General features: G+C 67.0%; 59 protein-coding genes and 1 tRNA gene (2 of these 60 only partly in view). 24 read left to right on the top strand and 36 right to left on the bottom strand.

Annotated elements, in window-relative coordinates; translation table 11 throughout:
- The 5 genes in view from ACIQTU_RS13740 to hppD are tightly spaced (at most 28 nt apart) and all read right to left on the bottom strand, a layout consistent with a single transcriptional unit that may run on beyond the window.
- Nucleotides 1–166, bottom strand: partial view of a methyltransferase family protein gene (locus ACIQTU_RS13740; protein ID WP_400548161.1) — the 5' portion only. 320 nt of this gene lie to the left of the window's left edge; the window shows 166 of its 486 coding nt (coding positions 1–166); the start codon lies at nt 164–166; its stop codon lies off the left edge, out of view.
- A 10-nt stretch (nt 167–176) separates the two neighbouring features.
- Nucleotides 177–545 (bottom strand): cupin domain-containing protein, encoded by a 369-nt coding sequence (locus ACIQTU_RS13735; RefSeq protein ID WP_400548158.1) that lies wholly within the window; start codon nt 543–545, stop codon nt 177–179.
- Nucleotides 542–1624 carry an isoaspartyl peptidase/L-asparaginase family protein gene (locus ACIQTU_RS13730; protein ID WP_400548155.1) on the bottom strand — a complete coding sequence of 361 codons (1083 nt, stop codon included), beginning with the start codon at nt 1622–1624 and terminating at the stop codon, nt 542–544. Before ACIQTU_RS13730 ends, ACIQTU_RS13735 begins: the two co-directional genes overlap by 4 nt.
- 28 nt (nt 1625–1652) lie before the next feature.
- The gene (locus ACIQTU_RS13725) at nt 1653–1838 is read right to left on the bottom strand and encodes a hypothetical protein (protein WP_400548152.1); all 186 of its coding nucleotides are present in this window, start codon (nt 1836–1838) and stop codon (nt 1653–1655) included.
- On the bottom strand, nt 1839–2927 hold the full coding sequence (hppD, locus tag ACIQTU_RS13720) for a 4-hydroxyphenylpyruvate dioxygenase (protein WP_400548149.1): 1089 nt from the start codon (nt 2925–2927) through the stop codon (nt 1839–1841).
- A 191-nt stretch (nt 2928–3118) separates the two neighbouring features.
- Here hppD and ACIQTU_RS13715 point away from each other — a divergent pair, with 191 nt between their 5' ends.
- From ACIQTU_RS13715 to ACIQTU_RS13705, 3 genes are read left to right on the top strand one after another with little or no spacing between them, the layout of a single operon-like run.
- A complete protein-coding gene (locus ACIQTU_RS13715; RefSeq protein WP_400548146.1) occupies nt 3119–3700 on the top strand; it encodes a YqaA family protein in 582 nt (193 codons plus the stop codon).
- A 36-nt stretch (nt 3701–3736) separates the two neighbouring features.
- Nucleotides 3737–4276: a disulfide bond formation protein B gene (locus ACIQTU_RS13710; RefSeq protein ID WP_400548143.1), complete on the top strand. Its 540-nt coding sequence runs from the start codon at nt 3737–3739 to the stop codon at nt 4274–4276.
- 12 nt (nt 4277–4288) lie between these two features.
- Nucleotides 4289–4879: a demethoxyubiquinone hydroxylase family protein gene (locus tag ACIQTU_RS13705; protein WP_400548140.1), complete on the top strand. Its 591-nt coding sequence runs from the start codon at nt 4289–4291 to the stop codon at nt 4877–4879.
- Nucleotides 4880–4888: 9 nt separating this feature from the next.
- Here ACIQTU_RS13705 and ACIQTU_RS13700 read toward each other — a convergent pair whose 3' ends face one another.
- The 6 genes from ACIQTU_RS13700 to ACIQTU_RS13675 all read right to left on the bottom strand — a co-directional run bounded on the left by ACIQTU_RS13700 (nt 4889) and on the right by ACIQTU_RS13675 (nt 9728).
- Nucleotides 4889–5860 carry an esterase-like activity of phytase family protein gene (locus tag ACIQTU_RS13700; RefSeq protein WP_400548137.1) on the bottom strand — a complete coding sequence of 324 codons (972 nt, stop codon included), beginning with the start codon at nt 5858–5860 and terminating at the stop codon, nt 4889–4891.
- On the bottom strand, nt 5857–7728 hold the full coding sequence (gene cobT, locus ACIQTU_RS13695; RefSeq protein WP_400548134.1) for a cobaltochelatase subunit CobT: 1872 nt from the start codon (nt 7726–7728) through the stop codon (nt 5857–5859). The genes ACIQTU_RS13700 and cobT overlap by 4 nt, the downstream gene beginning before the upstream one ends.
- A 228-nt stretch (nt 7729–7956) precedes the next feature.
- Nucleotides 7957–8232: a hypothetical protein gene (locus ACIQTU_RS13690; protein ID WP_400548131.1), complete on the bottom strand. Its 276-nt coding sequence runs from the start codon at nt 8230–8232 to the stop codon at nt 7957–7959.
- 10 nt (nt 8233–8242) lie between these two features.
- Complete coding sequence (locus ACIQTU_RS13685) at nt 8243–8551, bottom strand: hypothetical protein (protein WP_400548128.1); 309 nt, start codon at nt 8549–8551, stop codon at nt 8243–8245.
- Nucleotides 8552–8555: 4 nt separating this feature from the next.
- A complete protein-coding gene (locus ACIQTU_RS13680; RefSeq protein WP_400548125.1) occupies nt 8556–8894 on the bottom strand; it encodes a hypothetical protein in 339 nt (112 codons plus the stop codon).
- Between the two features lie 87 nt (nt 8895–8981).
- Nucleotides 8982–9728, bottom strand: coding sequence for an NYN domain-containing protein (locus ACIQTU_RS13675; RefSeq protein ID WP_400548122.1), 747 nt, complete (start codon nt 9726–9728; stop codon nt 8982–8984).
- Nucleotides 9729–9813: 85 nt separating this feature from the next.
- On the opposite strand from ACIQTU_RS13675, the gene ACIQTU_RS13670 reads away from it, so the two are divergent.
- The gene (locus tag ACIQTU_RS13670) at nt 9814–10239 is read left to right on the top strand and encodes a hypothetical protein (protein ID WP_400548118.1); all 426 of its coding nucleotides are present in this window, start codon (nt 9814–9816) and stop codon (nt 10237–10239) included.
- Between the two features lie 64 nt (nt 10240–10303).
- On the opposite strand, the gene ACIQTU_RS13665 is transcribed toward ACIQTU_RS13670, so the two are convergent.
- From ACIQTU_RS13665 to ACIQTU_RS13650, 4 genes are all read right to left on the bottom strand, one after another.
- Complete coding sequence (locus ACIQTU_RS13665; protein WP_400548115.1) at nt 10304–13162, bottom strand: M16 family metallopeptidase; 2859 nt, start codon at nt 13160–13162, stop codon at nt 10304–10306.
- Nucleotides 13163–13270: 108 nt separating this feature from the next.
- A complete protein-coding gene (locus ACIQTU_RS13660) occupies nt 13271–14044 on the bottom strand; it encodes a hypothetical protein (protein WP_400548112.1) in 774 nt (257 codons plus the stop codon).
- Between the two features lie 66 nt (nt 14045–14110).
- Nucleotides 14111–14770, bottom strand: coding sequence for a type II restriction endonuclease (locus ACIQTU_RS13655; protein ID WP_400548109.1), 660 nt, complete (start codon nt 14768–14770; stop codon nt 14111–14113).
- Nucleotides 14668–15099, bottom strand: a complete 432-nt coding sequence (locus ACIQTU_RS13650; RefSeq protein WP_400548106.1) for an EcoRII N-terminal effector-binding domain-containing protein — start codon at nt 15097–15099, stop codon at nt 14668–14670. Before ACIQTU_RS13650 ends, ACIQTU_RS13655 begins: the two co-directional genes overlap by 103 nt.
- A 133-nt stretch (nt 15100–15232) precedes the next feature.
- Between ACIQTU_RS13650 and ACIQTU_RS13645 the strand changes: the two genes are divergently transcribed.
- Nucleotides 15233–16141 (top strand): HNH endonuclease, encoded by a 909-nt coding sequence (locus ACIQTU_RS13645; protein WP_400548103.1) that lies wholly within the window; start codon nt 15233–15235, stop codon nt 16139–16141.
- Here ACIQTU_RS13645 and ACIQTU_RS13640 read toward each other — a convergent pair.
- Both ACIQTU_RS13640 and lepA read right to left on the bottom strand, forming a co-directional pair.
- Entirely contained in the window at nt 16138–16359 is a 222-nt protein-coding gene (locus ACIQTU_RS13640; RefSeq protein ID WP_400548101.1) for a hypothetical protein, read from the bottom strand. The genes ACIQTU_RS13645 and ACIQTU_RS13640 overlap by 4 nt on opposite strands.
- 110 nt (nt 16360–16469) lie before the next feature.
- The gene (gene lepA, locus ACIQTU_RS13635; protein WP_400548099.1) at nt 16470–18278 is read right to left on the bottom strand and encodes a translation elongation factor 4; all 1809 of its coding nucleotides are present in this window, start codon (nt 18276–18278) and stop codon (nt 16470–16472) included.
- Between the two features lie 487 nt (nt 18279–18765).
- On the opposite strand from lepA, the gene ACIQTU_RS13630 reads away from it, so the two are divergent.
- Complete coding sequence (locus ACIQTU_RS13630; RefSeq protein WP_400548096.1) at nt 18766–19878, top strand: NAD-dependent epimerase/dehydratase family protein; 1113 nt, start codon at nt 18766–18768, stop codon at nt 19876–19878.
- Between the two features lie 17 nt (nt 19879–19895).
- A complete protein-coding gene (locus ACIQTU_RS13625; protein WP_400548994.1) occupies nt 19896–20957 on the top strand; it encodes a UDP-glucuronic acid decarboxylase family protein in 1062 nt (353 codons plus the stop codon).
- A 75-nt stretch (nt 20958–21032) separates the two neighbouring features.
- Here the strand turns inward: ACIQTU_RS13625 and bcsS are convergent, their stop codons facing one another.
- The gene (gene bcsS, locus ACIQTU_RS13620) at nt 21033–21743 is read right to left on the bottom strand and encodes a cellulose biosynthesis protein BcsS (protein ID WP_400548093.1); all 711 of its coding nucleotides are present in this window, start codon (nt 21741–21743) and stop codon (nt 21033–21035) included.
- A gap of 289 nt (nt 21744–22032) precedes the next feature.
- Between bcsS and ACIQTU_RS13615 the strand changes: the two genes are divergently transcribed.
- Nucleotides 22033–23064, top strand: a complete 1032-nt coding sequence (locus tag ACIQTU_RS13615) for an endo-1,4-beta-xylanase (protein ID WP_400548090.1) — start codon at nt 22033–22035, stop codon at nt 23062–23064.
- On the opposite strand, the gene ACIQTU_RS13610 is transcribed toward ACIQTU_RS13615, so the two are convergent.
- On the bottom strand, nt 23051–24481 hold the full coding sequence (locus tag ACIQTU_RS13610) for a glycosyltransferase family 2 protein (protein ID WP_400548087.1): 1431 nt from the start codon (nt 24479–24481) through the stop codon (nt 23051–23053). The two genes, ACIQTU_RS13615 and ACIQTU_RS13610, sit on opposite strands and share 14 nt — an antisense overlap.
- A 169-nt stretch (nt 24482–24650) precedes the next feature.
- Between ACIQTU_RS13610 and ACIQTU_RS13605 the strand changes: the two genes are divergently transcribed.
- The 6 genes from ACIQTU_RS13605 (at nt 24651) to ACIQTU_RS13580 (ending at nt 29839) form a co-directional block, all read left to right on the top strand.
- Nucleotides 24651–25634: a hypothetical protein gene (locus ACIQTU_RS13605; protein WP_400548084.1), complete on the top strand. Its 984-nt coding sequence runs from the start codon at nt 24651–24653 to the stop codon at nt 25632–25634.
- A gap of 73 nt (nt 25635–25707) precedes the next feature.
- The gene (locus ACIQTU_RS13600; protein WP_400548081.1) at nt 25708–26139 is read left to right on the top strand and encodes a hypothetical protein; all 432 of its coding nucleotides are present in this window, start codon (nt 25708–25710) and stop codon (nt 26137–26139) included.
- 2 nt (nt 26140–26141) lie between these two features.
- Entirely contained in the window at nt 26142–26855 is a 714-nt protein-coding gene (locus ACIQTU_RS13595) for a C39 family peptidase (protein ID WP_400548078.1), read from the top strand.
- Between the two features lie 125 nt (nt 26856–26980).
- Nucleotides 26981–27460, top strand: a complete 480-nt coding sequence (locus ACIQTU_RS13590; protein WP_400548075.1) for a hypothetical protein — start codon at nt 26981–26983, stop codon at nt 27458–27460.
- 133 nt (nt 27461–27593) lie between these two features.
- Nucleotides 27594–28418, top strand: a complete 825-nt coding sequence (locus ACIQTU_RS13585) for a Crp/Fnr family transcriptional regulator (RefSeq protein ID WP_400548072.1) — start codon at nt 27594–27596, stop codon at nt 28416–28418.
- A 230-nt stretch (nt 28419–28648) separates the two neighbouring features.
- A complete protein-coding gene (locus ACIQTU_RS13580) occupies nt 28649–29839 on the top strand; it encodes a transporter (RefSeq protein ID WP_400548069.1) in 1191 nt (396 codons plus the stop codon).
- 93 nt (nt 29840–29932) lie between these two features.
- Here the strand turns inward: ACIQTU_RS13580 and ACIQTU_RS13575 are convergent.
- Together ACIQTU_RS13575 and cpdR are read right to left on the bottom strand one after the other, a co-directional pair.
- A tRNA-Val gene (locus tag ACIQTU_RS13575) sits at nt 29933–30007 on the bottom strand.
- Between the two features lie 114 nt (nt 30008–30121).
- Nucleotides 30122–30478, bottom strand: a complete 357-nt coding sequence (gene cpdR / locus ACIQTU_RS13570) for a cell cycle two-component system response regulator CpdR (protein WP_105562479.1) — start codon at nt 30476–30478, stop codon at nt 30122–30124.
- Nucleotides 30479–30619: 141 nt separating this feature from the next.
- On the opposite strand from cpdR, the gene ACIQTU_RS13565 reads away from it, so the two are divergent.
- Nucleotides 30620–31447, top strand: coding sequence for an N-formylglutamate amidohydrolase (locus tag ACIQTU_RS13565; RefSeq protein ID WP_400548065.1), 828 nt, complete (start codon nt 30620–30622; stop codon nt 31445–31447).
- Between the two features lie 206 nt (nt 31448–31653).
- Here the strand turns inward: ACIQTU_RS13565 and ACIQTU_RS13560 are convergent, their stop codons facing one another.
- Nucleotides 31654–32340: a DUF599 domain-containing protein gene (locus ACIQTU_RS13560; protein WP_400548062.1), complete on the bottom strand. Its 687-nt coding sequence runs from the start codon at nt 32338–32340 to the stop codon at nt 31654–31656.
- Between the two features lie 140 nt (nt 32341–32480).
- Here ACIQTU_RS13560 and ppa point away from each other — a divergent pair, with 140 nt between their 5' ends.
- A complete protein-coding gene (gene ppa, locus ACIQTU_RS13555) occupies nt 32481–33038 on the top strand; it encodes an inorganic diphosphatase (protein WP_105562476.1) in 558 nt (185 codons plus the stop codon).
- Between the two features lie 116 nt (nt 33039–33154).
- Here ppa and ACIQTU_RS13550 read toward each other — a convergent pair whose 3' ends face one another.
- A complete protein-coding gene (locus ACIQTU_RS13550; protein WP_400548058.1) occupies nt 33155–33826 on the bottom strand; it encodes a bifunctional 4-hydroxy-2-oxoglutarate aldolase/2-dehydro-3-deoxy-phosphogluconate aldolase in 672 nt (223 codons plus the stop codon).
- An 89-nt stretch (nt 33827–33915) separates the two neighbouring features.
- Nucleotides 33916–34746: an alpha/beta hydrolase gene (locus ACIQTU_RS13545; protein WP_400548055.1), complete on the bottom strand. Its 831-nt coding sequence runs from the start codon at nt 34744–34746 to the stop codon at nt 33916–33918.
- A gap of 48 nt (nt 34747–34794) precedes the next feature.
- Here ACIQTU_RS13545 and ACIQTU_RS13540 point away from each other — a divergent pair, with 48 nt between their 5' ends.
- The 7 genes from ACIQTU_RS13540 to ACIQTU_RS13510 all read left to right on the top strand — a co-directional run bounded on the left by ACIQTU_RS13540 (nt 34795) and on the right by ACIQTU_RS13510 (nt 40604).
- Entirely contained in the window at nt 34795–35052 is a 258-nt protein-coding gene (locus ACIQTU_RS13540; RefSeq protein ID WP_040347054.1) for an Lrp/AsnC ligand binding domain-containing protein, read from the top strand.
- On the top strand, nt 35049–35978 hold the full coding sequence (locus ACIQTU_RS13535) for a 2-hydroxyacid dehydrogenase (RefSeq protein ID WP_400548050.1): 930 nt from the start codon (nt 35049–35051) through the stop codon (nt 35976–35978). The genes ACIQTU_RS13540 and ACIQTU_RS13535 overlap by 4 nt, the downstream gene beginning before the upstream one ends.
- Before the next feature lie 64 nt (nt 35979–36042).
- Nucleotides 36043–37227: an acyl-CoA dehydrogenase family protein gene (locus ACIQTU_RS13530; RefSeq protein ID WP_400548047.1), complete on the top strand. Its 1185-nt coding sequence runs from the start codon at nt 36043–36045 to the stop codon at nt 37225–37227.
- Nucleotides 37228–37231: 4 nt separating this feature from the next.
- A complete protein-coding gene (locus ACIQTU_RS13525) occupies nt 37232–38350 on the top strand; it encodes an acyl-CoA dehydrogenase family protein (RefSeq protein ID WP_400548044.1) in 1119 nt (372 codons plus the stop codon).
- 74 nt (nt 38351–38424) lie between these two features.
- Complete coding sequence (locus ACIQTU_RS13520; RefSeq protein ID WP_400548041.1) at nt 38425–38778, top strand: endonuclease domain-containing protein; 354 nt, start codon at nt 38425–38427, stop codon at nt 38776–38778.
- A 144-nt stretch (nt 38779–38922) separates the two neighbouring features.
- On the top strand, nt 38923–40218 hold the full coding sequence (gene hmgA / locus ACIQTU_RS13515; protein ID WP_400548039.1) for a homogentisate 1,2-dioxygenase: 1296 nt from the start codon (nt 38923–38925) through the stop codon (nt 40216–40218).
- Nucleotides 40215–40604 carry a hypothetical protein gene (locus ACIQTU_RS13510; protein WP_400548036.1) on the top strand — a complete coding sequence of 130 codons (390 nt, stop codon included), beginning with the start codon at nt 40215–40217 and terminating at the stop codon, nt 40602–40604. The genes hmgA and ACIQTU_RS13510 overlap by 4 nt, the downstream gene beginning before the upstream one ends.
- 20 nt (nt 40605–40624) lie before the next feature.
- On the opposite strand, the gene glk is transcribed toward ACIQTU_RS13510, so the two are convergent.
- The 12 genes from glk to ACIQTU_RS13450 are packed head-to-tail and all read right to left on the bottom strand — an operon-like array spanning nt 40625 to nt 52291.
- Nucleotides 40625–41593 carry a glucokinase gene (gene glk / locus ACIQTU_RS13505; RefSeq protein WP_400548033.1) on the bottom strand — a complete coding sequence of 323 codons (969 nt, stop codon included), beginning with the start codon at nt 41591–41593 and terminating at the stop codon, nt 40625–40627.
- Complete coding sequence (edd, locus tag ACIQTU_RS13500) at nt 41593–43422, bottom strand: phosphogluconate dehydratase (protein WP_400548030.1); 1830 nt, start codon at nt 43420–43422, stop codon at nt 41593–41595. The genes glk and edd overlap by 1 nt, the downstream gene beginning before the upstream one ends.
- Nucleotides 43422–44135 (bottom strand): 6-phosphogluconolactonase, encoded by a 714-nt coding sequence (gene pgl, locus ACIQTU_RS13495; RefSeq protein ID WP_400548027.1) that lies wholly within the window; start codon nt 44133–44135, stop codon nt 43422–43424. The genes edd and pgl overlap by 1 nt, the downstream gene beginning before the upstream one ends.
- Nucleotides 44128–45588 carry a glucose-6-phosphate dehydrogenase gene (gene zwf, locus ACIQTU_RS13490; protein ID WP_400548024.1) on the bottom strand — a complete coding sequence of 487 codons (1461 nt, stop codon included), beginning with the start codon at nt 45586–45588 and terminating at the stop codon, nt 44128–44130. The genes pgl and zwf overlap by 8 nt, the downstream gene beginning before the upstream one ends.
- A gap of 49 nt (nt 45589–45637) precedes the next feature.
- On the bottom strand, nt 45638–46264 hold the full coding sequence (gene hisIE, locus ACIQTU_RS13485) for a bifunctional phosphoribosyl-AMP cyclohydrolase/phosphoribosyl-ATP diphosphatase HisIE (protein ID WP_400548021.1): 627 nt from the start codon (nt 46262–46264) through the stop codon (nt 45638–45640).
- A complete protein-coding gene (gene hisF / locus ACIQTU_RS13480) occupies nt 46261–47028 on the bottom strand; it encodes an imidazole glycerol phosphate synthase subunit HisF (protein WP_400548018.1) in 768 nt (255 codons plus the stop codon). Before hisF ends, hisIE begins: the two co-directional genes overlap by 4 nt.
- Complete coding sequence (hisA, locus tag ACIQTU_RS13475) at nt 47025–47759, bottom strand: 1-(5-phosphoribosyl)-5-[(5-phosphoribosylamino)methylideneamino]imidazole-4-carboxamide isomerase (protein WP_400548015.1); 735 nt, start codon at nt 47757–47759, stop codon at nt 47025–47027. The genes hisF and hisA overlap by 4 nt, the downstream gene beginning before the upstream one ends.
- The gene (gene hisH / locus ACIQTU_RS13470) at nt 47756–48355 is read right to left on the bottom strand and encodes an imidazole glycerol phosphate synthase subunit HisH (RefSeq protein WP_400548012.1); all 600 of its coding nucleotides are present in this window, start codon (nt 48353–48355) and stop codon (nt 47756–47758) included. The genes hisA and hisH overlap by 4 nt, the downstream gene beginning before the upstream one ends.
- Complete coding sequence (gene hisB, locus ACIQTU_RS13465) at nt 48352–49785, bottom strand: imidazoleglycerol-phosphate dehydratase HisB (protein WP_400548009.1); 1434 nt, start codon at nt 49783–49785, stop codon at nt 48352–48354. The genes hisH and hisB overlap by 4 nt, the downstream gene beginning before the upstream one ends.
- The gene (gene hisD, locus ACIQTU_RS13460; RefSeq protein WP_400548006.1) at nt 49782–51089 is read right to left on the bottom strand and encodes a histidinol dehydrogenase; all 1308 of its coding nucleotides are present in this window, start codon (nt 51087–51089) and stop codon (nt 49782–49784) included. Before hisD ends, hisB begins: the two co-directional genes overlap by 4 nt.
- Entirely contained in the window at nt 51089–51970 is an 882-nt protein-coding gene (gene hisG, locus ACIQTU_RS13455; protein WP_400548003.1) for an ATP phosphoribosyltransferase, read from the bottom strand. The genes hisD and hisG overlap by 1 nt, the downstream gene beginning before the upstream one ends.
- A gap of 9 nt (nt 51971–51979) precedes the next feature.
- A complete protein-coding gene (locus tag ACIQTU_RS13450; RefSeq protein ID WP_400548000.1) occupies nt 51980–52291 on the bottom strand; it encodes a YerC/YecD family TrpR-related protein in 312 nt (103 codons plus the stop codon).
- Nucleotides 52292–52464: 173 nt separating this feature from the next.
- Here ACIQTU_RS13450 and ACIQTU_RS13445 point away from each other — a divergent pair, with 173 nt between their 5' ends.
- On the top strand, nt 52465–54156 hold the beginning of the coding sequence (locus ACIQTU_RS13445; protein WP_400547997.1) for an Ig-like domain-containing protein. The gene runs 2682 nt beyond the window's last position; the window shows 1692 of its 4374 coding nt (coding positions 1–1692); it begins with the start codon at nt 52465–52467; the stop codon falls past the right edge of the window.

The following is a 54156-nucleotide window of genomic DNA, read 5'->3' as shown; positions in this document are numbered from 1 at the left end:
CCAGCACAAAGGCCAGCCCGCGCCGCAGATCGACATCAAGGCTGAACCCCATGCCGAGCGAAACCATGTGGACGGTGAATTGCTCGAGGCCCCATCCGGCCAGCAGGAAGCCGAGATAGATCAGTGGCGGTGGAGCGATGACGCCGGGATGGTCTCGTGTGGTCATAGGGTCTGGATCAGATCGTCTGGCCCGAAGGCGCGGTGAAGTCAGAGATCGGAGCGTCGCCGGTGTTGATCACCTCCGAGGGCTCGAAGATCATCACCTGGGCCTCCTCGTCGGCGGCGGTGCGGTGTTCGACGCCGCGCGGCACGACGATGAACTGGCCGGGCCCCAGCGTCTCCACGCGGTCGCGGAACTCGACCCGGAAGCGGCCCTTCCAGACCAGGAACATCTCCTCGGCCTCGGGGTGGCTATGCCAGGGGAAGACCCCCTGGACCTTGACCAGCCGCACGTCCTGTCCGTTCAGTTGGGCGGCGACGCGCGGCCGCCAATGGTCGGAAAAGCCGCCGAACTTCTGCTCCAGATCGACGACCTTGCCGGTCATCGCGGGGAGTCTTCGTCGGCGTAGATGGCGACGCGCGAGGCGCGGCCCGAACCGGCCTCGCCGCGATACATGCCCGAGGTGTTCATCGAGAAGGCGACCGTGCCGTCCTTGCCCATGACGATGACGCCGCCGTCGCCGCCGATGGAGCCGACGTCGGCGATCTCGGCGTCAGCGGCGGCCTGAACCCCCATGCCCGTCGAGGTGCGCTGGCAGATGTCGCGGGCCACGGTGGCGCGGATGAAGTACTCGCCCGATCCGGTGGCCGAGACGGCGCAGCCGTCGGCGTTGGAGGCGTAGGTGCCCGCGCCGATCACCGGCACGTCGCCGACCCGGCCCCAGCGCTTGGCGGTCATGCCGCCGGTCGAGGTGCCGGCCGCCAGCCGCCCCTGGCTGTCCAGCGCCACGGCGCCGACCGTGCCGAACTTGCGCTCGTTCAGCGGCGCTTCGTTGAGCGAAGCCAGCGGGACCGGCTTGCCCAGGGTCGACGGCTCAGGCGGGGCGCCCGCCGGACGAGCGGGCAGGGGCTGGCCCGCCTCGCGCAGGGCGGTCAGCAGGGCCTGCCAGCGGCTCTCGGTGAAGAAGAAGCTCGGCTCGACCTGCTCCAGACCGACCGAGGCGGCGAAGCTGTCGGCGCCCTCGCCGATCAGCATGACGTGGGGCGAGCGCTCCATAACCGCCCGCGCTGCCGCGATGGGGTGACGGGTACGGGTCAGGCCGGCCACGGCCCCGGCGGTGCGGTCGACGCCGTTCATCACGGCGGAGTCCAGTTCGTTCTTGCCGGCGGCGGTGAAGACCGCCCCGCGCCCGGCGTTGAACAGGGGGTTGTCCTCCATCGACTGGACCGCCGCCTGAACCGCGTCCAGCGCCGAGCCGCCCTGGGCCAGAACCGCCGAGCCGGCGTCCAGCGCCGCCTGCAGGGCCGCGCGATAGGCGGCGTCGCGTTCCGGCGACAGCTCGGCGCGCTCGATCACGCCCGCCCCGCCGTGGATGGCCAGCGACCATTTCGGGGCGTCTTCGGCGTGGGCGGCCGTGGCCAGGAGGCTCAGGGCTGCGACGGCGCTCAGGATGGATGTCTTCATGCTCGGTTCCCCCGGTGGACGGCGCCCCTCAGCGCCGGTGATGCAGTCTCTTCCAGATGCGATAGCCCAGGATGGGGGCGAAACCGCAGACCAGCGCCGCCAGCAGCACCATCCAGAAGCCTCCCCCCAGCCAGTATTCTCCGGCCAGCGCCCCGGCCCCGGCCGCCAGAAGCGGGCCGAGCCAGGGCAGCCAGTGCGGCGGCCGCACCTTCATTCAGGCGTCGACCTTGATGACGCCGCGACGGATCTGGTCCAGCTCGATCGAGTCGAACAGGGCCTGGAAGTTGCCGTTGCCGAAGCCCTCGTTGCCCTTGCGCTGGATGATCTCGAAGAAGATCGGGCCGAAGGTGTCCTGGGTGAAGATCTGCAGCAGCAGGCCTTCCTCGTCCGAACCGTCGATCAGGATGCGGTTCTTGCGCATCCGCTCCACGTCTTCGCCATGGTTGGGCAGGCGCTTGTCGATCAGCTCGAAATAGGTCTCGATCGTGTCCTGGAAGGCCACGCCGCGAGCCTTCATAGCCTCGACCGTCTCGTAGATGTTCTCGGTCGTCAGGGCGATGTGCTGGATGCCCTCGCCGTTATAGCGACGCAGGAACTCCTCGATCTGCGAGTTGTCGTCCTGGCTCTCGTTCAGCGGAATGCGGATGGCGCGGTCGGGCGCGATCATGGCCTGCGAGAACAGGCCGGTCGCCTTGCCCTTGATGTCGAAATACTTCTGCTCTTCGAAGTTGAACACCGAACCATAGAAGCCCGACCAGGTGCGCATCTCGCCGCGACGCACGTTGTGGGTCAGGTGGTCCAGGATCTCGAGGCCCATCGAGTTCTTGCGCTCGGCCTCTTCCCAGCCCTCGATCTCGTCCCAGGCGTCATAGAGCGAGCCGTGCTCGCCATACTGGTCGATGACGTAGAGCAGGCTGCCGCCGATACCCTGCAGGATATAGGGATAGTCGTTCCCGAGAGCCCCGCCATGGACGCCCTCGGCGGCACGGGCGCCGCGTTCCAGCGCGCCCTCATAGGCGGCCTTGGCGTCGGCGACGCGGAAGGCCATGCCGTTGGCCGAGGGGCCGTGGTCCCTGGCGAAGTCCGCTGCCTGGCCCTTGGGCGAGCGGTTGACCAGCATGGTGATGTCGCCCTGTTTCAGACGCACCGCGTCCGTGGTCGGGTTCACGTGGGTCCGGGTGAAGCCCATCAGCTCCAGACGGGCGATCATGGATTCCGGCTCGGGGCCGGTGAATTCAACGAATTCGAAACCGTCCACGCCCAGCGGGTTTTCCTGGTCGAGTTTGGCGGCGGCGTCCTGCATGACGCGTCTCCTCTCAATATTTTGGTGGCGGCTCCTGCCGCCGATTGGGGCGGAACCTAATGGGCGCCCCCCGTCGGGCGCAAGGCGGCGCTGATCCGAAACAGGACACGTTGCGGTGTCGCAGGCGATGATCGACGGGTGCGCGAGCCCGTCGGGCCTGCTAGAGCCGCAGGCTCAATCGGGACGCCTGTATGCTTCGCAAGCTCTATGACTGGGTCTTTTCTCTGGCCCGCCACCGTCACGCGACCCGGTCCCTGGCCGTGGTCTCCTTCGCGGAAAGCTCCTTCTTCCCCATTCCGCCGGACGTCATGCTGGCGCCCATGGTGCTGGCCAAGCCCGAGCGCGCCTACTTCTACGCTATGGTCTGCACGGTGGCCTCGGTGCTGGGCGCCCTGCTGGGCTACGCCATCGGCTACTTCCTCGAGCCGGTCGGCCTGTGGATGCTGGCCGTCCTGGGCAAGGCCGATGCGTTCGAGGCCTCCAAGGCCCTGTTCCAGCAGCACGGCGCCTGGGTCATCCTGATCAAGGGGCTGACGCCGATCCCGTTCAAGCTCATCACCATCGCCTCGGGCATCTTCCAGTTCAACCTGGCCCTGTTCGTCGCCCTGTGCGTCGTCACGCGCGGCGCCCGCTTCTTCCTGGTGGCCTTCGTGCTCAAGCGCTGGGGCGAGCCCATGTTGGCGATCATCGAGAAAAGGCTGGCCCTGTTCACCGTGCTTTTCCTCGTCCTGCTGGTCGGCGCCTTCTTTGCGGTCAAGCTGATCGGTCACTGATCGACGTGGGCTTCGGCTGCGTCTAAGAAAGGCGCCATGACGCGCCTGTATCAACGACTGACACGCTGGTGGACCGCCTTTGCGCTGGCGGCCTCTCTGGCCATGCTGGGCGCGGCCCATGCCTTCGAGCGGTTCGCGGGCCTGCCGCCGTGCAACCTCTGCCTCAAGCAGCGCGAGGTCTATTGGGCCGCCGTGGCCATCGCCGGAGCCGCCACCTTCTGGGCCGTGTTCAGTCGCGCCAGCCGCGGCACGCCGCGCATCGCCTCCTTCCTGCTGGCCGCCGTCTTCTTCACCGGGGCGATCACGGCGGGCTTCCACGCGGGCGGCGAGCTGCACTGGTGGGCCCTGCCGGCCACCTGTTCGGCCGCGCCCTCGACCACCATCGACCTCAGCGCTCTCAGCGCCCTGGCCGACGGCACCGCCGAGATGAAGCCCATCGTCGGTTGCGGCGACGTGGCCTGGAGCATGCTCGGCATCTCGATGGCCGGCTGGAACTTCCTCATCTCGCTGGCGCTGGCGATCTTCAGCCTGCTGGCGGCGAAACGTCCCAAGGACGCGCGCGCCCCGAAGGTCTAGGAAGAGGCGATCATGACCGACGCATCCGACACCGTCGCCGCCGCCCGCCGCATCCCCCTGCCGCGCCCCGGCGTGGGCCAGACCCGCGCTCGCATGGCAGAGATGCTGCGCGTCGACCACGCGGGCGAGTTCGCCGCCGTCCATATCTACCGCGCCCAGCGCGCCGTGCTGGAGGGCCGCAAGGGCAAGGGCGCCATCGCCGCCGACCTGACCGAGATGGAGGGGCACGAGGCCGTCCACCTGGCCCGGTTCGAGGCCCTGCTGACCGAAAACCGCGTCCGTCCCACGGCCATGATCCCGCTGTGGAAGCTGGCCGCCACGGCGCTGGGCGCCGGCACCGCCCTGATCTCGGAGAAGGCCGCCCACGCCTGTACCGAGGCGGTCGAGAGCGTCATCGAGAAACACTACGCCGACCAGATCGAGGAGGTCCGTGAACGCGACCCCGAACTGGCCGCCGAGCTGACGAAGTTCCGCGAAGAGGAACTGGCTCACCACGATCACGCCATCGAGCACGGCAGCCGTGAAGCCCCCGCCTATCGCCTGCTCAGCAGCGTCATCAAGGCTGGCTGCAAGGCCGCCATCAAGATCAGCGAACGGATCTGACGCGCGGATCTAACGGACGTCGAAGGCCAGCATCATTGTCCGCTGCACGGCGTTGAAGTTGTCGTCGGACAGGATGTAGAGCCGCGTCCGGTCGCCGCGCCGCTCGGCCGCGATCCCCTCGAAATTATCCGTCGTGCCGGGCAGCTTCAGCTCAACCAGCACCGGCCCCAGGGTCCCGTCCTTCGCCATACGCCGCACCCGCGCCCGCACATCGACCGGGGCGCGATAGGACCGCTGCACCACGAACCAGCCGCCCGCCGGATCGCGGTCCATGCCGGTGATGCGATAGTCGGCGTCGGTCAGCGGCGTTGCGGGTGGCGCGGCTGCGACGGCGCAGCGCGCGGCCGAACAGTCCCAGACCCCGCCGGATTCGCCCGCCACGCGCCAGCCGTCGCCGGACGCCGCCAGCCCCTCCATCCCGTCGTTCTCGGCGAAGGGGAAGTCGGGCCGTCGCACAGCTTCGGGCGATCGCAGCGCCGTCAGCGGGCCGTAGTTCCAGATGCGGTGGTCGCGTTCGAAACTGACCAGCAGGTCGCCGCCGCTGGTGATCGCCAACCCCTCGGCGTCGCCCTCGGCCTTCTGGCTGATCGGCGTGCCGTCGGTCAGGCTCAGGCGGCGCACGCGTAAGGCCTCCAGCCCGATCAGCCGCCCGCGCCGGTCCAGCGCCAGCGTGCCGCGCGCCAGATCGCCCACGTCGGACACGGCGATGAAGCCGCTGTCGCCGGTCAATTTCAGGTCCGACAGGCTGTGCAGGGGAGAGCCGGGATCGGCCTGCAGGGTCACGCCCCCGGCGTAGCGCACGTCCCTGGCCAGCACGGCGCCGCCCGGCCAGCCCAGACTGACGGCTCGGCTCGACGCCTCGGCCAGGGTCCAGCCGTCGATCTCGATCGGCGGCGTCCACGGCCGCGAGGTCACGACCGCGCTGGCGCAGGCCGCCAGAGTCAGCGCCGCCAGCGCCGCGACATAGATCCGCCGGTTCACGCCGCGCGTTTCCTCGCAGACCGCGCCACCGTCTTCGGCTTGGCCTCGAACAGCTCGGCCAGCTTCTCGGTCATGACGCCGGCCAACTGCTCGACGTCGACGATGGTGACGGCGCGGCGATACCAGCGGGTCACGTCGTGGCCGATGCCGATGGCGATCAGCTCGACCGGCGACTTCGTCTCGATCTGCTCGATCACCTGCCGCAGGTGCTTGTCCAGATAGAGGGCGGCGTTGGCCGATTGGGTCGAGTCGTCCACCGGCGAGCCGTCCGAGATGACCATCAGGATCTGGCGCGACTCGGTGCGTCCCAGCAGCCGCTCGTGCGCCCAGGTCAGGGCCTCGCCGTCGATGTTTTCCTTCAGTAGGCCCTCGCGCATCATCAGGCCCAGGTTCTTCTTGGCCCGGCGCCAGGGCGCGTCGGCGGACTTGTAGATGATGTGACGCAGGTCGTTCAGGCGGCCCGGATTGGCGGGCTTGCCGGCGCTGATCCAGGCCTCGCGCGACTGGCCGCCCTTCCAGGCGCGGGTGGTGAAGCCCAGGATCTCGACCTTGACCCCGCACCGCTCCAGCGTCCGCGCCAGGATGTCGGCGCAGACCGCCGCCACCATGATCGGCCGCCCGCGCATCGAGCCGGAGTTGTCGATCAGCAGGGTCACGACCGTGTCCCGGAACGGGCTCTCGCTCTCCATCTTGAACGACAGGGGGCTGGTCGGATCGGTGATGACGCGGGTCAGGCGGGCCGTGTCCAGCACGCCTTCTTCCAGATCAAAGGCCCAACTGCGGTTCTGCTGCGCCATCAGCCGGCGCTGCAGCTTGTTGGCCAGGCGCGAGACCACGCTGGACAGGGTCGCCAGCTGCGCGTCCAGCAGGGACCGCAGCCGGTCCAGCTCCATCGGGTCGCACAGCTCTTCGGCGCCGATGGTCTCGTCATAGGCGCTGGTGAAGACGCGATAGGCGTCCACGGCGCGCCCGTCGTCCACGCTGTCCTGACGATTGGGCAGGGCGCCCTCGTTCAGTTCGGGGCCGTCGTCGCTGGCCTCGCCGTCGGGATCGGCCGGGGCGCCGTCGGGGCGGGTCTGGCGCTCGTCCTCGGCGGACTGGTCGTCGGCCGTGCCTTCCAGCGACTGACCGCCTTCGCCGCCGTCCTCTTCCTCCTGTTCGTCCTCGTCGGGCTGATCCTGCTGCGACTGGTCAGGCTCGTCCTCGCCCTGTTCGTCGTTGGCGTCCTCGGCCTGGCCGTCGCCGGGGTCGAGGTCCAGGGCGCGCAGCACGTCCTTCAGCCGGGCCGCAAAGGCCGTCTGGTCGTCGGCCACGGCGGCCAGGGCGTCCAGTTCGGCCCCCGCTTTCAGCTCAAGATTGGACCGGACCAGATCCAGCATGGTCTTGGCCCCGTCCGGCGACGGCTCGCCCGTCAGCCGTTCGCGCACCAGAAGCGCCGCCGCCTCGGCCACCGGCACCTGCTCGGCCTCGGCCCGCAGGGCGCCCGACTTCTCCAGCCGGGTCAGCAGCGCCGCGTTCATATTGTTGCGCACGCCCTTCAGTTCGCGCGCGCCGACTGCCTCGACCCGCGCCTGTTCCACGGCGTCGAAGACCTCGGCCGCTGTCTGGTCGACAGGCCGCAGCCGGGCGTTCAGCCCCTCGTCGTGATTGGCCAGCCGCAGGGCCAGCCGGTCCGCCTGGCCGCGCAGGGCGGCGCTCTCGGGCGCGCCCGGATCGCGCGGCGGATGGGGCAGGGTCAGGACGCCGTTCGACAGCCGCGGCCCGTCCGAGCCGAAGTGGACCTCCAGCTCGGCCTGCTCGGCCAGAGCGCGCGCGGCGTTCGCCAAAGCGCGTTTGAAGGTCTCGGCGGGGGTCTCTGCGGCGGCCATGGCCCACACATAGACCACCGCGCGCGCGGGGAAAGGGGGCGGAGCGGTTCAGGCGGCGAATCCGTCGCCTGAAACCTCTAGGGCGGGTCGATCACCCGACTCGCTCCATCGACGCCGAACGGCATGACGGACGCCGCTAGGCGAGCAGCGGGGTGGTGACGGGACCAGACTGGGTCAGAGCGAGCACGATGGTCGCAGCAAGGGCGTTCTCCTCGCTAGCTGTCGGAATCAGTCGCCTTCGATGCGTCCCAGCCGCTGCATGTCTTTCATCATGTCGCTGGCCATGCGTTCGCGTTCGCTGCTGTTCACCGGCACGCGACGACAGACACGTCGCTGGATGTTGGTGTCCATCGCGCGCTCGCGCGAACAGACGACTCGGGTCGGACCGTCGGGCAGGGATGGAGCGCGAGCCGAAACGACCATGCCGGGCGCCCGGCGCGGCGGAGGCTCCACGGCTTCAGGCGACTGCAACGCGGCCAACATTATCCAGGCGGAAGCGAGCATGATGCCGATCCTAGTTTACGGCACGGCCACCGGGCTGCCGGGGGACGGGGATGCCGAAGTTCACGCGTTGCATGTCCTTTACCATGTCGCTGGCCATGCGTTCGCGTTCGCTGCTGTTCACCGGCACACGCCGACAGACACTTCGCTGGATGTTGCTGTCCATCGCACGCTCGCGCGAACAGACGACGCGGGTGGGGCCGTCGGGCAGGGTCGGGGTCCTGGCCGAGATGATCATGCCGGGGGCGCGGCTCGGCCGCGGTGTCTCTAGAGCCTCGGGCGACTGGGACAGGACGATGGCGGCGAAAAAGGTGACGAGCATGGCATCAATTCACCGGGCGCCCGCCGGGTTGGCGCACGTTGGGGCCGTTCTCGGCGTTCAGGCCGATGCTCTGCAACTGGCGCACATAGTCCCCACCCATGCGTTCACGGCCTGAGGTGTTGATCGCCACTTCACGGCAGACGCGACGCTGGATGTTGCTGTCCATCGATCGCTCGCGTGAACAGACGACGCGAGTGGGGCCGTCGGGCACGCTCGGCGACCGGGCCGAAATCACGCGTGACGGAGTGCTGGAGACCATACGCGGTCGTGCAGTGGCCTCCTCGTCGGCTTGAGGGGCGGGGGCGCCCAGCAGGGCGAGGGCGGCGAAGGCGGTCAACAGCATGGCGAAGCTCCCATAGCGACGACTGAACCGTCATCCTGACCTACGTCAACCCTTCTGGCAACGTCGTTATCCGAAAGGCTCCGCTTGTCAGCGCGATCTGACCCGCACCCGCATGGCGCCGCCGGCCCCGGCCTCCACGTCGAAACGGCCCGTGGCGCGGATCAGGTCCGACAGTTTGGCGTGGCCGTAGGTGCGCTGGTCGAAGTCCGGGTAGGCGTTCCTCAGTCGGTTGCCGATGCCGCCGATGTTGACCCAGCCGTCGCCGTCCTCGTCCATGTCGGCGATGGCGGCGGCGATCAGGCGCACGGCGTCTGCGGGCTTCTTCTCCGCGACAGGGGCGGGCGAAGCTTCGTCGTTGTCCGCTCCGGCGCCCGCCCGTCCGGTCAGGTTCTCGGTGTAGATGAAGCGGGTGCAGGCCTGGCGGAAGCTCTCGGGCGTCTTGCGCTCGCCAAAGCCGTAGACAGGCACGCCCTGTTCGCGGATGCGCGCCGCCAGCCGGGTGAAGTCGCTGTCCGACGACACCAGGCAGAAACCGTCGAAACGCCCGGAGTGCAGCAGGTCCATGGCGTCGATCACCAGGGCGATGTCGCCCGAGTTCTTGCCCTTGGTGTTCTGGAAGTTCTGCTGCCACTGGATGGCCCAGCGGGGCAGGACGTCGATCCAGCTTTTCAGCGAGGGGCTGGCCGCGTCGCCGTAGATGCGTCGGGCCGAGGCCTCGCCCAGGGTGGCGATCTCGGTGAACAGGGCTTCCGCAATCCGGGCCGAGGCGTTCTCGCCGTCGATCAGAACGGCCAGGCGCGGCGCGCGGGCGGCGGTGGGCAGGTCGGTCGGCATGGGCAGGGCCTTGTGTTGACGCGCCGCCAGCCTCGGCCCGCACGCGGGCGCGGTCAACCGCCGACGGGCGTGCTACAGGGCAGTCATGACCAACGCACTCCGCCGCCTGATCGACCTGCCCGGCGTCGATGATCTGGAACTGAAGGCGCTGATGAAGCCGCGCTACGCCGATCCCGACGCCCGTGACGAATTCCCCGAGATCGACGCCCTGACCAGCGCCCTGTTCGGTTTGACCGGCGACGAAGCCGAGGCCGTCGAACGCCCGGCTGACTGGGACGACATCCACCGCCTGTCTGGCGCTGATCTGGCTGAAGCTTTTGAAGTTCTGGGTTGGGACGTGACCGACAAGCGCCGCAAGCCTCTGCGGCTGCTGCCCCACTACGCCCTGCCCCTGGCCCTCGCCGTTCGCGGCGTCGCCGGCGATCTGCCCTTTGTGCCCGAGCCGGATCATCCGGCGACCGACTGGGGTTCCAGCCTGGCCGCCGACGCCGCCCGTTTCAGAAAGCGCTAGAGACGAACGAAAAAGGCCGGCGGGTCGCCCCGCCGGCCTTTCCGTTGGTATCGGCTGCCTGGCCCTACTGGGCCGTCGTCGGAGCCGCCGCCGTGCGCACCTCGACCGGCAGGCCGAGGGCGTCCAGCTGCGGCTTGACCACCGAGGCGTCGCCGACCACCACCCAGACGAAGGTGTCGGGCTTGATGGCGGCGCGAGCGGCGGCGTCCATCTGTTCCGCCGTCAGGGCGTTGATGCGGCCCGCCAGTGCTTCCTGATAGCCGTCGGGGCGGCCGTAGAGGGCGTTGGAGCGCATCGCGCCCAACACCTGGGCCGAGGTTTCGTAACTGCCCGACAGGCCGCGCGTGTCGCCCAGGACCGTGCGGTCGCGTTCGGCCTGGGTCACGCCGTCGGCGCCCAGGAAGCGCTCGTATTGGCCGATCAGGGCGGCGATCGACTCGCCCGTGCGGTTGGCCTGAACGGGTGCGTTGACGATATAGGGTGAGCGGTTCTGCAGCGTGTTGACGCTGCCGCGCACGCCATAGGACCAGCCCTTGGTCTCACGCAGGTCGGCGTTGATCCGCGACAGGAAGTCGGCGCCCAGCACCGTGTTGGCCGTGGTCAGGGTCAGGATGTCGTCGCCGCCCGACACCGGCAGGACCTGACCGCCGTAGATCAGCGACTGCGGCGACTGGGGCCGATCGATCAGGACGATGCGGGCCGAGGTCTGGGGCAGGGCGGTGGTGAAGGCCTTGGTTCCCTTGGCCGTCGTCGGCGCGCGCCAGTCGCCGAAAGCGGCTTCCAGTTGCGGCTTCAGTTCGGCCAGGGGCAGGTCCGAGACCACGAACAGCTTGGCGTTGTCCGGCCGGATCCAGGCGGCGTGGTCGGCGACCAGATCGGCGCGCGTCAGGCTGCGGATGACCGCTTCGTCGCCGGTGCCGCTGAACGAACGGCCATAGGGATGGCTGTCGCCATAGATCAGCGGCGGCAGGGCGCGACCGGCGATCGCGGCCGGCTGGGTCTTCTCATTGGCCAGACCGGCCAGACGCTGGGCGCGCAGGCGCTCGACCTCGGCCGGGGCGAAGGCGGGGTTGCGCACCACGTCCGACAGCAGGGTCAGTGACGGCTGCAGGTTAGTCGTCACCGTCGACAGGCTGGCCGTGGTGCGGTCCATCGACGAGCCGACCAGGACGCTGGCGCCCAGACGTTCCTGCGCCTCGGCCAGGGCCTTGGAGTCCCGCGTCGTCGTGCCTTCCTGCATGACGTTCAGCATCAGGGTGTGGGCGCCCAGACGGTCGGCGCGGTCGGCGGCGACGCCTGCGTCGAACTCCAGGGCCACGCGGGTCACCGGCACGGTGGTCGAGCGGGCGTAGACCACCTCGATCCCGTTCGACAGGGCGGCGCGCTCGACGGCCGGGAAGTCGACGTTGGACACCTCGCCGATGGCCGGGGTCGCCTCGCGAGCCACGCGCTGGATCGGCGCGGCCGGGGTCGGGGTCGCGCCGGACGGGGCGGCGGCGGCATCGACATAGGCTTCACGTTCGCCGGGCATGACGATCTGGCTGTAGACGGGGCGGCTCAGCCACTTCTTCATTGCGGCCTGCACCTGGGCGGGGGTCACCGCCGCATAGGCCGCCAGCTCCTTCTTGTAGAAGTCGGGATCGCCTGCATAGAGCTGGCCCTCGGCCAGGACCGAAGCCTTGCCGTTGGCCATTTCCAGGCCCTGGATGCGGCGCGAGGCGAACTGGGTCACCACCCGGTCGATCTCGTCCTGGGTCGGGCCGTTGGCGATCAGGTCAGCCAGGACCTCGTCCATGCGCCTGGCCACGGCGTCGGCGTCGGCGCCCGGCTTCACCATGGCCGAGTAGCTGAACATGCTGACGCGCTGGAACACCTGGTTGCCGGCCGAGACGCCGGAGGCGATCTGCTCGTCGCGCACCAGGACGTTGTCCAGACGTGAGCTGGCCAGGCCGCCCAGCACCGAGGCGCCGACGCTCAGCGGCACCGAGTCCGGGTCGGTCATGCCCGGCGTCGTCCACGTGCGGCTGATGCGGGTCTGGGCCACGCGGTCGTGCAGCACCTGCTCGACGGGGGCCGCCAGGGTCGGGATCGGGGCCGCCGCGGGGGTGTTGACCGGGCCGCGGGCGATGGCGCCGAAGTAGCGCTGGCTCAATTCGCGGGCCTTGGCCTCGTCGATGTCGCCCGACAGCACGAGGATGGCGTTGTTCGGACCATAGTTCTCACGGAACCAGTCGCGCACCGTCTCCATGCTGGCGGCGTCCAGGTCGGCCATCGAGCCGATGGTCGAGTGGCGATAGGGGTGACCCTCGGGGAAGAGGGCTTCCAGCGTGGCGTAGTAGGTCAGGCCGTAGGGCTGGTTGTCGCCCTGGCGCTTCTCGTTCTGGACGACGCCGCGCTGCAGATCCAGCACCTCCTGGCTGACCTGGCCCAGCAGATAGCCCATGCGGTCGGATTCCAGATACAGGGTGTAGTCCAGCGCAGGGGTCGGCACCGTCTGGAAGTAGTTGGTGCGGTCGAACCAGGTCGTGCCGTTCAGGCCCGTGGCGCCCGCCGCGTTCATCGTCTGGATGTGGCTGGACGGCGAGTTTTCCGACCCGCCGAACATCAGGTGCTCGAACAGGTGGGCAAAGCCGGTCGAACCCTTGGGCTCGTCCTTGGAGCCGACATTGTACCAGACCGACACCGCCACCACCGGCGCCTTGCGGTCCTCGTGGACCAGGACGGTCAGGCCGTTGTCCAGCTGGAAGCGCTTCCACGGAATGTCGACGCGGGCGACCAGCTCCGACACCGGGGCTGCGCGCAGCGGCGTGGCCGAGGGCGCGGCTGCGGCGGGCGCGGCGACGGGCGCCGAGGTATGGGCCAGAACGGGCGAAGCGACGGCCACAAGGGCGGCCAGCGCAACGGAAGAGGCGGCAAGGCGCATGGATTTCAGTCCCCAACAATGATGCTGGGCCGAACCTTAGCCGCGCATCACCGAACGGCAACGCGACACATTGCTATGTGAACGATTGTTCATGTTCAGACCTTGCCGTCAGGTTGCGACCGCGGCCTTCAGCGCCTCCAGCGCTTCCTTCGCCTCGCGCATCTCCCGCCTGGCCTGGGCGGCCTCGCGCCGGGCGTCCATCACCTCGCTCCGATAGGCGTCGGGCGCCGCCTTGAGCTGATCCCAGTAGAGCGACTTCAGCTCATACTCGGGGTCGTCGTATTTCGACTCCGGCGTCAGGGCGAAGCGCGCGCTCATCATCTCGCCGTTGAAGCGCGCCGCCAGCAGCACCTCCAGCGGCGTGTTCTCGAAGCTGTGGGCCTTCTCCTGCCGATCCATCAGTCGCACATAGACCTCGGCGAGCCGCGCCAGCCCCTGGGCCTCGGGCAGCCGCCGCATCAGCAGGGCCCGGCCCGAGGCGATCATCGCCGTCGAGGCCAGCACCACCGCCTTGCCCTCATGGGCGTCCTCGGCCGTCAGCGGCGCGAACAGGGCATGGGCCATCGCCGCCTGCGCCGCTGCTTCTTCCTCCGCCTTCACCGCCCTGGCCTCTTCCTGCGCCGCCTCGCGCGCCTTGGCCGTCTCGATGGCGATCTGATCGCCCCAGTCGCGCTTGGTCGCGCCGTGCACGGTGATCCGCTTGCGCAGCGCATGGCCCGACACCCGCCACCGCTCGCTCAGCTCCGGCACGGTCGCCCCGTTGCGATACTCGTCGAGAATGATCTCCCACGTCGCCCTCGACAGCCGATAATGGGCTGGCCCACCCTTCAGGTTCCCGCTCATCCGCCCAGCATGGGCGCCGTCGGCGGCTACGGCGGGCAAATCGTCCCGATCCGCCCTTAAGCCGCTGAAAACCCAGGCAGGGAAGTGCGAGGTAGCTGGTGTATTCTAGGCGATCAGGCGGACGTCGCAGATGAAGCGTTCCAGGGTCATCAGATGCGGGCGGATGGCTTTCGGATAGGCGTCGACCAGCTCAGTCGGGACCACCAGTTGCAATTGCGCCGCCTGCATCTCGGCGAACTGGTTCTCCGATACGCCCTCCTGAAGCGTCAGCAGGTGTTTGGCCGGAATGCGATCCGCCTCGTTCAGCACTTGCCGCCAGCGGTCGCGCGCTGTGGTCTTGGCCGCCAGCATGCGCAGGCGTTCGGCGGGGAAGGCGCTGTCAGCATAGGCCGCAGCGGACGGGAACAGGAAGTCCGGCTTCTTATCGCCCTCGGACCTTGCGCCGTGGCTGAAGTGCCGGCCCTCGACCAGTCCTTCCTCAAGAAAGATCTCGCGTGCATGCAACTCCAGCGAGCGGCCCGAGCGTGACTTGCGCCTTTGCAGGATGGTCTGGGCCAGCGACAGGAAGAACGACAGCGAAGCGAATCCGTCCCTTACCTTCGGTCCTTCCAGCGCCTCCTCCACCGACTGGAAGATCTCGAACTCGCATTGGCGCCGCCGGATCAGGCGGTCATCCGGCGTCTGGCTTTGCAGGGGGCCAAGCGCGACGGTCCTGTGCACGATCTCCGCCGCCGTCGGAAAGCGCACCAGCCAGTCGGCCGGCATGTCGGACGGCCGCAACATGCATGAGGAGGCGGGCAGGCGTGGCGGGAACAGGTCGGCTTCGCCCGGCCGCCATATGACAGACCGCTTCGGCTCAACCGGTCCGACCAGATCCTCGATGACCTCGTCCTGATAACCCTCGCAGACCCAGAGGCGGCGGTCCTGTCGAAGACAAAGACGGCGAGGGCCCCGGTGCTGTCGGGGTCCAGCAGGGCGGAGGCCGCGCCGCCCCAGCCCGTTATTCGGGTCTCGTCGCGGGTGCCGTCCGGGCCCGTATGTTTGTTATTGTACCAGGTCGCTGTGACCTGACGCACTACCGGGTGCGAGTCCACAAAGGCGTTGGATTTCGTGCATCCGGATTTGGGAGGTCAGGCACGACCTCAAAGAGAAGGTCCTTGGGGATGTAGGGGCCGGCCTGTGCCGGTATCAGCTTGAGCTAATGCTCAGCTTGCGCCAACATTTGGCATGGCCAAGGGCGTGTTCACTACCAAGCTAAGTCCGGGTTACGACGATCTACCCGAGGAGCGATACCATTTCCCCCGCACCTATCTGCGGCAGGTCGAGCAAACGATTGGTGACACCATCGTCTATTATGAGCCGCGACGCGGCTCAGTAGAGCTGAGCAGCCGAGGTGGACGTCAAGCTTACTTTGCCGTAGCGCGGCCCTATGCGATCTCGGATGATCCCAAAAGCTCCGATCACTTTTACTGTCACGTTGCCGATTATCTAGATTTCGAGCGGGTAGTACCGTTCCGCAATGGCGAGAGTTATCTGGAAAGCATGCTTCAGCGCGAAGACGGCGGGACGAACAAGGGGGCGTTTGGCCGTTCCGTTCGCATAGTGCCGGAAGACGAGTTTGAGGATATTCTCGCGGCTGGATTCAGCAAATCGCCTATCGACTTCGCGGTCCAAAATGATTCGCCCATTGTCCCGCTCCCGGGATTTGATGAACCTCCCGCTCCCTTTGAACGTCCAATGATCGAACTCACGGTCATCAAGCCGTTCCGGGATGTTGCCTTCCGGCGATCAGTTCGCGCTGCATACGACAACCGTTGTGCTGTGACGGGTCTTCGCCTGATCAACGGCGGTGGTCGACCTGAGGTGCAAGCCGCTCATATTCAGGCGGTCGAGGATAAGGGGCCGGACTCTGTGCGGAATGGATTGGCCCTGTCTGGCACTATCCATTGGATGTTCGATCGGGGTTTGCTGTCAGTGGCCGACGATATGACCATCTTGAAGGCGAAGGGCCATCTGCCTGCCGAGGTGGAGCGTCTCATCAACGTGAGCGGGCGGCTGAATCTACCGAAAGACCCGGGGCAATGGCCTCACCCGGCCTATTTGACCTATCACCGCGAGCATCGATTCAAAGGCTAGGGCCGCTCTGACGGGGCGTAGGGCTCCGGCTCGAAGCGGATCAGATCATATTTTGCGGCAAACCACTCGACGAAGTCGATTGGTGAAAGCCCGTCGGTCCAATGGCGCTTCAGGTCTTCTCTGGAGAGACCGGCGTCAGCGGCGGTAATGCGCCACTCACGGCGAAACGTTCGATCAACTTCGGCGATCCAGCTGTGCTCGGACGCTGACTTTGTCACGCCTGTCTCCTCAGAGGGCTACGCCTGCAAACGTGCCCAGGGCGTAAATGAGGATCAAGCGGCAATCATAGAAGGTTGGAGCGCAGCATCGTTAGCTGCGCCCCGAGCCATCAATCCTCATCCATCTTCAGGGCCGCGATGAAGGCTTCCTGCGGGATCTCGACCTTGCCGAACTGGCGCATGCGCTTCTTGCCGGCCTTCTGCTTCTCCAGCAGCTTCTTCTTGCGGGTGGCGTCGCCGCCGTAGCACTTGCTCGTCACGTCCTTGCGCAGGGCGCGGACGGTTTCGCGGGCGATGATCTTGCCGCCGATAGCCGCCTGGATCGGGATGACGAACATGTGGGGCGGGATCAGCTCCTTCATCTTCTCGACCATGCCGCGGCCGCGGGTCTCGGCGCGGGCGCGGTGGACCAGCATCGACAGGGCGTCGACCGGCTCGGCGTTGACCAGGATGCTCATCTTCACCAGGTCGCCGACCTTGTAGTCGGTGATCTCGTAGTCGAAGCTGGCGTAGCCCTTCGAGATCGACTTCAGGCGGTCGTAGAAGTCGAACACCACCTCGTTCAGCGGCAACTCATAGACCACCAGGGCGCGGCTGCCGACGTAGGACAGTTCGACCTGGGTGCCGCGGCGATCCTGACACAGCTTGATGACGCCGCCCAGGTATTCGTCGGGGGTCAGGATGGTGGCCTTGATCCACGGCTCGCTGATGCTTTCGATCTGCATCACGTCGGGCAGGTCGGCCGGGTTGTGCAGATCGATCTCGCGCCCGTCGCGCAGGCCGATCTTGTAGACGACCGAGGGGGCCGTCGCGATCAGGTCCAGGTTGAACTCGCGGCTCAGGCGCTCCTGGATGATCTCCAGGTGCAGCAGGCCGAGGAAGCCGCAGCGGAAGCCGAAGCCCAGGGCGGCGCTGGATTCCATCTCGAAGGTGAAGCTGGCGTCGTTCAGGCGCAGCTTGCCGATGGCGGCGCGCAGGTCCTCGAAGTCGGCGGCGTCGACCGGGAAGAGGCCGCAGAAGACCACCGACTGGACTTCCTTGAAGCCCTTCAGCGGTTCGGCGGTCGGTTTCTTCTCGTCGGTGATGGTGTCGCCGACGGCGGCGTGGGCCACTTCCTTGATCTGGGCGGTGATGAAGCCGACCTCGCCCGGGCCAAGCTGCTCGACCGGGGTGTTCTTGGGTAGGAAGACGCCGACGCGGTCGACCAGGTGGGTCGAGCCGGACTGCATCATCTTGACCCGCATCCCGGCCTTCAGCACGCCGTCGAAGACGCGCACCAGCAGCACCACGCCGAGATAGGGGTCGTACCAGGCGTCGACCAGCATGGCCTTCAGCGGGGCGTCGATATCGCCCTTGGGCGCGGGCAGGCGCGCGACGATGGCCTCCAGCACGTCCTCGATGCCGATGCCCGACTTGGCCGAGCACATGACGGCGTCCGAGGCGTCGATGCCGATGACGTCCTCGATCTGGGCCCGCACCCGATCCGGCTCGGCGGCGGGCAGGTCGATCTTGTTCAGGACCGGCACGATCTCGTGGTTGTTGTCGATCGCCTGATAGACGTTGGCCAGGGTCTGGGCCTCGACGCCCTGCGAGGCGTCCACCACCAGGATCGAGCCTTCGCACGCGGCCAGGCTGCGCGACACTTCGTAGGCGAAGTCGACGTGCCCCGGCGTGTCCATCAGGTTCAGAACATACTCCAGCCCGTCCTGGGCCTTGTAGTTCAGGCGCACGGTCTGCGCCTTGATGGTGATGCCGCGCTCCTTCTCGATATCCATATTATCAAGGACCTGTTCCGACATTTCCCGCGCGGTCAGGCCGCCGGTGTGCTGGATCAGCCGGTCGGACAGCGTGGACTTGCCGTGGTCGATATGGGCGACCACCGAGAAATTACGGATGCGTTCGATAGGGGGCGTCGTCATGGTCTGGCGCGCTTAGCATCCGCCGGGCGGGAACGCTACGGAAACGGCGATCAGCGTGCGCGCCATGCGGGCGCGTTCGACGCAGGCGTGCCGCGTGGATCTGGGCAAACGGTCAAGCTGAACGCGGCGCATGCGGTTTCGAACTGCGATCCGGCAGCAGAGTCCCTGTAAACTTTTCTAAAATGAGATCAGAAATCGCCATTGTCTTATCTTTTGTTTTTTGCGTGATAAATTTCTTAACTTCCGATTAACTGTGCCGGAACTGTTCGTATCAAGACGACGTTGCCGACTTGGAGCTCGGGCTGTGCCTGGGATGGGAGTGGGCGATCATGATCGGTCAAGAGCAGGCGCCGAGGGATGTATTTCATCCTCGGAATTACACATCAGGATCTGATCGTTCAGGGGCTGCGCGCAATAGAATCGGCATGATGTCGCAGAACGGCGCCCCAACACCATCAGCCTTCATCTGAAGCAACGGGAGGTGGATATGGGAGGCACTGTCCTGATTACTGGTGGCGCCGGCTTCGTCGGGCGTCATGTGGCCAAGGCCTTGCTGGAGCGAGGCTACAGGGTGCGCGCGCTGGACGCCCTGATCGAACAGGTTCACCCGACCGGCGTCCGCCCCCCGGACCTCGACCCCGAGGTCGAACTGCTGGTCGGCGATATTCGCGACGAGGCCATGGTCCGTCGCGCAGTTGCGGGGGTCGACAAGGTCATTCACCTGGCCGCCGAAGTCGGCGTGGGCCAGAGCATGTATGCCGTGGATCGCTACACCTCGGTTAACGATTACGGCACCGCCGTCCTGTTCCAGCAACTGATCGACCAGCCGGTGCAAAGGGTGGTCGTGGCCTCGTCCATGAGCATCTACGGCGAAGGCCTCTACCGCACGGTCGACGGCGAGTTGATGCAGGATGTGGTGCGAGGGCGTCGCAACACTGACGGCTCATGGGATCCTCTGGATGCGCAGGGGCGCGCCATGATTCCCGCCCCGACGCCCGAAACCAAGACGCCGACGCTGAAGAGCGTCTATGCAATCAACAAGTACGTCCAGGAATTGCTGACCCTGACCTTGACGGCCCAGTACGGGATGGAAGGGGTGGCTCTGCGTCTGTGGAATATCTACGGGCCAGGCCAGGCGCTATCGAACCCCTATACGGGAGTCTTGGCGATCTTCGCCTCTCGCATCGCTAACGGCCATTCGCCGATGGTGTTCGAGGACGGGCGCCAGCGCCGCGACTTCGTCCACGTCTCGGATGTCGCCCGGGCCTTCATGCTGGCGCTGGAGGAACCGGCGGCGAACGGCTCGACCTTCAACATCGGCTCGGGCGAGGACCGCTCGGTCGAGGAGGTGGCGCGGCTTCAGGCGGCGTCGATGGGGCGGGCCGACCTGGAGCCCTTGATCACCCAGCAGGCCAGAGCCGGCGATATCCGGCACAACATCCCGGACCTGACCAAGGCGCGCACGGTGCTCGGCTACGCGCCGCGGCAGGACTTTTCAGGCGGCCTTGCCGAGCTAGCTGAATGGGTGGCGCGCCAGGAGGCTGAAGACCGCGTCGTCGAGGCGCGACAGGAACTCGAGATGCGGGGGCTGGTCCTGTGACCCCCGCCGTCGATGACATGATGGGCGGTCAGGCTGTCCATTTTTGCGGAGCGTATGAAGTGCCGATGACGTCGAGAATTCGCAATCAGCACGTCCTTGTCGCCGGCGGGGCGGGCTTCCTGGGATCTCATCTCTGCGACCGGCTTCTGGCTGAAGGTGCGCGGGTGGTCTGTCTCGACAACCTGTTGACGGGAAGTCTGGCCAATCTGGAGGGCGCGTTTTGCCATCCGCACTTCGAATTTGTCCAGGCGGATGTGGTCAGCTCCTTGCCAAGGACGCTGACGCGTCGTCGATTCGATCGAATCTATAATCTTGCGTGCGCGGCGTCGCCGCCCCTGTACCAAGCCAACCCCGAGCATACGCTGATGACCAGTGTGCTGGGCACCAAGCATCTGCTGGACCTGGCGCAGGAGAAGGGCGCGCGATTCCTGCTCAGTTCGACCAGCGAGATCTATGGCGATCCCCATGTCCACCCGCAGCCCGAATCCTATTGGGGCAACGTCAATTCGACGGGGCCGCGGGCCTGCTATGATGAAGGCAAGCGCTGCGCCGAGACCCTGAGTTTCGATTTCGACCGGGCGGGGCGCGGCGAGGTGCGGGTGGCGCGGATTTTCAACACCTATGGGCCCCGCTTGTCGGCCGCGGACGGCCGGGTGGTTTCGAACCTGGTCAGCCAGGCCCTGTCGCAGGCCGACATCACGGTCTTCGGCGACGGCAGTCAGACCCGTTCCTTCTGCTATGTCGATGATCTGGTCGGCGGGTTGATGGCGCTGATGGAGCACGACGGGCCTCAGCCGGGGCCGATCAATCTGGGCAACCCCACCGAGTTGACGGTGCGCGCCCTGGTCGATGTGGTTCTGGAACTGACCGGATCGTCGTCCGAGGTGATTTATCGTCCCTTGCCGACCGATGACCCCAAGCGGCGCCGACCGGATATTTCCAAGGCGGCGGCCGTGCTGGACTGGCGTCCGACAACCTCGCTGACGCAGGGGCTGAACGCCACGATTGACTGGTTCGACGCTCAGGCCCGTTCACGATCGGCCGAGGCGCCGGCGGAAGTCGTCGCCCTGTCCGCCTGATCGACCGGGCGTGACGCCCGCACGATCTCAGGTTGCTGCTCGCCTCTGGCTGGATCAGCCAGAGGCGAGTTTGTTTTAGAAGCTGCGGCTGAGGCCGATCGCCAGATAGGGCTCGGTGTCGCGATCGCCCATGCGAGCGCCTACGGACACGCGCGCCTCGGTCCCTGCCATGGGCTGGAAGGCCACCAGTGCGCCCAGGGATTGTCGATCATAACTGGGGTCGCCCTCGATGATCGTCTCCAGGCCGAGGCGAAGGCCATTGGGTCTGGTGGCGCGGGTGACCTCGCCGCGGATGTAATAGTCCTCGATGCTGAAGGCGTAGGAGGCGTAGCCGGACAGGCGCCAGGCGCCGGAGTATCGGGCGCCGTCGATCGAAACCATGCCGTCCCACTGGCTTCCCTCCCGGCGATTTTGCGGGTCGGGTTGCGACAGGTCGGTGTTCGAGAAGCGCGCGCCTGCGGCCAGGTTCAGATAGCCCCAGTCGCCGGAGCGGCGGTTTACAAGCGACAGCTCGAGATTGACGTAGTCCGCCTCGATGTCGGTCGCGTTGCGTCGGTAGTCATAGGCGCCGGCCGAGGCGACGGGGCGGACGGCCCAGCCCTGGTCGGGCCGCGCGCCGGGCAGGGGGATCAGGGCGCCCGCATAGGCGAAATGGTCATCGGCGATGAAGCCGCCGCCAAAAATCACAGGCTCGTCCTGGGCCAGGGCCGGCTCCGCCAGGCAGGCGCCGAGCATGGTCGCTGCAAGCATGAGTTTCGGCTGGCGGTGACGCGGTGCGACGGTCATAGGCTGTATTCCTCCCATTAAGCTTGGCCGTTAGCAGATGTCGAACGCTTCGTCGGAAGATACGGTTCCGCTTATCAAATGACATCAAATGAACAGAGAGTCCTGATTTTATACTGCTTACGCTGAAGCTCGTGCACGTGTGATTAAGTTTGGTCGTGCAGGCTGGCGTCAACATCAGCGACAGGCCCGAACGATGCGTCACCTTTCGACACGTCGAAATTTTATTGGTGGCGTTCTCGTCGCCCCGGCGCTCATGGGCGCGGTCAGTCTCGCCGAGACGGAGGGCAGGATGGGCGCGGGAAAAACCCGACGTCCTGCCGGGCCTTATCTGGGGGCGGCGGTTCGGATCGATCAGATCGAGGCGGACGCCCGGTTGGCGGAGGCGGTGCTGCGCGATTGCAGTTCCCTGACGCCCGAAATCGACATGAAGTGGGACGCCTTGCAGCCGGGGCCGGGTAATTGGCGCACGGGTCCGGCGGACGGCCTGGTCGCCTTTGCGCGTCGTCACAGTCTTGAGGTGCGCGGCCATACCCTGTTGTGGGACCAGAGCACGCCGGTCTGGGCCAAGGCGCGACTGGAGCGGTCGCCGGGCGACTGGAAGATCATCGCCGACTATTTCGAGGCGGTGCTGGGCCGCTACGGCGCGGTCGTGCGTGAGTGGGACGTGGTCAACGAACCGATCGATACCGAGGCGTCGGGGGGGCTGCGCGCCACCGTGTTCCACAAGGCCTATGGTCCGACCTATATCGAGCGCGCCCTGCACGAGGCGCGCGCCCATGCACCCAATGCACGCCTGGTCCTCAACGACTACGGCTTCGACTATGACAATCCGGTCGAGCATGAGCGACGTGCGGCCTTCCTCAGACTTCTCGAGCAGTTGAAAGCCAGCGGGGCGCCGCTGGACGGTGTCGGGGTTCAGGCGCATCTGGACCTCGGCAAGGGGCCGCTGAAGCGCGAAATTCTGGCGCCCTTCTTCTCACGGATCGCCGATCTGGGCCTGAGCATCGCCATCACCGAGCTGGATGTGAAGGAGGATGGCCGCCGGGGCGGCGTGGCCGAACGGGATCGCAAGGTCGCCGACCACGTTCAGGCCTATCTCGACATTGCCCTGGAGCAGCCGTCGGTGACGGGATTGACCACCTGGGGGGTGAGCGATCGCCACTCCTGGCTGGAGAAGCAGCCCATCCATCCTTCGGTCGCTCCGGCGAGCATGAACCGTGGCCTGCCCTACGACGGCGCCCTGGAGCCGAAGCCGGTCTACTGGGCCATTCAGCAGGCCATGTCCGGCGCCAAGGGTCCATCGACGCTTACGAGCCGCTGATGGCGGGCGCTTGTTCGGATCGGATCAGCGCCTCGTTGGCGTTGACCTTTTCCGTCCGTTCCCAGATCAGGCCGCCGTCGCGCATATACATCCAGAAGCCGAGCCAGATCGGCACCAGCCAGACGACCCACCAGATCATCAGGAACAGCGGGTTGACCTTCAGCATATAGGACAGTCGATCCGAGGTGCGGGTCAGAACCAGGGCCGTTCGATGCCATGTGCTGATGTAGAGGCCGATCATCGTGAGCACGAAGGCGGTGATGTTGATGAGCGACAGCCAGAACAGCCAGGGCGGTATGGCGGCGTTGTTGGCCCCATAGGTCAGGGCCCATATCCCGGTGGGGAAGCCTAGAGCATTGACCCACAGGGAGGCGCACGGCAGGAAATTCATCCAGGCCTTCATGGTCTGGCTCATTGAAAGCTTGAACTCGGTCAGCGGCAGGCTGAGACTTTGCAGGAAGCCGCAGACCCAACGTTTCCTCTGGGTGATGCCGCGGGCGAAGGTCAGCGGGACTTCTTCGATCAGCGGGGCCCTGACGACGGCCAGTTTCTTGCCGGCGGCCCAGAAACGCATCCCCACCTCGGGATCCTCGATCGCCAGCCAGGGGTGGAAGCCGCCAAGCCTCTGCAGATCGCGGGCGCGGAAGAAGACGCCCTTGCCCAGAATCCAGTAGGGGTGTTTGCCGTTGGCCGTCAGGTGGCGGTATTTGCGACCGTCCCAGGCCATGTGATCGAAGGCGTGCCAGCTGGCCGCAAGGCTGGCGTTCAGGTTGCCGGCGACGTTCTCGGCCTGAATGACGTCGTGGGTCAGCATCCCCGCCGCGCCAGCGCGGAAGTGATCGGGCGGCGGGCAGCTGTCGGCGTCAATATAGTCGATCAGGAAGTCTTCGCCCTGGGGGGCGTCTTCCAGGGCATGATAGAGGGCGTAGACCATCTGCCGCGTCTTCTTGGGCGGCAGGTTGCGGTTGTGGGCGAACTTGCCCTCCCGCCACCAATAGGCATGGGGGTTCTGGTCCCAGTCCTTCCAGACGATGTCCCATGACGGGTGACTGGTCGGCGGAATCTCCATGATGGTCAGGAAGTCGAACTCGGCCCGCAGTCTTTCCAGGCTGGCGATGGTGGCGGGGTCGTCGGCGTTCGGAATGGCGGTGACGCTCCAGCGGTCCTTGGGGTAGTCCAACCGGGACAGGGCCGTGAAGGTCGTGCGCATCGTCTCTTCCAGCTCGTGAAGGACGGGGTAGAGCAGCAGAATTCGCGGGCTTTCATCGTCGGGCGGCGCGGTGGCCGAGCTCACCAGATTAACTGGCCGCGTGAACAGGTACAGGTCGACCAGGAAGGTCAGGCCGTACAGAATCTGCGCGATGGCGAAGAGCGCCAGCCAGATGGCTGGGCCCGAGATCGGTTCGATGGCGTTCACCTTGAAGTCCCCTCCAGACCGCAAGCGCCGTGCGGCGCCAAATATGATGCTTGGTCAGGCCCCCCAGCGGGGCGATCACCAATTGCCCAACGCGCATTCCGTCATGAAGATGCATGAATAATGCAGAGGCTTTGCTCTTTATGCAGATGTTGCTGTTAAGTCGTGGTTCTTGGGGTGTGTTCGCATAGGCGAGCAAGGTCACGATTATGTTATTCTACTTGAAAATAGAAGTTTTATTGGTGTTGATTCGCTCTCAATTCATCCAGACGGCGTGGCGATTGGTCTGGAAGGAAAAACAAATGATAAGTTTGAGCAGATTTTCGCCTGTTTCTCGATGATTTCGAACGGTTTTGCGGCCGAAAAAGGGAGGGGAACACAGGGGTCGTTGTCCGATTTGTTGGTATCGGAGGCCGAGGGGCCTTCCTTTAACCAAGCTATCGGAGGGTTCATCGTGACTAGAAAACTCATGACTTCGGCCTTTGCGCTGACGGCCGTTCTGGCGTTTGGCGCGCTTCCAGCGGCCGCCATGAACAATCCCGGCGGCCATGGTCCGGGTAATGACGGAGGCACCAACGTCGAGGATTCGTACAACGACAATACGAAAACCGATGTGGATATCGACGATTCGTTCAACGACAATCGCGAATACAAATCCGAACTTGATGTCGATGTTGATGACTCGTTCAACGACAATCGCGAATACAAGTCTGAAGTCGATGTAGACGATTCGTTCAACGACAATTCAAAGGTTGAAGACTCTAACAACGACAACAGAGAATACAAATCTGAAATCGATGTTGATGATTCCTTCAACGATAATTCCAAGATCGAGGATTCCTACAACAGCGACTCCTCGACTAATGATTCGAACAACGACAACTCGGATAATTCGACAACCAACATCCGGGTCGCCCTGTCGATTCAAAATCTTGAAGCGAGCGTGAGCGGCTTCGAGTTCGATGTCGGCGGCGGCGGCCATCGTGACGATGACGGTGGTTCGTTGCGCACCGGCGACATCAGCAACTCCGGCGGCGCCTTCGCCGGCTTCGCTGGCATTCAGACCGCGACCTACAATACGGGCTTCGCGGCCACCAACCAGGCGGCGACGGCGATCAGCGCCAACGCCAACGTCACCTTCGGCAACGGCGGCTGACGGAAGGATCGGGGCCGGCCAGGCGCAACGCCTGGCCGGCTTTGTTCTCGTCTGGTTCAGGGAGGCTGCAGCCATGCTGCGTTATCTGACGAGCGTCCTTTTCGGCGCGCCCGTACTTTTGCTTGCTTCTGTTGTCGTCGCTCAGACGGGGCCCGGCGTTACGACACCGGACACGGCCGCGTCTGCGATTGTTGCGGCGGTCCCGATCCCCGTTCCGATCCCGGTCCCAGTCCCGCTACCGGCTGCGGCGCCGGTGCCGCTCAGCGCCGATGAGCTTGAAGGGGAGAGCGGCTGGCAGGGGGTGATGGTCTATGCGGGCTCCACCCAGAATCTGACCGCGACCAATTCGGGCAACAGCATCCATGCCGGCACGGTCGGTTCGGGTGATATCAATCTCGCCGAGGGGGCCTTCGCCGGCTTCTCAGGCATCGGCAATTTCGTCGTCAACAGCGGCCACAACAACAACCTGCAGGGGTCGCTCAGCATCATTGTCGTGTCACCGTGAAGGTGTCTGGCTTTACAGGCGTTGCGGCGGCGGCTGTCCTGACGGCGGCCGGTCTTGTCGCGCCGGCGACGGCCCAGGTCGCCATCAGTCAGGGCGGCGGCAACTACTCTGTTCAGGTTGTCAGCTACCGCGACATTCCCTTCAGGACGGTGGTGCGTCAGGAGTACGACTACAGTTGCGGTTCAGCCGCCCTGGCGACCCTGCTTCGCTACCACTACGGACGGGACGTCGCCGAGCACGAAGTCTTTCTCTACATGTACGAGAACGGAAACCGCGAGGCCATCGAGCGCGTCGGTTTCTCACTGCTGGACATGAAACGCTACCTCGAGACTCACGGGTTTGAGTCCGATGGTTTTCGCATGAGTCTTGACGCGCTGGAGGAGGCGGGGGCGCCGGCCATCGTCGTCATCAACCAGCAGGGGTATCGGCACTTCGTGGTGCTGAAGGGCATGGCGGGGGATCGTGTGCTGGTCGGCGATCCGGCCCTGGGTCTGAGGGCTTATAGTCGCGAGGAGTTCACGTCGATGTGGAACGGGATCGCCTTCATGATCCGGGATTCCGCCGATCACTACAACCTGGCCGCCGATTGGCGTCCGTTCGCCAAGGCGCCGATGGATCGCGCCCTGCCGACGGACTCTCTGGCCGAGCTGACGCGTGAGCTGCCGCCCCTCTATCAGATCACGACGACCTTCTCGCTAGATCCTTATCTGCGGTGATGAAGATGTTTCGTATTCGCGTATTCGACCTGAGTCTTTGTCTCGCCGCCCTGATGCTGGCCCAGCCAGCACTCAGTCAGACGACGTCTGACGCTTCGACGCCCTTCTCTTCGGAAATGGTCCCGATGACCGACGAAGAGCTGGCGGACATGCGCGGCGGCTTCCTGACGGCAGGCGGAGTGGTCTTCGACTTCGGCGCTATCGTGCGCACCTACGTCGGCGGCGCTCTGGCGCTGGAAACGCGGCTGACCTGGACGCCGACCGGCCCGGTCACGGCGCAGGTGACGGGCGATCTGCCGGGCTGGACGCCCTTGGTTCCAGGTCAGGTCGGCGGACTGAATCTGACCGGGGTTCCGGACGGAGCCAACGGTTTGGTCCTGACCGATGCGAACGGCTCGACGGCCCTGATCCACAACGTCATGAACGGCCAGTTGCAGAACATGGTGCTCAACGCCGCCAATGGTCGCGACATCCGGCAGGAAATGCAGGTGATGCTGACCCTGCCCAATTTTGAAGCCATGCAGAGGGACTATTCGCTCGACCGGCTGGGCTCCCAGATCGGTCAAGATCTCAACTGGGGCAGTATCCAGGGGTATGGACGCTGAATGCTTTTCACGCCTGCTCCTGGTTCGGCAGGCGAAGATTTGTCTTGAGGCGGGCTGCTCTGGAACTGGATTCGACTTCCGGTAGTTTTACCTTTCGTTAACAAAATGCGTTCGGGCCCGGGGAGGGGTGACAATGCATATGGGCGTTCCCTACGCGGGCTATCCAGAGGCCGTGCGCCACGGCTTGCGCGCGGCGCCGACAGCGCGCGCTGCGCTGCGTCGACCCCTTCGCCCCCCTGCCGATGTCGCGGCGCTAAGGGTGCTGAGCGCCATCACGACGCTGAGCGAGGATGAGCGAAGCCTGGTCCGAAAGCTGTGCCTCTATCGCGAGTCCATTCCAGCCGGCGCAGAGTTCGCACGTGAGGGCGAGCCGGCGCCAGCGCGCTTGATTGTCAGCGGCTGGGCCTGTCGTCAGCAGTCGCTGCCTGACGGGCGGCGTCAGATTTTCGGTTTCCTGATGGCGGGCGACACGATCGGCATAGGGATCAAGGCGCGGCCCCTGGATGAGTTGTCGACGGTCGCGGTGACGCGTGTCGAATGCGTCGACGCCCTGATGCTGCGAGAGATCCTGGCGGTTCAGGACGGGCGTCACGCTGGGCTTCAGAACGCCTTGGCGGCCGTTCGTCGCTATGAGGAGGCCTGCCTGCTTGACCATGTGGTGCGGTTGGGGCGGCAGTCCGCGCACGAGCGCACGGCGCACTTCCTGCTGGAATGGCGGCAGCGCTGCCGGATCGCCGGCCTTGCCGAGGGCGAGCGCTTCCCCATGCCGCTGACGCAGGAGGTGCTGTCGGATGCGCTGGGACTGAGCATCGTTCATCTCAATCGCACGCTTCAGCACATGAAGAGAGAGGGCTTGATTGAGGTGAAGCGTGGATGGATCGCCTTGCTGGATATCGTCCGGTTGAAATTCATTTGCGATTATCAGGCGCGGTATCCTGTTCAAGAAGTGATGGAATGACCGTTTCAGTCGAAATTTGAGTTCCGTTTCTTATCAATAAGCAATGCGCATGGTGGGTGCGCGTGTTTGTCTTCTGTCTGTTGGCAAGGGAGGCTGGTGTGTATTTTCGGAAAACCATTCATCTGTTGAGCGTGTCTTCACTTGCAATCGTCTTTGTCTGCGCCTCCGAGGGGATCGCGCGGGCTCAAGAGGAGGATCCCGCCGCGCGGCTGGCGCGGTTGGAGGCTCTGGTGACGGAGCAGACTCGTCGCCTGAACGAGCAGGAGGCCTTGCTGGCGCGGCAGGCAGAGTTGCTGGAGGCGCAATCGCGCCGGATCGACGACCGTTGGCGCGTGGCGGACCGCTTCACCGAAGCGACGGCGCTGGAGCAGGGCGGCGTCGGCGCCCCTGTCGCATTGCCGGGCGCGACCGTTCTGGGGGCGGCCAGTCTGGAGGCGTGGCGCGCCGGTCAGGACCCCAATGTCCGGTCGCCTATCCAGGCGCCGCCTCCGCCCACACTGAATGATCGGCGTCTGCAGTTGGCGGCGGTGCCCGAAGAAGTGGCGGTGCTCAGCCCGGCGGGGAAGGCGACGTTCGACATTTCGACAGAGTACACGCGGTCTTCCGCCAATCGACTGGTGTTCCGGGGGGTCGAGATCGTGCCCGGCCTTCAGATTGGCGTGATCGAGGCCAGCGAGGCGGATCGCGACACCTTCGGCGCCACGATCGCGGGCCGTTACGGCATCACCGACCGGATCGAGGTGGATGCGCGCATTCCCTATCTGAGGCGCAGCGACACCATCACCACGGTGCAGCAGCGCGACGAGGCCGTGACGCGCACCATTGATCTGAAGGGCAGGGGCATCGGCGATGTCGAGGCGGGCATCCGCTATCAGATCAACGGCGGCGAAAAGGGACGTCCGGTCTTCGTGGTCGGCCTGCGCGCCAAGAGCGATACGGGCGAAGGGCCGTTCGATATCCCGCGTGACGAGTTCGGCGTCGCCAGTCGTCTGGCGACCGGGTCAGGCTTCTGGGGTGTCGAGCCGAGCATCAGCATGCTCTATCCCAGCGATCCGGCGGTCATCTTCGCCAACCTGAGCTACTTCGCCCACCTGCCCAAGGACATCGACAAGACCGAGGGCGATATCCTGATCGGGCGGGTCAACCCCGGGGATTCGATCGGCATGGGCATCGGCTTCGCCTTCGCCCTGAACCAACGCTTCTCGTATTCGCTGGGCTACAAGCACAACTACATCCGGCCGACGACGACCGAGTTGAACGACGTCACCGAAAAATCCAAGAGCCTGCAGGTCGGCGCCCTGACTTTCGGGATGTCCTATCGCGTGACTAACCGCTTCTCGCTGAACGGCAACTTCGAGTTCGGCGTGACCGAGGATGCGCCCGACATGCGGTTTGTGCTGCGGGTGCCTGTGGCCTTCTAGGGCGGAGGCGGCGTGCGCCCGAAGCCGTCGGCTGTCAGTCTGCGATCCATCCGCCGATGGGCGGTTGGATGGTGTGGTGATTTGAAGAAGAGATGGTGGACGCGACAGGGATTGAACCTGTGACCCCTACGATGTCAACGTAGTGCTCTCCCGCTGAGCTACGCGTCCGCCTTTTCTGCGGCCCGTCCGACTGATGTGTCGGTGGGCGGGAAGGCGGCGTCTATAACCCGCAGTTCGCGGGGGCCGCAAGAGGCTTGTGTCTTCTTTTTTCGTATTTTTTCGTTAGGCGGCGATCATGCGTTCAACCTCGTTCACCAGGTCGCGCAGGTGGACGGGTTTGGACAGGACCTTGGCCTGGGGCGTGGCCTGGGCGGCCGACAGCGCCACGGCGGCGAAACCGGTGATGAACATGATGCGGATGCCCGGCTGGCGCACGGCGGCGACGCGGGCGACCTCGATCCCGTCGGCGCCCGGCATGACGATGTCGGTCAGCAGCAGATCGTAGGGTCCCTGTTCCAGGGCGTCGATGGCGTCGTCGCCATTCTCGCAATCCACCACGGCATGACCGGCGCGTTCCAGCGCACGCGTCAGGAAGCCTCGAAGCGAGCCGTCGTCTTCGGCCAGCAGAATACGCGCCATGTGGAGATCAGGTCCTTGGAATATCAACGCGGAACCTAGGCCGCGATCTGTAAACTCGTGATGAAAATCACCCTGGGGGCGAGTGCGTAGAGGGGCGAAGTCGGGGATAAATCAGGCTATGGCCAAGCCATGAGCCCAGCGATGATCGACGCGACCTTCCGCCTGACGCCCGCGCAGACCGGACGGTCGTCGCCGCTGGTGTTCGCTTCGCCTCATTCGGGCGCCCTCTATCCCGAGGACATGGGCGCGGCCGAGGGCTTGTCCGAGGCGTCGCTGCGCAGCGCCGAGGATGCGGCGGTGGATCGGCTGCTGGCGGCCTCGTCCTCGGCGGGGGCGGTGCTGATCGCCGGGGAAATTGGCCGAGCCTATGTCGATCTCAACCGTGCGCCGGACGATCTGGACCCGGTCCTGATCGCGGATTGTCCCGATGGGCCGCCGCCGAGCCTGAAGACCCAGGCCGGTTACGGCGTCGTGCCGCGCCTGGCGGGGGACGGGACTGCGCTTTATGATCGCCGCTTGACCATGGCGGAGGCGAGGGGGCGCATCGCGCGGGTCCATGCCCCCTATCACGCGGCCCTGGCGGAACAGATGCTGGCTGCGCGCGAGCGTCACGGGCGGGCGATTCTGATCGACTGGCATTCCATGCCCGCGCGGGCTACGGGGCCGAACGGGCCTGACGTGGTGCTGGGCGACCGCTATGGCACGGCCTGCGCCACAGAGTTGACCCGGCGCCTGCGGGCCTTGTTCGAGGCCATGGGTTGGCGTGTGGCGCTGAACCGGCCCTATGCGGGGGGCTATGCGACGCAAACCTGGGGGCGGCCTGACGAGGGCTTTGAGGCCGTCCAGATCGAACTGAACCGGCGGCTCTATTGGGACGAGGCAGCGGGCGCGCCCTCGGTCGGCTGGGGGCGCTGTCAGTCGGGCTTGAACCGGGTGATCGCGGCGCTGGGCGATGACGTATCGACCTGAACGGATGGGCGCAGGTCAAAAAAAAGCCGCGCCCAGAGGCGCGGCATATAAAGTCTATAGGGAGGAAACGCCCAGGAAGGGCAAGACGCCCGGAGGCGTCGAAAGCCAAGTTAGGTTGCAGTGCACAAAATTTCAAGTCGGAATGACGGTCGCGCAATCACAGGCTGTTACAAAGCTTGGCGCCGACAGCTGGCGCCAAACCCGGCTTAGCTGCGCTCCAGAAGCCGCCGCGCCGCCCGCACGGCCCGCGCCGCCGGCGACCCCGCCTGACGCCAGACCAGCAGGCCGAAGGCCGAGATCACGCCCAGGGCCAACCACGTGGGCCCGAACAGCCAGGCGGCCGCCGCCAGAGCGAAGTAGTAGCCGCGCACGCCCTGGCTGAAACCGGCCAGCGCCGGGTTCAGCACCCGCGCCACGGCATGGCCATAGGCGACCTTGTCAGTTTCGGAATGGATCTCGGGCGCGGCGCCGATCAGGGCCAGGGCGTAGTTCATCTGGCGCAGGGCCCAGATGAAGTCGAGGAAGCCACGCGCCAGGCAGACCAGGACAAGCGCCAGCTTGGCCTCCAGGATCTTCATCGGCACCGCCTCGGCCCCGACGGCGGCGAAGCCCTTCAGCGCGTTCTCGCCGCCGAACAGGATGCCTGCCACCGCCGCGATAAGCAGCAGGTTGGTCGAGGCGAAAAACGACGCCGAGTTGATCGAATGGCCCATCAGCTGGCTGTCGATCAGCCGCATCTCGCGATGGGTCATGGCGGTCATCCAGCTGTCGCGGACCACCAGCATGTCGTCGTTCAGCGAGCCACTGCGCCGGGCGATCAGCCCCAGGATCGGGCCATAGCCGAGCCAGGCGATGAAGAAGAGGAAGAGGGCGATCCAGTCGAACAGGGTCATGCCCTGTTGATGCCTTCAGTTCGGCCTAGGGAGCAAGGGCGATCGCCGCAGAAAGCCCGCCCTGAAGCTTGCTGTTCGGCGACGCAAAGCTTATCACGCGCGTCAATTCTCCCCGTTCGCACCTGCAACAAGAGCGTAACATGAACATCGAAGCCATTCCGGTCGGCCCGAATGCGCCGTGGGACATCAACGTCATCATCGAGATCCCGCAAGGCGGTCTGCCGGTGAAGTACGAGATGGACAAGGAATCCGGCGCCCTGTTCGTCGACCGCTTCCTGCACACCGCCATGTACTACCCGGGCAACTACGGCTTCGTGCCGCACACCCTGTCGGACGACGGCGACCCCTGCGACGTCATCGTGCTGAACCCGACCCCGGTGGTGCCGGGCTGCGTCATCCGCTCGCGCCCGATCGGCGTGCTGAAGATGGTCGACGAGGCCGGCGGCGACGAAAAGATCCTGGCCGTGCCGGTCGACAAGCTGAACCCCTACTACACCGAGGTCTCCAGCTACCGTCAGCTGCCCGCCATCCTGATCGAGCAGATCGAGCACTTCTTCACCCGCTACAAGGATCTGGAGAAGGGCAAGTCGGTCACGGTCAACGGCTGGGGCGACGCCGGCGAAGCCGCCGAACTGATCGCCGCCGGCATGGCCGCCCACCAGGCCAAGCTGGCCAAGGCCGCCGCCGAAGCCGCCTGATCCGCTTTCGGTTCTGAATTCAGAGAAGGCCCCGCTGGTTCGACCGGCGGGGCCTTTTTGTTTTAGGGCGCTATCGCGCGCCGCGCGGCGGCTCGCTGCTTGAGCGCGGTTTGGCGTTACTTGCGTCGGAAGGCTGCGATGGCCTCGACCGTCTGGCGCACCTTGGCCTCGATCCCGGCCCAGTCTCTGGCCTGGATGGCTGCGTCGGTGATCAGCTTGGAGCCCATGCCCGCCGCCACGATGCCCGAGCCGAACCACTTGGCGATGGAGGCTTCGTCGGGGTCCACCCCGCCGGTCGGCATGATCTTGGTCCAGGGCATCGGCCCCAGCACCGCCTTGACGAAGTCCGGTCCGCCGACCGAGGCGCCGGGGAAGAGCTTGACGATCTCGCAGCCCAACCCTTGCGCCTCGGAAATGTCGCGCACCGAGCCGCAACCCGGCGAATAGGCGACCTGACGACGGTTGCAGACCTGGGCCACCTCGGGAACCAGGCAGGGGCTGATGACGAAGCGCGCGCCGGACGCCAGGTAGAGGGCCGCCGTCGGCGCATCCAGGATAGAGCCGACGCCCATGATGATGTCGGGATCGGTCTGGGCGAACTGCTTCGACAGGGCGGTGAAGGTCTCCCAGGCGAAGTCGCCGCGATTGGTGAACTCGATGGCCTTGGCCCCGCCGCGGGCGCAGGCGCGGATCACCTCGGCGCAGACCTCCGGGTCGGCGTGATAGAAGACCGGAACCACGCCCTGGCTTTCGAGGGCGGTCAGCACGCTGAGACGATCGTGGCGCATGGGGTCTCCTTCAGGCCTTGCAGCCCGCAGATCGGCGGTTCACGGCGCCCCCGTCAAGGGAGCGCCGATCAATCCTGGTAAGCGGCGCCTTATTCGGCGGTCGCCAGCGTGACCAGCCGCTTGACCATGGCGCTGTCCTTGTCGGCCAGCGGGTCCAGCATGGTGAAGTGATCCAGCCCGTCCAGCACCTCGACATGGGTGTCGGCGCCCTTGCCGCCCCACTCGGCGGCCATGTGCCGGCTCTGGCGGATGAACTCGTTGCTTTCCGCCCCGCCGACCCAGCAGTCCAGCGTCCGCCCGCCCGGCGCCCCGCCGTTCGGCGCAGGCCAGTGGATCGGCGACAGGGCGCGCGCGGTCATGGCGTCCAACCCCAGGGCCTCGTTCAGCGAGGTGTGGATCAACGGTTCGATGTCGAACACGCCAGAGATGGCCAGCGCCGCCCGCGCCCGGCCCTCGGATAACATGCAGGCCGCCATGTGCCCGCCGACCGAATGGCCGAAGACTAGGGGCCGCTTGCCGGTGCGGTCGCGCACCAGTTCCGTCGCCCGTCGCATCTGGCCGATGATGGCGCCGACCTTGACCGTCGGGGCCAGGTCATAGCCGGGAATGACTACGCTGATCCCGTGTTCCAGCAGGGCGGGGGCGACCCAGGCGAACCAGGCTCGGTCCAGCGCCTGCCAGTAGCCGCCGTGGATGAAGATGGCGGTCGGCGACCCCGCGCCGGCGTCGAACCACTCCATCTTCTGGCGTTCGCCGGGGCCGTATTCGACGGTTTCCGGCCGCCGGGCGTCGATGACGCGGGCCGAGTCTTCTCGCCATCGTTTCAGGATCGCCGGGTGTCCCGGCACGCGTTCCCGATTGTTGTAGGCCGCCTCGTAATCGACTGGAGGGGCCGTCAGTGTCGCCGGAGCCTTACCCATGCCGTTTCCATCCGCTATGCACCTCCGCTTGAACGGGAGGTTCCGACCATGATGACCGCCATTTTCGTCTTCATCAAATGCGAGTTGGGCTACGCCAACGACGTCGCCGCCGATCTGGTCGACAACGTTGAAAACGTGTCGGAAGTTTACTCGACCTCGGGTCAGCATGACCTGCTGGCCAAGTTCCAGCTGCCGAAAGACGCCGACATCGGCACCTTTGTGACCAAGCAGGTGCAGACGCGCCCGCACATCCGCGACACCTTCACCGTCATCACCTTCTCGCCCTTCCTGCCGTCGAAGAAATGACCGGCCTGGTCCTTCTGGCGCCCGGCCTGCCCGACAGCCTGCTGACGCCGCTGCGCGCCTCAGGCCTGAGGCTGCAGGTGCTGGACGGGGCGCCGAGCACTGAGCAGGCCGAGGCGGCGACCGCCTATGTCGTCTTCGGCGGCAGTCCGGCCTCCGCCGACCTGATCGATTCCCTGCCGAACCTGAAGATCATCGCCGTCCACGGCGTCGGCTATGACGGGGTGGATGTGGACCACGCCCGCTTGCGTGGGGTGATCGTGACCAACACCCCGGATGTCCTGACCGAGGATGTGGCGGATCTGGCTCTGGCCCTGACGTTGAACACCCTTCGCGCCCTGCCGATGGTCGAGCATCACCTGCGCGACGGCCGTTGGGCGGCGGGTGAACGCGCGCCCCTGACCCGGCGGGCCAGCGCGCGGCGCTACGGGGTCCTCGGCCTCGGCCGCATCGGCATGGCTATCGCGCGGCGACTGGAGCCCCTGGGCGGGTCCGTCGCCTATCACAGCCGCCGCCCGGTCGCGGGCGTCGCCTACGCCTATCACGACAGCGCCCGCGCCCTGGCCGAGGCCGTGGACGTGCTGATCATCGCCACGCCCGGCGGCCCCTCGACCGACAAACTGGTCGACGCTGAGGTGCTGGCCGCACTGGGCTCCGACGGCGTTCTGATCAACATCGCGCGCGGCGGGGTGGTGGACGAAGCGGCCCTGATCGCCGCCCTGTCCGAAGATCGCCTGTTCGGCGCCGGCCTCGACGTCTTCGCCCATGAGCCGACCGTGCCCGAGGCCCTGTTGGATCACCCGCGCTGCGTGCTGACGCCCCATATCGGCTCGGCCACGCAAGAGACCCGCGCCGCCATGGCCGGACTGGTGGTCGAGAACCTGCTGGCCGTCCTGTCGGGCGCGCCCGCGATCACGCCCGTCAACTAGGGTTCCGTTTCCAAAAAAGACCGGCTAGCGTCCCTGCAAGAACAAGAACGCAGGGGAGAACGGCATGGCCGATCTGGAGACGTTCCGCGCCGAGACGCGCGCCTGGCTGGAGGCCAACTGCCCGTCGGAGGTGCGTGGGCCGCGCGACGGCGATGAGGACTATGTCTGGGGCGGCCGCAACGCCGTCTTCAAGACGCCCGCGCACAAGCTCTGGCTGGACCGCATGGCCGAACGCGGCTGGACCGCGCCGGAATGGCCCAGCGCATACGGCGGCGGCGGTCTGAGCCGCGAAGAGGCCAAGATTCTGGCCTCCGAGATGCGCCGCCTCAAGGCGCAGATGCCTTTGGCCAGCTTCGGCATCTGGATGCTGGGCCCCGCGCTTCTGGCCTTGGGGACCGAGGAGCAGAAGCAGCGCTTCCTGCCCCCCATCGTGCGCGGCGAGATCCGCTGGTGTCAGGGTTATTCCGAACCCGGCTCAGGCTCCGATCTGGCCTCGATCCAGACCCGCGCCGAGGATCGCGGCGACCACTGGATCGTCAACGGACAGAAGGTCTGGACCTCCTACGCCGACAAGGCCGACTGGATCTTCTGTCTGGTCCGCACCGACCCCGAGGCGCCCAAGCATCTGGGCATCAGCTTCGTCCTGTTCGACATGGCGACGCCGGGGGTCAGCACCCGCCCCATCACCCTGATCAGCGGCAAATCGCCCTTCTGCGAGACCTTCTTCGACGACGTGCGGGTCGAGAAGGAGAACCTGATCGGGACGCTGAACCGCGGCTGGGACGTGGCCAAGGCGCTTCTGGCGCACGAGCGGACCATGATCGGCGCCATGGGCGACACCGGCGTCGGTCGCCCGCTGAGTCAGGTCGCGGTCGATGCGCTGGGCGTGGACGAGGCCGGTCGGCTGGACGAGCCGCAGCTTCGCGCCCGCATCGCCGACTATGATATCGACGCCGCCGCCTTCCGTCTGGCCATGGAGCGGGTGGGGGATCAGGTGAAGGCCAAGCAGGCCCATCCGGCCATCGCCTCCATGCTGAAATACTATGGCTCGGAACTGAACAAGCGCCGCCACGAACTGGCCATGGCGGCGGGCGGCTCGGACGCCCTGGAATGGGAGGGCGAGCGCTCGAAAGATGGCGCCGTCGCCCGCGACTGGCTGCGCACCAAGGCCAACTCCATCGAAGGCGGCACCAGCGAAATCCAGCTGAACATCATCGCCAAACACCTGCTGCAACTGCCGGGAGCCTGAGCCCATGCCCCTGATCCTGACCGAAGAGCAGACCATGCTTCAGGACGCCGCCGACGGCTTCCTGAGCGAACAGGCCCCCATCGCCCACCTGCGGAAACTGCGCGACAGCCGCGACCCTGACGGCGTCTCGCGCGACCTGTGGCGGGCCTTCGGCGAGATGGGTTTCGCGGGCGTCGTCATTGATGAAGCCGACGGCGGCTCTGGCCTCGGCGCGGTCGAGGCGGGCGTCATCGCCGAAAGCCTGGGCCGCACCCTGACGCCCTCGCCCTTCATGGGCTCGTCAGTGCTCGCCGCCACCGTGCTGAAGGCGGCGGGATCGGAGGCGCAGAAGGCGTGGCTGAGCCGGATCGCGGCGGGCGAGGCCATCCTCAGCCTCGCCGTCGATGAAGGGCCCAAGCACGCGCCGGCGAAGATCACGACGCGGGTCGAACGCGCCGGCAACGGCTTCCGGCTGAACGGCGCCAAGGGCTTCGTGCTGGACGGCCACGTCGCCGACGCCCTGATCGTGGCCGCGCAGACCGACGAGGGTCTGACCCTCTTCCTGATCGACCCGAAGACGCCGGGCGTCGCCGTCGAGCGCACCGTCATGGTCGACGCCCACAACGCTGCGCGCGTCACCCTGACGGATGTGATGGTGGACGCCGACGCCGTGATCGGCGCGGTGGGCGCGGGGCAGGGTCCGCTGGACGCCGCCCTGACGCTGGGCCGGGCCTGCGCCGCCGCCTCTCTGGTCGGGGCGGGCGATCAGGCGTTCAAGATCACGCTCAACTACCTGCGCACCCGCAAGCAGTTCGGCAAGCTGATCGGCGAGTTCCAGGCCCTGCAGCACCGCGCCGCCCACCTCTTCACCGAGCTGGAACTGGCGAAAGTCGCAACCCTGGCCGCCCTGCAGGCCATCGACGCGGGCCGACCTGACGCCGAGCAGGCCGCCGGGATCGCCAAGGCCAAGGCCGGCCGCGTCGCCGAACTGGCGGTGCAGGAGGCGGTGCAGATGCACGGCGGCGTCGGCATGACCGACGAGTTCGACGTCGGCCTGTTCATGAAGCGGGTGCGGGTGCTGAACGAACTGCTCGGCGATGCCGGTTTCCACGCCGAACGCCTGGCGCGGGCGCAGGGCTTTTAAATCCCTTCTCCCCTTGAGGGAGAAGGTGGCCTGCGGAGCAGGTCGGATGAGGGGTGTCAGCGCCGAGGCTCAGCATGGAGAAACCGTCCGACCGAAACCGCGCCTTCGCCCGTCGATCCCGTATCGCGATGACGGACACTGAGACCGAAGTCTGGCGGTTGCTGCGCGACCGACGACTACATGGCGTCAAGTTTCGGCGACAGGTTCCGATTGGTCCTTACGTCGTTGACTTCGTCTGTCATGTCCTGAAGCTGGTCATCGAGGCGGACGGCGGCGTCCATCGTCTGAGGGAGGAAGCGGACGCGAACCGAGACGCCTGGCTGGCGGAGGCGGGCTATACGGTTCTGCGGTTCGACAACTCCATGATCCTGAGGAACCCCAACCTCGTGTTTGAAGGGATACGCGAACACATCCAGCGGCGGGGCTGACACCCCTCATCCGTCTCGCTACGCGAGCCACCTTCTCCCTCAAGGGGAGAAGGAAGGTCATAGTTTGATACAGGGCAAAGCTGGGCGGGGCCGGGGTGACGCATCGGTCGCGCCCGGCTAAACCTCCCGCAAGGGAGAAACCACATGACGCGATCCAACGCGCCCGCCTATCAGACCGGCTTCGCCAACCATTTCGCCACCGAGGCCGTCGAAGGCGCTCTGCCGGTGGGACGCAACTCGCCGCAGCGTCCGGCCCTGGGCCTCTATGCCGAACAGCTGTCGGGCGCCGCCTTCACTGCGCCGCGCGACCACAACCTGCGCAGCTGGCTCTATCGTCTGCGGCCCTCGGCCCAGCACGGTCCCTATGCGCCGTTCGAGCAGGGGCGCGTCCGCTCCGGCCCCTTCACCGAGACCCCGCCCAATCCCAACCGGATGCGCTGGGACCCCCTGACCATGCCGGATAAGCCGACCGACTGGGTTGAGGGCCTGACCACCTATGGCGGCAACGGCGACGCGGATTCCGGCGCGGGGGTGGGTATCCACCTCTATGTCGCCAACCGTTCGATGGTCGATCGCGTCTTCTATTCCGCCGACGGCGAGCTGCTGATCGTGCCGCAGCAGGGGAGCCACCGCTTCGTCACCGAGATGGGCGTGATCGAGGCGGTGCCCGGCCACGTGGTGGTCATCCCGCGCGGCGTGCGTTTCCGCGTCGAAGTCGATGGCGAGGTGCGCGGCTATGTCTGCGAGAACTATGGTGCGCCCTTCCGTCTGCCGGACCTCGGCCCCATCGGCTCGAACGGTCTGGCCAATCCGCGCGACTTCGAAACCCCCGTCGCCTGGTTCGAGGACGTGGATCGCCCGACCCAGTGCGTCCAGAAATACGGCGGGCTTCTGTGGGCCACGACCTTCGACCACAGCCCGCTGGACGTGGTCGGCTGGCACGGCAACTACGCCCCCTATCGCTATGACACGGCGCGGTTCAACACCATTGGCACGGTCTCCTACGATCACCCGGACCCGTCGATCTTCACCGTCCTGACCTCGCCCAGCGACACGCCCGGCACGGCCAACTGCGACTTCGTCATCTTCCCGCCGCGCTGGATGGTGGCCGAGGACACCTTCCGTCCGCCGTGGTTCCATCGCAACGTCATGAGCGAATTCATGGGGCTGATCTTCGGGGAATACGACGCCAAGGCGGGCGGCTTCGCCCCCGGCGGCGCGTCGCTGCACAACCGCATGAGCGGCCACGGCCCGGATCAGGCCAGCTGGAACGGTGCGACCCAGGCCGAGTTGAAGCCGATGAAGATCGAGAACACCCTGGCCTTCATGTTCGAGACGCGGATGCCGATCCGCACCACGGCCTGGGCCGAACAGACGCCGCTGATGCAGCTCGACTACGACGACTGCTGGTCGGGCTTTGACAAGGGAAAGGTCGGATGAGGTTGAAAGCTGTTCTGCTGGCCGCGGGTCTGGTGCTGGCCGCCTGCTCGCCGACCCCGGCGCTCGAACCCGTGATTCCAACGCCCGCCGAGGCGCCCGAGCCGCCGCCGACCATGAGCATCAGCAGCTCGTCTTGCACCGCGCGCGGCGGCGAGATGAGGCAGGTCGGGCGCGCCCAGACCTGGCAGTGCGTGGTCAAATACGCTGACGCCGGCAAGCGCTGCACCGACGCCTCGCAATGCGAAGGCGACTGCGAAATCGCGGGCAATAGCGGCATCACCCCCGGCGCCGTCGCAGTGGGTCAGTGTCAGGTCGACAGCAACCGCTTCGGCTGCCGCACCACGGTCAAGGACGGCAAGGCCGAGGCCACCCTCTGCATCGACTGATACGGTGAAACGAGGCGGGCTCAGCCCGCCTCGTTGAAGGCCACCCGCGCGGCGCCCAGCAGCGCGGCGTGTTTGTGAAGGATCACCTTGGTCGGGATGGCCTGCATATAGGGCTGGAACCGGCCCTTGCGCTCGAACCGCTCGCGGAAGGGGCTGGCCTTGAGGAAGGGCAGGATGCGCGGGGCGATGCCCCCGGCGATGAAGATCCCGCCGCGCGCCCCCATGGTCAGGGCCACGTCCCCCGCCACGGCGCCCAGAATGGCGCAGAACCGGGCCAGGGTGGCGCCGCACGGCGTATTGGGGTCCTTCAGCGCCGTTTCCGTGATCTCGGCCGGGTCGTCGATGTGGGTCTCGCGCCCGTCGATCTCGGCCAGGGCCCGGTGCATGTTCAGCAGGCCCGGCCCGCAGATCAGGCGCTCGATCGACACTCGGCCATAGCGGCGGCGCAGGATGCGCAGGATCTCGTCCTCGACCGCGTCGCCGGGGGCGAAACAGGCATGGCCCCCCTCCGACGGCAGGGCGATCTCGCGGCCGTGGCTGTCGCGCGCCAGGGCCGAGACACCGAAGCCGGTGCCGGGGCCGAGCACGGCGAGGGCGGCGTCATGCTGACCTTCGACTGGCCCGCCCAGCGAGGCCAACTGGTCCTCGGGCACGACGGGGGCCCCCCAGGCCAGGGCCTCGAAGTCGTTGATCAGCCTGACCGGCTTCAGGCCCAGGGTCTGCAGTTCGGCCTCCGACACCCGCCAGGGCGAGTTGGTCAGGTCGATGGTACCGTCCGTCACCGGCCCGGCGACCGCCAGCACCCCGCCGGTCGGCTTGATCGCACAGCCGTCGAGGTAGGCCTTCACCCCGCCGAGGAAGGTCGGGTGTTCGTGGGCGGGGAAGCTCTCATGGTGCTCCAGAACGACCCTGCCGTCCACCCTTCGCGCCAGGGCGAAGCGGGCGTTGGTGCCGCCGACGTCGCCGACCAGAAGGGTGAGGTCGGCCATCACACGTCGCTCCGGGCGTAGCAGACGGTGGCGCCCTGCTCGGCGGTGGTCACCACCTGGCGGAAGGCGCTGAACAGTTCGCGGCCATAGCCCCAGCGGCTGGCGTCGGTCAGGGCGTCGCTGCGCCGGAACGCCGGACGGGCGCTCAGGTCGATCCCGCCCACCGTGGTCAGCACCCCGGCCTCGGGGTCCAGACGGATGACGTCGCCGTCCTTCACATGGGCCAGCGGACCGCCCGCTAGGGCCTCGGGGCTGACGTGGATGGCGGCGGGCGTCTTGCCGCTGGCGCCCGACATCCGGCCATCGGTGACGAAGGCGACCTTGAAGCCCTTGTCCTGCAAGACGCCGAGTGCGGGGGACAAGGAATGCAGTTCCGGCATCCCGTTGGCGCGCGGCCCCTGGAAGCGCAGCACCACCACCACGTCGCGGTCCAGCTTTCCGGCCTTGAAGGCGGCCAGGGCGTCTTCCTGGGTCTCGAACACGGCGGCGGGCGCCTCGACGACGCGGTGCTCGGGTTTGACTGCCGAGATCTTGATCACCGCCCGACCCAGATCGCCCTGCACCAGCCGCAGGCCGCCCTCGTGGTCAAAGGGATCAGAGGCGGGACGCAGGATGTCGAGGTCGAGGCTTTCGGCGACCGTATCGCGCCAGACCAGTTCGCCGTCGATCAGACAGGGTTCCTGGAAATAGGCCTCCATGCCCTGTCCCATGATGGTGGTTACGTCGTTGTGCAGGACGCCCGCCCGGACCAGTTCGCGCGTCACGAAGGCCACGCCGCCCGCCGCCTGAAAGGCGTTCACGTCGGCCGAGCCGTTGGGATAGACCCGCGCCAGCAGCGGCGTCGCCGACGACAGCTGGTCCATGTCGGTCCAGTCGATCAGCACCCCCGCCGCCCGCGCCATGGCCACCAGATGGATGGCGTGGTTGGTCGAGCCGCCGGTGGCCAGCAGGGCGACGATCATGTTGACGATGGTCTTTTCCGACACGACGTCGGCCATGCGACCCTGGCCGGTCCGCGCCAGTTCGACGGCGCGCTTCGCCGCCGCCGCCGTCAGGGCGTCGCGCAGGCCGGTGTCGGGGTGGACGAAGGCGGTCGAGGGCATGTGCAGGCCCGCGATCTCCATCATCATCTGGTTGGAGTTGGCCGTGCCGTAGAAGGTGCAGGTGCCGGGCGAATGATAGCTGCCGATCTCGCTTTGCAGCAGGGTCGCGCGGTCCACCTGGTTCTGGGCGTAGAGCGCCCGGACGCGGGCCTTCTCGGCGTTGGGAATGCCCGACGGCATCGGTCCCGCGGGCGCGAACACGACGGGCAGATGGCCAAAGGCCAGGGCCCCCATGAACAGGCCGGGCACGATCTTGTCGCAGACGCCCAGCATCATGGCGGCGTCAAAGGCGTCGTGCGTCAGGGCCACGCCCGTCGCCATGGCGATGGCGTCGCGGCTGAACAGCGACAGCTCCATGCCCGGGCGCCCCTGGGTGACGCCGTCGCACATGGCCGGGGTTCCGCCCGCCACCTGGGCCGTGGCGCCGACCTCGCGCACCGCCTGACGGATCACGGCGGGGAAGCGCTCGAACGGCTGATGCGCCGACAGCATGTCATTGTAGGCGGTGACGATCCCGACGTTGGGCTTGGACCCGTCCATGGCCGTCAGCTTGTCGGCGATGGTCTGGCCGGCGAAGGCGTGGGCCCAGTTGGCGCAGGACAGCTTGGCCCGCCCGGCGCCGCTGTCGCGGGCGGCGTCCATGCGGCGGATGTAGTCGGCGCGGGTGGCGCGGCTGCGTTCGACGATGCGGGCGGTGACGTCCGCCACGACTGGGTTGAGAGCCATCAGACGGCCTCCGTCCAAAGCACTTCGAGAGGAACCTTGGCCGCGATCAGGGCGGCGATGGGATGGACGCGGGGATCACCCGCCGCCTCGCGCTCGAACACGGCGCGCTTGGTCGCCCCGGTCAGGGCCAGCACCACGCGCCCAGCCTCGGCCAGATAAGACAGGTTGAGCGACAGACGTTCCTGCGGCGGCGCGATCCCGTCACGACCCGGCGGCACGCCATAGACGGCGGGCTTGAGCTCCGGCGTCAGCAGAGTCTTCAGTGTCGGGCTATCCGGGAACATCGAGCAGACATGCCCGTCCTCGCCCATGCCCAGCAGGACGGCGTCCAGACGCCCGCCTTCGGTCGCCAAAGCCTTCGACGCCTCGGCGGCGGCGCGGTCCACGGTCACCGAGGGGGCGTAGAGTGGCAGGAAGCGCGCGGCCGAGGCCGGGCCAGTCAGCAGGGTCCGCTTCATCAGGGCCGCGTTCGACTCCGGCGAGCTGTCGGGCACATAGCGTTCGTCCACCAGGGTGACGACCACTCTGGACCAGTCCAGCTCGATCTGCGCCAGATCGGTGTAGATGGGCGAGGGGGTTGAACCGCCCGCGCCCGCGAAGACCGCGCGGCCCTGATTGAGCACGGCCGCGCCCAGGGTCTCGCCCAGCCGCGCGGCGCAGGCCTCGGCCCAGGCGGCGGCGTCGGGGAAGCTTTCGATGACGGGCTTACTCATCGCGCGTGTTCCACTTCCGCCCGGTCCGCGACAGCAGCAGGTCCGCCGCTTCCGGCCCCCAGCTTCCGGCCTCATAGGCCCGCGGCTTGAAGTCGGCGCCCGACCAGGCGTCGGAGACCTCATCGACCCACTTCCACGCCTGCTCGGCCTCGTCGCGGCGCACGAACAGGGTGCTGTCGCCCTTCAGCGCATCCAGCAGCAGCCGCTCATAAGCGACGCGACGGCGCGGCGGGGCGGCGTCCCGATCATTCATCCCCCAGGACAGGCTCATCTTGATCGGCTGCAACTGCATCCGCTGATCCAGCCCCGGCTTCTTGTTCATCACCGACAGCGAGATGTCTTCCTCGGGCTGTAGCTCGATGACCAGGCGGTTGTCATAGATGTCTCCGCGCTCGCCGTGACCGAAGATGGAGTGAGGCACCGGCTTGAACTGGATGACGATCTCGGTGCGCTTTTCCGGCAGGCGCTTGCCGGTCCGCATGAAGAAGGGCACGCCGGCCCAGCGCCAGTTGTCGATGTCGGCGCGGATGGCGACGAAGGTTTCGGTGTCCGACGCCTGGCCGCGTTCCTCCTGATAGGCCCTGGCGGGCTTCCCTTCGCTGGTCCCGGCCACATACTGACCGCGCACGGTAACGCGCTCGGCGTCCTCCGGCGTGATGGGGCGCAAGGACCGCAGCACCTTGACCTTCTCGTTGCGCACCGAGTCCGGGTCCAGGTCGCTGGGCGGCTCCATCGCCACCAGGCACAGCAGTTGCAGCATGTGGTTCTGCAACATGTCGCGCAGGGCGCCGTATTCGTCGTAATAGGGCCAACGGTCGCCGACCCCGACGGTCTCGCCGACCGTGATCTGGACGTGATCAACCGTCAGATTGTTCCACAAGGGCTCGAATATGGTGTTGCCGAACCGCAGGGCGATCAGGTTCTGCACCGTCTCCTTGCCCAGATAGTGATCAATGCGGAACACCTGACGTTCGTCAAAGGCGTGGGCCACGGCGTCGTCGATTTCGAGGAAGCTCTCCAGGTCGCGCCCGACCGGCTTCTCCAGCACGATGCGGCAGTTCTTCTCGGCCAGACCCGCCGCCTTCATCGCCGTGACGATGCGGCCATAGAGCGAGGGCGACACCGCCAGGAAGGAAGTTGCGTCGCCATCGCCGCACTTTGCCTTCAACGGCTTGAGGCTCTCGGGATCGGTGGCGTCGACGGCCAGGTAGTCGAGGCGCGCCTTCATGCGCCTCCAGCTGGCCTCGTCCCAGCCGCCGTCGGTCTCGGCGCGGGCCTTCACCGCGGCATGGACCTTGGCGATGTAGTCCTCGGCGGTTTCCTCCGAGCGGGCGGCGCCGATGATCTTCAGGTCGTCGGGCAGCAGACCGTCGTGGTCGAGGAAATAGAGCGAAGGCAGCAGCATCCGCATGGCGAGGTCGCCGCCTCCGCCGAACAGAATGAGAGCCGCCATTCGCGCTTTCCCTCCGTGACCCCGACCGGCGGGGCGTCTGGTTTATAGTCTAGCTATCGTCCTTGGCCGGTTGTGCGCGGCGGGCCAAGACGTCGAGGACGTCCTGAAACACCATGTTACGCGCATGGAGCAGGACTAGCAGGTGATAGATCAAATCCGCGGACTCGCTGGCCAGTTCCGCCTCGTCACCCGCCGCGCCCGCCAGGGCCGTCTCCACGCCCTCTTCGCCGACCTTCTGCGCGGCGCGTTTGGGGCCTTGCGCGATCAGGCGCGCGGTCCAGCTGTCATTGGGATCGGCCTGGGCCCGCACATGGATGGTGCGCTCCAGACGGCCGATGCGGCCCAGCCCCGGCGCGTCCTCCTCGCCAAAGCAACTGATGCGGTTCAGGTGGCAGGCGTTGCCCACGGGCCGGGCCTTCACCACCACGGCGTCGCCGTCGCAGTCGGGCGTCACCGAGACCACATTGAGGAAGTCGCCCGAGGTTTCGCCCTTCCTCCATCGCCCCCCGCGCGAGCGCGAGAAGAAGGTGGCCTGTCCGCTGTCCAGCGTCTCGCGCAGCGCCGCCTCGTCCATATAGGCCAGGGTCAGCACCTGCAGGGTGTCGGCATCCTGCACCACGGCCGGGATCAGGCCGTCGCCCTTGGCGAAGTCGATCTTTGAGATGTCGAGGGTCATATCCTCACCTCCACGCCTTGCGCGTCCAGGTAACGTTTGAGATCGGGAATCGCGATTGCGCCCGAGTGGAAGACGCTGGCGGCCAGGGCCCCCGATACGTCGGCTTCGACAAACACATCACGGAAATGCTCGACCGTCCCGGCCCCGCCCGAGGCCACCAGTGGAATGGTCAGCCGACTGCGCGCCTCGGCCAATTGCGCGATGTCGTAGCCGCGCCGCACCCCATCCTGATCGATGCAGTTCAGCACGATCTCTCCGGCGCCGAGCGCTTGCGCCTCGACGATCCAGTCCATGGTCAGCCGACCCGCGCCGCGTCGGGCGTCAGGATCGCCGGTGTATTTATGCACCCGCCATTCGCCGTCCTGAAAGGCGCTGTCGACGCCGACGACGACGCATTGGCGTCCCAGCCGCGCCGCCATCTCGCCGATCAGCTCGGGGCGTTCCAGCGCGGGGGAGTTGATCGACACCTTGTCGGCCCCGTGGTCCAGGCAGCGCGCCGCCTGCTCCACCGTGCGGATGCCGCCCGCCACGCAGAAGGGGATGTCCAGCAGCCGGGCGATGTCCTGCACCCAGCCATAGTCCAGCGTCCGCCCTTCGGGACTGGCGGTGATGTCGTAGAAGACCAGTTCGTCGGCGCCCGCGTCGCGGTAGCGGGCGGCCAGTTCGGCGGCGTCGCCCATGTCGACGTGACCCTCAAAGCGCACGCCCTTGACCACCCGCCCGTCCTTGACGTCGAGGCAGGGGATGATGCGTCTGGCCGTCACGACGCCACCACTTTCAGCGCTTCGGCGGCGGTGAAGCGGCCCTCATAGATGGCGCGTCCGACGATGGCCCCGTCGCAGCCCAGATCACGCGCGGCGATCAGGTCGTCCAGCGACGCCACCCCGCCCGAGGCTTGCAGCTTCAGCTCGGGACGACGCTGCAAGGCCTCGCCCAGCAGGTCGAGATTGGGGCCGGTCAGGGCGCCGTCGCGGCCCACGTCGGTCATCAGCACATGGGTCAGCAGGCTGGCGGGATAGCGCTCCAGCACAGACCACAGATCGACCCCGGCCGACTGGGTCCAGCCCTTCAGCGCCGGCACTGGGACGCCGTCCTCGTATTTCACATCCAGCGCCAGGGTGATGCGTTCGGAGCCAAAACGATCCAGCCAGCCGATCACCTCGTCGGATTTGGTGACGGCCAGCGACCCGACCACGACGCGGCTGACGCCCGCCTCCAGCAGCCGCTCGACGTCGGCTTCGGAGCGCACCCCCCCGCCCGACTGGATCTTGACCGCGACGGAAGCCGCCAGTTCGCCGATCAGGCCGTGCTGCATGGCGCGGCCGGCCTCGGCGCCGTCCAGATCGACCACGTGGACCCAGTCGGCGCCCTCGCTGGCGAAGGCGGCCAGACGCGCGGCCGGAACCTCGTCATAGCGCGTCACCTGATCGAACCGCCCGTGCGTCAGGCGCACGCAGACGCCGTCCTTCAGGTCGATGGCGGGATAGACGATCATGCGGGCAACTCGAGGAAGTTCTTTAGGATACGCGCCCCGGCGGCGGCGGACCGCTCCGGATGGAACTGGCAGCCCCATCGGTTGGCGCTGTTGACCACGGCGGGAACCGGGATGCCGTAGTCGGCGGCGGCGAGGGTCGCCGGGCCGTCGGGACAGACGAAGCCGTGGACGAAATAGGCCCAGTCGCCGTCCTTGATCCCCTCCAGCAGCGGATCGGGACGCCGGATCGCCAGCCGACTCCAGCCCATGTGCGGCGAGGGTCGCGACGGGGCGGGCAGAATGGCCTCGACCCGGCCCGGGATCAGACCCAGCAGGTCGGCGCCGCCATCTTCGGCGCTGGTCTCGAACAGCAACTGCTGGCCCAGGCAGACGCCCAGCAGCGGACGCTTGAAGCGTCGCAGCGGCTCAACCAGACCCAGCTCGTTCAGACGCTGCATCGCATAGCCCGCCGCCCCGACGCCGGGCAGGATGACCCGCTCGGCCTCATCCAGATCGGCGGGATCGGCGGTGATCCGCACCCGGGCGCCCAGCCGCTCCAGCGCGAACCGCACCGAAGCGACATTGCCCGAGCCGTAACCGATCAGGGTGACGTTCACAGCACCCCCTTGGTGCTCGGCACCGCGTCGCCCTCGACGCGGATCGCCTGACGCAACGCCCGGCCCAGAGCCTTGAACACGGCCTCGGTCTTGTGGTGGTCGTCGTCACCGGTGACGCTGACGTGGATCGCCGCACCGAGGTTCTCAGCCAGCGACCGCACCACGTGGGCCGTCAGATCGGTGCGGTAGTCGCCGATGAAGGGAGTGGCGAAGGTCCCCTCGAACACCGGATAGGGCCGTCCCGACAGGTCGATGGAGACCGCCGCATTGGCCTCGTCCATCGGCAGGACAAAGCCGTAGCGGGCGATGCCCTTGCGCTCGCCCAGAGCCTGTTTCAGCGCCTGACCCAGAGCAATCGCGCTGTCCTCAATGGTGTGGTGCGGATCGGTGTGCAGGTCGCCCTCGCACGACAGGCGGATCGAGAACCCGCCGTGCGCCGCCACCTGTTCGATCATGTGGTCGAAGAAGCCGACCCCGGTTTGGATCTTCACCGGCCCGGCGCTGTCCAGATCGACGGCGCAGACGATGCGCGTCTCTTTCGTATCGCGCACGGCCTGTCCGACGCGGGAGCGGCGCACTTTCGGCGCGGCGGCGCCCAGGGCGACCAGCAGCCGGTCGTTGACCTCGGGCTTCAGCGAGACGGGCAGGCGCACCCGCTCGCCGGCCTCGTCGGCGCTCAGGCCGAAGCGGCGCAGGTCGGCGACGACGGCGGCCGGATCGGAGGGGCGGGCGATGATCACCGGCCCGACCCCGGCCTCCAGCGGCATCAACCGTGACAGGGCCTCAACCACGCGGACGCGCTCGCGGCGCACCCCGTTGATGCGTTCGGCGGTTTCGATCATCCGCGACGGGTCCAGCGCCTGCAGCGCCAGCCGCACCGAGACCTCGGGCAGGGCGTAGGGCTCCAGCACGCTCGCCAGCCGCGTCAGCGTTGACGCCTGCGCCACCGCCGCCCCGACCCGCGCCCCGGCCAGGCCATAGGCCAGCGACAGGCTTCGCAGCACGATCAGGTTGGCGTGGTCTTTCACCACGCTGGCGGCGGACGGGCCCTCGGCGAACTCGACCAGACCTTCGTCCACCACCAGCAGGGCGGGGGCGACGCGCTCGGCCATCTCGGCCACCGCCTCGGGCGAGCCCAGGGCGCGGATGACCACGGCGGCGACCTCGGCGTCGTCTGCGGGCCGGGCGTAGAGGGCCGCCAGCCCCTGATAGGGTTCGGCGTCCGGCGCCTGCACCTTCAGCCCCTCGCGCGCGGCCAGGCGCCAGACCAGCTCCAGCCCGTGCGTCAGGCCGCGCACCGGCAGCACCTGATCGGCGGGGACGCCGTAGAGGTCGGCCAGCCGGACGGCCAGCGCCGTCGGATCGGCTGGATAGCGGTCCAGACCCTCGCCGCCTGACACCAGCGGCGGATAGGGGGCGGGCAGGGTCACGCTTCCGCCCTCAGATCGGCGGCGCGGGCGTGGCCCTCCAGTCCCTCCATCCGCGCCAGACGGGCGGCGACGGGGGCCAGGGCGGCGGCTCCGGCCTGCGTCACCATCTGCACCGACATGGTGGTCATGAAGCTGGCGGTGGTGATGCCGCCGAGCGTCCGCGCCCCGCCGTCGGTGGGCAGGACGTGGCTGGGCCCGGCGGCGTAGTCGCCGAGCGTTTCCGCCGCCCATTGGCCGACGAAGACGGCGCCGGCGGCGGTGATCCGATCCACCAGCCGTTCGGCCTCCTCGGCCTGGATCGACAGGTGCTCGGGGCCATAGAGGTTGGCCACGGCGCAGGCCTCGGCCATGTCGGCGACGCGGATGGCGCAGGCCTGCTCCAGCGAGGCGCGGGCCACGGCGGCGCGGGGCAGGGTCTCCACCTGACGCTCCACCTCGGCGACGATCTCGCTCAGGGCCGTGCCGCTGTCGGACACCAGCAGAACCTGCGCGTCGGCGTCGTGTTCGGCCTGGCTCAACAGGTCGGCGGCGACGATCTCGAAATCGGCGTCGCGGTCGGCGATGACCAGCAGTTCCGACGGCCCCGCCGGCATGTCTTGCGCCGGGCCGTTCGGCAGGCTCGACGCATAACGCTTGGCCTCGGCCACATAGGCGTTGCCGGGACCGAACAGCTTGTCGACGGGGGCGATGACGCCGTCGTCCAGTCCGACGCCGAAGGTCAGCGCCGCAATCGCCTGCGCCCCGCCCAGCAGCCACAGCTCATCCAGACCCGCCTCGGCCGCGGCGACGATCATGGCCGGGTGGACCGACCCATCTTTCGACGGCGGGGTGACGGCGACGCGCCGCTCGACCCCGGCCACGCTCGCCGGAATGGCCAGCATCAGCAGGGACGAGAACAGGGGCGCGGTGCCGCCGGGCACATAGAGGCCAGCCGAACCAATGGGCCGCCAGACCAGCCTGGACTTCACGCCCGGCGTGGTCTCGATGAAGGCGGTGTCCTCGGGCCGGGTCGCGGCGTGGAAGACGCGCACATTGTCTGCGGCGACCCGCAAAGCGCGCGCGGCGGCGGGGGGCAGATCGGCGCGGGCCTGAGCGGCAACGGCCTCATTGATCGCTACCCGGCGCGGCGCGGCGCCGTCCAGCTTGACGGCCCAGTCGGTCACGGCCTGACCGCCGCGCGCCTGCACGTCGTCGAAGATCTCGCGCACCACGCTGGTGACGAAGCCTTCGGTGCGCTGCTGCGGGCGGGCCAGGGCCGCCTGGCGCTCGGCGGCGTCCAGCTTGTTCCAGTCGATACGCTTCATCACATCATTTTCTCGATGGGCAGGACCAGGATGGCCGAAGCCCCCGCCGCCTTAAGCTTCTCCAGCGTCTCCCAGAAGACGGCTTCCTGACACACCGCATGGACGGCCACAGCGTCGTCACGGCCCGACAGGGGCATGACTGTCGGCGACCCGGCGCCGGGCAGGATGGCGGTGATCTGATCCAGCGCCGAGCGCGGCGCGTTCAGCATGACGTACTTGGCCCCCTGCGAGGACACGACGCCCGCCATCCGCTCGATGATGCTGTCCAGCAGGTGATGCAGCCCGGCCTCGGGCGCGGTCGGCGACTTGATCAGGACCGCCTGGCTGTCCAGCACGGTCTCCTTGGGCGTCAGGCCGTTGGCCTCCAGCGTGGCGCCGGTCGAGACCAGATCGCAGATGGCCGAGGCCAGCTTCAGCCGCGGGGCCACCTCGACGGCGCCGCGCATGGTGACGATGTCGGCGCGCACGTCGCGGTCATTGAGGAAGCGACGCAGGATCTTGGGATAGGAGGTGGCGATGCGCAGGCCGTCCAGCGACTGCGGCCCGGTATAATTCAGGCTCGGCGGCACGGCGATCTTCAGCGTGCAGCGGCCGAAGCCCAGCGGCATGACCACCTCGGCGTTCGGCCCGCCGTTCTTCACCTCTTCCAGCACGTTCTCGCCGACGATGCCGAGGTCGCAGACACCGTCCGCCACGAAGGTCGGAATGTCGTCGTCGCGCACCCGCAGCAGGTCGATCGGATAGTTCTCGATCCGATACAGCAGCTCGTTGTTGCCTTTCACGACCCGCAGGCCCGCGTCGCGGACCAGGTCGAGGCTGCGTTCGGCCAGACGGCCGGATTTCTGGACGGCGATGCGTAGCCGCCCCTGCACGGTGCTCATGATCTCTACTCAGGCTTGGTCAGAAGGCGTTTTTTGGCGATCCAGCACCAGGCGATAGCCCTGGTGCGGCATGTCCTTCAGGGAACGCGCGACGCGCACTACGGTTGTCGGGCTGGCCGAGGCCTCCACCGCGATCTCGCGATAGGTCTTGTCCCCGCCGTCCAGCAGCCGCGCCACCTGCCACCGCTCGGCGAAGGCGCGCAGCTCGGCGGGGGTGCACAGGTCCGACAGAAAGGCGTCGGCCTCGGCCCGCGTCTGCAGCGAAAGCAGGGCGTCCAGCAGGGCGGTCTTGGCGGCGTCGGTGCTCATGGTGCGTTCCATTATGCTGTAACAATGGAACGGTCAACCCCTCGTCGGGACGGCGTCCCGACGCGATTTCTGCGCCGTTTACTATTCCTCTGTCCTGACAACGGTTTTGAAGTATGCGAGGAAAACCGCCGTTTTAGTTGAGGCTCGCGCGATCCCTGCGGCGCCTCGGCGTCGGGGATTTCAGAATGTTCAATGTCGTGACGGCCGCTGTCGGCTGGACGAAACGCGCCGCCGTTTTCGCAGGGGCGGGTCTGGCGGTTCTGGGCGCGGCGAGCGCCGCCGCCGCCTCGCCGGGCTGCGACGCCATCAACCAGATATGGGGCGGCGGGGTGACGTTGAGCAACGGCGCCGAGCTGTACGATCCCTGGCCATTGCCGCCGATGAAGGCGGGTGACCGTGTCGTTTATTCGGCGACAACCTCGGGCAGCACCAATGCGAGCAATGACCGGAATTCCGGTGCGGGATTCGCACTCTATCGCAACGAGGGCCTGGCGCCCCCGGCGGATGTGCTGCTTGAGGAGTTCGCGACCGTCGGCGCGGAATTGACGCTCAGCGGCTCCCATACGCTGCCTGCCGATGAAACCGGGTTCATCGTCTACGGCTGGAGCAACTTCGCTGGCGCCACGCTGCACGCCACGGTGACCTGCACCCCGGCGCCGGCCGCGCCGAGCATCACCGGCCTGACTCCGGGCAGCGGGCCGACGGAGGGCGGGACGAGCGTCGTTATCGACGGAACCGACTTCACCGGCGTGACCGACGTCACATTCGGCGGCGTGGCCGCGCCGGGGTTCACGGTGAACAGCGCGACCCGGATCACGGCGACCGCTCCGGCGAACCCCGCCGGCGCCGCACCGGTCGCGATCACCAACGCCCAGGGAACCAGCAACCCGTCCGGCGCCGCGACCTATACCTACGTCCAGCGCCCCGCGGCGCCGGTGTTCACCAGCGCGCCGCCGTCGGCCACGAACGCCAGTACGGCGATCTTCGCGTTCAGCCTGCCGGCCGGGGCGAGCGCCGTCTTTTCGCTGGATGGGTCGAGCTTCCAACCTGCGACCAGCCCCCTGAGCTTCGTCGCTCTGAGCGACGGTACGCACACGCTGAGCGTGAAATCCGTCCTGTCCGGCCTCGAGAGCAGCGTGACCACCTATACCTGGACGGTCGACACCATCGTCCCGGCGCCGCCTGTGGTGAACCCTTTGGCTCCGGGGGCTAACCGGAGGCCGACGTTCCAGGGCACGGCTGAGATCAGTTCCACGGTGAGCGTGTTCGTCGATGGCGTCCTGGCCGGCGTGGCGACCAGCGGCGGCTCGGGCGACTGGACGTTGGCCATGACCGGGGACCTCGTGGACGGTCAGCACATGGTTCAGGTCACGGCGACCGACCGGGCCGGCAACGTCTCGCCGCTGTCGCCGCCGGTTCCGTTCGTGACGACCTCGGCGCCGGTCGCATCGGACCTGAGCGTGTCGATACCCTATGGCGTCCCGAATGCTCTGATCGCCTTGGGGAACCAGATCACTGGCGTACACACCAGCATAACGGTGGTTAACGCGCCGGCGCATGGCGCGCTTATTTTGGCGGACTCGTTGGCTACCTATACGCCGACCGTCGGCTATTTCGGCACGGACAGCTTCACCTATACGGCGACCGGTCCCGGCGGAACCTCGGCTGTGGCGACCGTCAGCCTGACGGTGGCGGCGCCGGGCGCGCCCGTGGCGGCTGACGTCAACGGCGTCGCGGTGGCCTATGACAGCGCGGGACAGGCCATTGACCTGTCGGCTTCGATCACGGGGGTGCACGCCAGCATCGCCATAGGGACCGCCCCCGCCCATGGCACGGCCAGCGTTGTGGGCAATGTGGTCACCTATACGCCGACCGCC

It is taken from the genome of Brevundimonas sp. NPDC090276 (assembly GCF_044772165.1).
GTDB lineage: Bacteria > Pseudomonadota > Alphaproteobacteria > Caulobacterales > Caulobacteraceae > Brevundimonas.
The sequence above is the reverse complement of the archived record's forward strand: the minus strand, read 5'-3'. Positions and strand labels throughout refer to the sequence as shown.

Excerpts from the sequence above, each read along its gene's own strand:
- ACIQTU_RS13735 (WP_400548158.1), bottom strand. The coding sequence starts at position 545 with ATGACCGGCAAGGTCGTCGATCTGGAGCAGAAGTTCGGCGGCTTTTCC.
- ACIQTU_RS13730 (WP_400548155.1), bottom strand. The coding sequence starts at position 1,624 with ATGAAGACATCCATCCTGAGCGCCGTCGCAGCCCTGAGCCTCCTGGCC.
- ACIQTU_RS13725 (WP_400548152.1), bottom strand. The coding sequence starts at position 1,838 with ATGAAGGTGCGGCCGCCGCACTGGCTGCCCTGGCTCGGCCCGCTTCTG.
- hppD (WP_400548149.1), bottom strand. The coding sequence starts at position 2,927 with ATGCAGGACGCCGCCGCCAAACTCGACCAGGAAAACCCGCTGGGCGTG.
- ACIQTU_RS13715 (WP_400548146.1), top strand. The coding sequence starts at position 3,119 with ATGCTTCGCAAGCTCTATGACTGGGTCTTTTCTCTGGCCCGCCACCGT.
- ACIQTU_RS13710 (WP_400548143.1), top strand. The coding sequence starts at position 3,737 with ATGACGCGCCTGTATCAACGACTGACACGCTGGTGGACCGCCTTTGCG.
- ACIQTU_RS13705 (WP_400548140.1), top strand. The coding sequence starts at position 4,289 with ATGACCGACGCATCCGACACCGTCGCCGCCGCCCGCCGCATCCCCCTG.
- cobT (WP_400548134.1), bottom strand. The coding sequence starts at position 7,728 with ATGGCCGCCGCAGAGACCCCCGCCGAGACCTTCAAACGCGCTTTGGCG.
- ACIQTU_RS13690 (WP_400548131.1), bottom strand. The coding sequence starts at position 8,232 with ATGCTCGCTTCCGCCTGGATAATGTTGGCCGCGTTGCAGTCGCCTGAA.
- ACIQTU_RS13685 (WP_400548128.1), bottom strand. The coding sequence starts at position 8,551 with ATGCTCGTCACCTTTTTCGCCGCCATCGTCCTGTCCCAGTCGCCCGAG.
- ACIQTU_RS13680 (WP_400548125.1), bottom strand. The coding sequence starts at position 8,894 with ATGCTGTTGACCGCCTTCGCCGCCCTCGCCCTGCTGGGCGCCCCCGCC.
- ACIQTU_RS13675 (WP_400548122.1), bottom strand. The coding sequence starts at position 9,728 with ATGCCGACCGACCTGCCCACCGCCGCCCGCGCGCCGCGCCTGGCCGTT.
- ACIQTU_RS13670 (WP_400548118.1), top strand. The coding sequence starts at position 9,814 with ATGACCAACGCACTCCGCCGCCTGATCGACCTGCCCGGCGTCGATGAT.
- ACIQTU_RS13665 (WP_400548115.1), bottom strand. The coding sequence starts at position 13,162 with ATGCGCCTTGCCGCCTCTTCCGTTGCGCTGGCCGCCCTTGTGGCCGTC.
- ACIQTU_RS13655 (WP_400548109.1), bottom strand. The coding sequence starts at position 14,770 with ATGCCGGCCGACTGGCTGGTGCGCTTTCCGACGGCGGCGGAGATCGTG.
- ACIQTU_RS13645 (WP_400548103.1), top strand. The coding sequence starts at position 15,233 with ATGGCCAAGGGCGTGTTCACTACCAAGCTAAGTCCGGGTTACGACGAT.
- lepA (WP_400548099.1), bottom strand. The coding sequence starts at position 18,278 with ATGACGACGCCCCCTATCGAACGCATCCGTAATTTCTCGGTGGTCGCC.
- ACIQTU_RS13630 (WP_400548096.1), top strand. The coding sequence starts at position 18,766 with ATGGGAGGCACTGTCCTGATTACTGGTGGCGCCGGCTTCGTCGGGCGT.
- ACIQTU_RS13625 (WP_400548994.1), top strand. The coding sequence starts at position 19,896 with ATGATGGGCGGTCAGGCTGTCCATTTTTGCGGAGCGTATGAAGTGCCG.
- bcsS (WP_400548093.1), bottom strand. The coding sequence starts at position 21,743 with ATGACCGTCGCACCGCGTCACCGCCAGCCGAAACTCATGCTTGCAGCG.
- ACIQTU_RS13615 (WP_400548090.1), top strand. The coding sequence starts at position 22,033 with ATGGGCGCGGGAAAAACCCGACGTCCTGCCGGGCCTTATCTGGGGGCG.
- ACIQTU_RS13600 (WP_400548081.1), top strand. The coding sequence starts at position 25,708 with ATGCTGCGTTATCTGACGAGCGTCCTTTTCGGCGCGCCCGTACTTTTG.
- ACIQTU_RS13590 (WP_400548075.1), top strand. The coding sequence starts at position 26,981 with ATGACCGACGAAGAGCTGGCGGACATGCGCGGCGGCTTCCTGACGGCA.
- ACIQTU_RS13585 (WP_400548072.1), top strand. The coding sequence starts at position 27,594 with ATGCATATGGGCGTTCCCTACGCGGGCTATCCAGAGGCCGTGCGCCAC.
- cpdR (WP_105562479.1), bottom strand. The coding sequence starts at position 30,478 with ATGGCGCGTATTCTGCTGGCCGAAGACGACGGCTCGCTTCGAGGCTTC.
- ACIQTU_RS13565 (WP_400548065.1), top strand. The coding sequence starts at position 30,620 with ATGATCGACGCGACCTTCCGCCTGACGCCCGCGCAGACCGGACGGTCG.
- ACIQTU_RS13560 (WP_400548062.1), bottom strand. The coding sequence starts at position 32,340 with ATGACCCTGTTCGACTGGATCGCCCTCTTCCTCTTCTTCATCGCCTGG.
- ppa (WP_105562476.1), top strand. The coding sequence starts at position 32,481 with ATGAACATCGAAGCCATTCCGGTCGGCCCGAATGCGCCGTGGGACATC.
- ACIQTU_RS13550 (WP_400548058.1), bottom strand. The coding sequence starts at position 33,826 with ATGCGCCACGATCGTCTCAGCGTGCTGACCGCCCTCGAAAGCCAGGGC.
- ACIQTU_RS13545 (WP_400548055.1), bottom strand. The coding sequence starts at position 34,746 with ATGGGTAAGGCTCCGGCGACACTGACGGCCCCTCCAGTCGATTACGAG.
- ACIQTU_RS13540 (WP_040347054.1), top strand. The coding sequence starts at position 34,795 with ATGATGACCGCCATTTTCGTCTTCATCAAATGCGAGTTGGGCTACGCC.
- ACIQTU_RS13535 (WP_400548050.1), top strand. The coding sequence starts at position 35,049 with ATGACCGGCCTGGTCCTTCTGGCGCCCGGCCTGCCCGACAGCCTGCTG.
- ACIQTU_RS13530 (WP_400548047.1), top strand. The coding sequence starts at position 36,043 with ATGGCCGATCTGGAGACGTTCCGCGCCGAGACGCGCGCCTGGCTGGAG.
- ACIQTU_RS13525 (WP_400548044.1), top strand. The coding sequence starts at position 37,232 with ATGCCCCTGATCCTGACCGAAGAGCAGACCATGCTTCAGGACGCCGCC.
- ACIQTU_RS13520 (WP_400548041.1), top strand. The coding sequence starts at position 38,425 with ATGGAGAAACCGTCCGACCGAAACCGCGCCTTCGCCCGTCGATCCCGT.
- hmgA (WP_400548039.1), top strand. The coding sequence starts at position 38,923 with ATGACGCGATCCAACGCGCCCGCCTATCAGACCGGCTTCGCCAACCAT.
- ACIQTU_RS13510 (WP_400548036.1), top strand. The coding sequence starts at position 40,215 with ATGAGGTTGAAAGCTGTTCTGCTGGCCGCGGGTCTGGTGCTGGCCGCC.
- glk (WP_400548033.1), bottom strand. The coding sequence starts at position 41,593 with ATGGCCGACCTCACCCTTCTGGTCGGCGACGTCGGCGGCACCAACGCC.
- edd (WP_400548030.1), bottom strand. The coding sequence starts at position 43,422 with ATGGCTCTCAACCCAGTCGTGGCGGACGTCACCGCCCGCATCGTCGAA.
- pgl (WP_400548027.1), bottom strand. The coding sequence starts at position 44,135 with ATGAGTAAGCCCGTCATCGAAAGCTTCCCCGACGCCGCCGCCTGGGCC.
- zwf (WP_400548024.1), bottom strand. The coding sequence starts at position 45,588 with ATGGCGGCTCTCATTCTGTTCGGCGGAGGCGGCGACCTCGCCATGCGG.
- hisIE (WP_400548021.1), bottom strand. The coding sequence starts at position 46,264 with ATGACCCTCGACATCTCAAAGATCGACTTCGCCAAGGGCGACGGCCTG.
- hisA (WP_400548015.1), bottom strand. The coding sequence starts at position 47,759 with ATGATCGTCTATCCCGCCATCGACCTGAAGGACGGCGTCTGCGTGCGC.
- hisD (WP_400548006.1), bottom strand. The coding sequence starts at position 51,089 with ATGAAGCGTATCGACTGGAACAAGCTGGACGCCGCCGAGCGCCAGGCG.
- hisG (WP_400548003.1), bottom strand. The coding sequence starts at position 51,970 with ATGAGCACCGTGCAGGGGCGGCTACGCATCGCCGTCCAGAAATCCGGC.
- ACIQTU_RS13450 (WP_400548000.1), bottom strand. The coding sequence starts at position 52,291 with ATGGAACGCACCATGAGCACCGACGCCGCCAAGACCGCCCTGCTGGAC.